General features: G+C 68.3%; 58 protein-coding genes (1 of these 58 cut by a window edge). 19 read left to right on the top strand and 39 right to left on the bottom strand.

All coding sequences use genetic code 11. From position 1 onward, the window contains the following. Positions 1–409, bottom strand: the start of a protein-coding gene (locus EV646_RS36600; protein ID WP_132157032.1) for an LLM class flavin-dependent oxidoreductase. The gene continues 503 nt to the left of window position 1, outside the view; 409 of the gene's 912 nt are visible here — the first part of the coding sequence; the start codon lies at positions 407–409; its stop codon lies beyond the left edge, outside the window. A gap of 61 nt (positions 410–470) precedes the next feature. Here EV646_RS36600 and EV646_RS36595 point away from each other — a divergent pair, with 61 nt between their 5' ends. Then, a complete protein-coding gene (locus EV646_RS36595) occupies positions 471–872 on the top strand; it encodes a MarR family winged helix-turn-helix transcriptional regulator (protein ID WP_132157030.1) in 402 nt (133 codons plus the stop codon). A 28-nt stretch (positions 873–900) separates the two neighbouring features. Continuing rightward, positions 901–1,788 carry an MsnO8 family LLM class oxidoreductase gene (locus EV646_RS36590; RefSeq protein WP_241996561.1) on the top strand — a complete coding sequence of 296 codons (888 nt, stop codon included), beginning with the start codon at positions 901–903 and terminating at the stop codon, positions 1,786–1,788. A 60-nt stretch (positions 1,789–1,848) separates the two neighbouring features. Here EV646_RS36590 and EV646_RS36585 read toward each other — a convergent pair whose 3' ends face one another. From EV646_RS36585 to rpsB, 6 genes are all read right to left on the bottom strand, one after another. Further along, positions 1,849–2,436 carry a GNAT family N-acetyltransferase gene (locus EV646_RS36585; RefSeq protein ID WP_132157028.1) on the bottom strand — a complete coding sequence of 196 codons (588 nt, stop codon included), beginning with the start codon at positions 2,434–2,436 and terminating at the stop codon, positions 1,849–1,851. Between the two features lie 7 nt (positions 2,437–2,443). Beyond that, positions 2,444–3,289 carry a phosphatidate cytidylyltransferase gene (locus EV646_RS36580; protein ID WP_132157026.1) on the bottom strand — a complete coding sequence of 282 codons (846 nt, stop codon included), beginning with the start codon at positions 3,287–3,289 and terminating at the stop codon, positions 2,444–2,446. Next, on the bottom strand, positions 3,289–3,843 hold the full coding sequence (frr, locus tag EV646_RS36575) for a ribosome recycling factor (protein WP_199237438.1): 555 nt from the start codon (positions 3,841–3,843) through the stop codon (positions 3,289–3,291). The genes EV646_RS36580 and frr overlap by 1 nt, the downstream gene beginning before the upstream one ends. Positions 3,844–3,978: 135 nt before the next feature. Beyond that, complete coding sequence (pyrH, locus tag EV646_RS36570) at positions 3,979–4,731, bottom strand: UMP kinase (protein WP_132157022.1); 753 nt, start codon at positions 4,729–4,731, stop codon at positions 3,979–3,981. Positions 4,732–4,774: 43 nt separating this feature from the next. Beyond that, a complete protein-coding gene (tsf, locus tag EV646_RS36565) occupies positions 4,775–5,593 on the bottom strand; it encodes a translation elongation factor Ts (protein ID WP_132157020.1) in 819 nt (272 codons plus the stop codon). A gap of 149 nt (positions 5,594–5,742) precedes the next feature. Next, complete coding sequence (gene rpsB / locus EV646_RS36560) at positions 5,743–6,672, bottom strand: 30S ribosomal protein S2 (protein WP_132157018.1); 930 nt, start codon at positions 6,670–6,672, stop codon at positions 5,743–5,745. Positions 6,673–6,961: 289 nt separating this feature from the next. Here rpsB and EV646_RS36555 point away from each other — a divergent pair, with 289 nt between their 5' ends. After that, the gene (locus tag EV646_RS36555; RefSeq protein ID WP_132157016.1) at positions 6,962–7,621 is read left to right on the top strand and encodes a M23 family metallopeptidase; all 660 of its coding nucleotides are present in this window, start codon (positions 6,962–6,964) and stop codon (positions 7,619–7,621) included. Positions 7,622–7,646: 25 nt separating this feature from the next. On the opposite strand, the gene EV646_RS36550 is transcribed toward EV646_RS36555, so the two are convergent. Beyond that, on the bottom strand, positions 7,647–8,126 hold the full coding sequence (locus EV646_RS36550; protein WP_132157014.1) for an RrF2 family transcriptional regulator: 480 nt from the start codon (positions 8,124–8,126) through the stop codon (positions 7,647–7,649). A gap of 62 nt (positions 8,127–8,188) precedes the next feature. Beyond that, positions 8,189–9,130 carry a tyrosine recombinase XerC gene (locus EV646_RS36545; RefSeq protein WP_132157012.1) on the bottom strand — a complete coding sequence of 314 codons (942 nt, stop codon included), beginning with the start codon at positions 9,128–9,130 and terminating at the stop codon, positions 8,189–8,191. A gap of 136 nt (positions 9,131–9,266) precedes the next feature. On the opposite strand from EV646_RS36545, the gene EV646_RS36540 reads away from it, so the two are divergent. From EV646_RS36540 to dprA, 4 genes are all read left to right on the top strand, one after another. Further along, complete coding sequence (locus EV646_RS36540; protein ID WP_132157010.1) at positions 9,267–10,892, top strand: APC family permease; 1,626 nt, start codon at positions 9,267–9,269, stop codon at positions 10,890–10,892. Between the two features lie 91 nt (positions 10,893–10,983). Then, the gene (locus EV646_RS36535) at positions 10,984–11,340 is read left to right on the top strand and encodes a YraN family protein (protein WP_132157008.1); all 357 of its coding nucleotides are present in this window, start codon (positions 10,984–10,986) and stop codon (positions 11,338–11,340) included. Then, complete coding sequence (locus EV646_RS36530) at positions 11,340–12,917, top strand: YifB family Mg chelatase-like AAA ATPase (protein WP_132157006.1); 1,578 nt, start codon at positions 11,340–11,342, stop codon at positions 12,915–12,917. The genes EV646_RS36535 and EV646_RS36530 overlap by 1 nt, the downstream gene beginning before the upstream one ends. Next, positions 12,914–14,230, top strand: a complete 1,317-nt coding sequence (gene dprA / locus EV646_RS36525) for a DNA-processing protein DprA (protein WP_199237428.1) — start codon at positions 12,914–12,916, stop codon at positions 14,228–14,230. The genes EV646_RS36530 and dprA overlap by 4 nt, the downstream gene beginning before the upstream one ends. Positions 14,231–14,276: 46 nt before the next feature. On the opposite strand, the gene EV646_RS36520 is transcribed toward dprA, so the two are convergent. The 11 genes from EV646_RS36520 to EV646_RS36470 form a co-directional block, all read right to left on the bottom strand. Continuing rightward, positions 14,277–14,600: a DUF2469 domain-containing protein gene (locus EV646_RS36520; RefSeq protein WP_012922325.1), complete on the bottom strand. Its 324-nt coding sequence runs from the start codon at positions 14,598–14,600 to the stop codon at positions 14,277–14,279. Continuing rightward, positions 14,597–15,295, bottom strand: coding sequence for a ribonuclease HII (locus tag EV646_RS36515; protein WP_132157004.1), 699 nt, complete (start codon positions 15,293–15,295; stop codon positions 14,597–14,599). The genes EV646_RS36520 and EV646_RS36515 overlap by 4 nt, the downstream gene beginning before the upstream one ends. 52 nt (positions 15,296–15,347) lie before the next feature. Further along, positions 15,348–16,124: a signal peptidase I gene (lepB, locus tag EV646_RS36510; RefSeq protein WP_132157002.1), complete on the bottom strand. Its 777-nt coding sequence runs from the start codon at positions 16,122–16,124 to the stop codon at positions 15,348–15,350. Beyond that, the gene (gene lepB, locus EV646_RS36505) at positions 16,121–16,750 is read right to left on the bottom strand and encodes a signal peptidase I (RefSeq protein ID WP_241996560.1); all 630 of its coding nucleotides are present in this window, start codon (positions 16,748–16,750) and stop codon (positions 16,121–16,123) included. The genes lepB (EV646_RS36510) and lepB (EV646_RS36505) overlap by 4 nt, the downstream gene beginning before the upstream one ends. A 143-nt stretch (positions 16,751–16,893) precedes the next feature. Further along, a complete protein-coding gene (rplS, locus tag EV646_RS36500) occupies positions 16,894–17,253 on the bottom strand; it encodes a 50S ribosomal protein L19 (RefSeq protein WP_132156998.1) in 360 nt (119 codons plus the stop codon). Between the two features lie 168 nt (positions 17,254–17,421). Then, complete coding sequence (gene trmD, locus EV646_RS36495; RefSeq protein ID WP_132156996.1) at positions 17,422–18,618, bottom strand: tRNA (guanosine(37)-N1)-methyltransferase TrmD; 1,197 nt, start codon at positions 18,616–18,618, stop codon at positions 17,422–17,424. After that, complete coding sequence (gene rimM, locus EV646_RS36490) at positions 18,618–19,166, bottom strand: ribosome maturation factor RimM (RefSeq protein WP_132156994.1); 549 nt, start codon at positions 19,164–19,166, stop codon at positions 18,618–18,620. The genes trmD and rimM overlap by 1 nt, the downstream gene beginning before the upstream one ends. Positions 19,167–19,283: 117 nt before the next feature. Next, positions 19,284–19,538 (bottom strand): RNA-binding protein, encoded by a 255-nt coding sequence (locus EV646_RS36485; RefSeq protein ID WP_132157149.1) that lies wholly within the window; start codon positions 19,536–19,538, stop codon positions 19,284–19,286. 5 nt (positions 19,539–19,543) lie between these two features. Beyond that, positions 19,544–20,038 (bottom strand): 30S ribosomal protein S16, encoded by a 495-nt coding sequence (gene rpsP, locus EV646_RS36480; RefSeq protein WP_132156992.1) that lies wholly within the window; start codon positions 20,036–20,038, stop codon positions 19,544–19,546. Between the two features lie 210 nt (positions 20,039–20,248). Next, positions 20,249–21,592 carry a 6-phospho-beta-glucosidase gene (locus tag EV646_RS36475; protein WP_132156990.1) on the bottom strand — a complete coding sequence of 448 codons (1,344 nt, stop codon included), beginning with the start codon at positions 21,590–21,592 and terminating at the stop codon, positions 20,249–20,251. Next, positions 21,589–22,341: a DeoR/GlpR family DNA-binding transcription regulator gene (locus EV646_RS36470; protein WP_132156988.1), complete on the bottom strand. Its 753-nt coding sequence runs from the start codon at positions 22,339–22,341 to the stop codon at positions 21,589–21,591. Before EV646_RS36470 ends, EV646_RS36475 begins: the two co-directional genes overlap by 4 nt. A gap of 126 nt (positions 22,342–22,467) precedes the next feature. On the opposite strand from EV646_RS36470, the gene EV646_RS36465 reads away from it, so the two are divergent. From EV646_RS36465 to EV646_RS36450, 4 genes are read left to right on the top strand one after another with little or no spacing between them, the layout of a single operon-like run. After that, positions 22,468–23,415, top strand: coding sequence for a carbohydrate kinase family protein (locus tag EV646_RS36465; protein ID WP_132156986.1), 948 nt, complete (start codon positions 22,468–22,470; stop codon positions 23,413–23,415). Positions 23,416–23,422: 7 nt separating this feature from the next. Next, positions 23,423–24,715 (top strand): ABC transporter substrate-binding protein, encoded by a 1,293-nt coding sequence (locus EV646_RS36460; protein WP_132156984.1) that lies wholly within the window; start codon positions 23,423–23,425, stop codon positions 24,713–24,715. Between the two features lie 11 nt (positions 24,716–24,726). Further along, a complete protein-coding gene (locus EV646_RS36455; RefSeq protein ID WP_132157147.1) occupies positions 24,727–25,659 on the top strand; it encodes a carbohydrate ABC transporter permease in 933 nt (310 codons plus the stop codon). Continuing rightward, positions 25,659–26,483 carry a carbohydrate ABC transporter permease gene (locus EV646_RS36450; RefSeq protein WP_132157145.1) on the top strand — a complete coding sequence of 275 codons (825 nt, stop codon included), beginning with the start codon at positions 25,659–25,661 and terminating at the stop codon, positions 26,481–26,483. Before EV646_RS36455 ends, EV646_RS36450 begins: the two co-directional genes overlap by 1 nt. Here EV646_RS36450 and EV646_RS36445 read toward each other — a convergent pair. Together EV646_RS36445 and EV646_RS36440 are read right to left on the bottom strand one after the other, a co-directional pair. Beyond that, positions 26,449–28,713, bottom strand: a complete 2,265-nt coding sequence (locus EV646_RS36445) for a caspase, EACC1-associated type (protein ID WP_158291115.1) — start codon at positions 28,711–28,713, stop codon at positions 26,449–26,451. The genes EV646_RS36450 and EV646_RS36445 overlap by 35 nt on opposite strands. 1 nt (position 28,714) lies before the next feature. Then, complete coding sequence (locus EV646_RS36440) at positions 28,715–29,089, bottom strand: hypothetical protein (RefSeq protein ID WP_132156980.1); 375 nt, start codon at positions 29,087–29,089, stop codon at positions 28,715–28,717. A 122-nt stretch (positions 29,090–29,211) separates the two neighbouring features. Here EV646_RS36440 and EV646_RS36435 point away from each other — a divergent pair, with 122 nt between their 5' ends. Together EV646_RS36435 and EV646_RS36430 are read left to right on the top strand one after the other, a co-directional pair. Next, positions 29,212–29,406 (top strand): hypothetical protein, encoded by a 195-nt coding sequence (locus EV646_RS36435; RefSeq protein WP_132156978.1) that lies wholly within the window; start codon positions 29,212–29,214, stop codon positions 29,404–29,406. A 52-nt stretch (positions 29,407–29,458) separates the two neighbouring features. Then, on the top strand, positions 29,459–30,811 hold the full coding sequence (locus EV646_RS36430) for a flotillin family protein (protein ID WP_132156976.1): 1,353 nt from the start codon (positions 29,459–29,461) through the stop codon (positions 30,809–30,811). A gap of 87 nt (positions 30,812–30,898) precedes the next feature. Here the strand turns inward: EV646_RS36430 and EV646_RS36425 are convergent, their stop codons facing one another. The 4 genes from EV646_RS36425 to ffh all read right to left on the bottom strand — a co-directional run bounded on the left by EV646_RS36425 (position 30,899) and on the right by ffh (position 36,576). After that, a complete protein-coding gene (locus EV646_RS36425; protein ID WP_132156974.1) occupies positions 30,899–31,987 on the bottom strand; it encodes an amidohydrolase family protein in 1,089 nt (362 codons plus the stop codon). 24 nt (positions 31,988–32,011) lie between these two features. Next, positions 32,012–33,166 (bottom strand): lytic transglycosylase domain-containing protein, encoded by a 1,155-nt coding sequence (locus EV646_RS36420; RefSeq protein ID WP_241996558.1) that lies wholly within the window; start codon positions 33,164–33,166, stop codon positions 32,012–32,014. A 214-nt stretch (positions 33,167–33,380) separates the two neighbouring features. Next, positions 33,381–34,808: a lytic transglycosylase domain-containing protein gene (locus EV646_RS36415; RefSeq protein ID WP_132156970.1), complete on the bottom strand. Its 1,428-nt coding sequence runs from the start codon at positions 34,806–34,808 to the stop codon at positions 33,381–33,383. A gap of 205 nt (positions 34,809–35,013) precedes the next feature. Further along, on the bottom strand, positions 35,014–36,576 hold the full coding sequence (gene ffh / locus EV646_RS36410; RefSeq protein ID WP_132156968.1) for a signal recognition particle protein: 1,563 nt from the start codon (positions 36,574–36,576) through the stop codon (positions 35,014–35,016). Between the two features lie 150 nt (positions 36,577–36,726). On the opposite strand from ffh, the gene EV646_RS36405 reads away from it, so the two are divergent. Next, positions 36,727–37,176 (top strand): hypothetical protein, encoded by a 450-nt coding sequence (locus EV646_RS36405; protein WP_132156966.1) that lies wholly within the window; start codon positions 36,727–36,729, stop codon positions 37,174–37,176. A 325-nt stretch (positions 37,177–37,501) separates the two neighbouring features. On the opposite strand, the gene EV646_RS39135 is transcribed toward EV646_RS36405, so the two are convergent. After that, positions 37,502–37,828, bottom strand: coding sequence for a hypothetical protein (locus tag EV646_RS39135; protein WP_158291114.1), 327 nt, complete (start codon positions 37,826–37,828; stop codon positions 37,502–37,504). 326 nt (positions 37,829–38,154) lie between these two features. Between EV646_RS39135 and EV646_RS36395 the strand changes: the two genes are divergently transcribed. Both EV646_RS36395 and EV646_RS36390 read left to right on the top strand, forming a co-directional pair. Then, the gene (locus EV646_RS36395) at positions 38,155–38,643 is read left to right on the top strand and encodes a hypothetical protein (protein WP_132156962.1); all 489 of its coding nucleotides are present in this window, start codon (positions 38,155–38,157) and stop codon (positions 38,641–38,643) included. 220 nt (positions 38,644–38,863) lie between these two features. Then, positions 38,864–39,604, top strand: coding sequence for an arginase family protein (locus EV646_RS36390; protein WP_241996557.1), 741 nt, complete (start codon positions 38,864–38,866; stop codon positions 39,602–39,604). Here EV646_RS36390 and EV646_RS36385 read toward each other — a convergent pair. The 4 genes from EV646_RS36385 to EV646_RS36370 are packed head-to-tail and all read right to left on the bottom strand — an operon-like array spanning position 39,597 to position 44,609. Further along, on the bottom strand, positions 39,597–40,655 hold the full coding sequence (locus EV646_RS36385) for a DUF2332 domain-containing protein (protein WP_132156958.1): 1,059 nt from the start codon (positions 40,653–40,655) through the stop codon (positions 39,597–39,599). The genes EV646_RS36390 and EV646_RS36385 overlap by 8 nt on opposite strands. Before the next feature lie 10 nt (positions 40,656–40,665). Next, the gene (locus EV646_RS36380) at positions 40,666–42,930 is read right to left on the bottom strand and encodes a [protein-PII] uridylyltransferase (protein ID WP_132156956.1); all 2,265 of its coding nucleotides are present in this window, start codon (positions 42,928–42,930) and stop codon (positions 40,666–40,668) included. Next, positions 42,931–43,269 (bottom strand): P-II family nitrogen regulator, encoded by a 339-nt coding sequence (locus EV646_RS36375; RefSeq protein WP_132156954.1) that lies wholly within the window; start codon positions 43,267–43,269, stop codon positions 42,931–42,933. Beyond that, positions 43,266–44,609 (bottom strand): ammonium transporter, encoded by a 1,344-nt coding sequence (locus EV646_RS36370; RefSeq protein ID WP_132156952.1) that lies wholly within the window; start codon positions 44,607–44,609, stop codon positions 43,266–43,268. Before EV646_RS36370 ends, EV646_RS36375 begins: the two co-directional genes overlap by 4 nt. Before the next feature lie 254 nt (positions 44,610–44,863). Between EV646_RS36370 and EV646_RS36365 the strand changes: the two genes are divergently transcribed. Then, positions 44,864–45,463, top strand: a complete 600-nt coding sequence (locus EV646_RS36365) for a TetR/AcrR family transcriptional regulator (RefSeq protein WP_132156950.1) — start codon at positions 44,864–44,866, stop codon at positions 45,461–45,463. Here the strand turns inward: EV646_RS36365 and EV646_RS36360 are convergent. The 3 genes from EV646_RS36360 to EV646_RS36350 are packed head-to-tail and all read right to left on the bottom strand — an operon-like array spanning position 45,460 to position 48,076. Further along, on the bottom strand, positions 45,460–46,683 hold the full coding sequence (locus EV646_RS36360) for a hypothetical protein (protein WP_241996556.1): 1,224 nt from the start codon (positions 46,681–46,683) through the stop codon (positions 45,460–45,462). The two genes, EV646_RS36365 and EV646_RS36360, sit on opposite strands and share 4 nt — an antisense overlap. Before the next feature lie 11 nt (positions 46,684–46,694). After that, positions 46,695–47,129 (bottom strand): sigma factor-like helix-turn-helix DNA-binding protein, encoded by a 435-nt coding sequence (locus EV646_RS36355; RefSeq protein ID WP_132156946.1) that lies wholly within the window; start codon positions 47,127–47,129, stop codon positions 46,695–46,697. Positions 47,130–47,155: 26 nt separating this feature from the next. Next, entirely contained in the window at positions 47,156–48,076 is a 921-nt protein-coding gene (locus EV646_RS36350) for an NAD(P)/FAD-dependent oxidoreductase (RefSeq protein ID WP_132156945.1), read from the bottom strand. An 80-nt stretch (positions 48,077–48,156) separates the two neighbouring features. On the opposite strand from EV646_RS36350, the gene EV646_RS36345 reads away from it, so the two are divergent. Next, entirely contained in the window at positions 48,157–48,732 is a 576-nt protein-coding gene (locus tag EV646_RS36345; protein WP_132156943.1) for a helix-turn-helix domain-containing protein, read from the top strand. Positions 48,733–48,772: 40 nt separating this feature from the next. Beyond that, on the top strand, positions 48,773–49,723 hold the full coding sequence (locus EV646_RS36340; protein WP_132156941.1) for an asparaginase: 951 nt from the start codon (positions 48,773–48,775) through the stop codon (positions 49,721–49,723). Position 49,724: 1 nt separating this feature from the next. On the opposite strand, the gene EV646_RS36335 is transcribed toward EV646_RS36340, so the two are convergent. The 5 genes from EV646_RS36335 to EV646_RS36315 form a co-directional block, all read right to left on the bottom strand. Next, complete coding sequence (locus EV646_RS36335) at positions 49,725–51,026, bottom strand: NAD(P)/FAD-dependent oxidoreductase (RefSeq protein ID WP_132156939.1); 1,302 nt, start codon at positions 51,024–51,026, stop codon at positions 49,725–49,727. A gap of 39 nt (positions 51,027–51,065) precedes the next feature. Beyond that, a complete protein-coding gene (ftsY, locus tag EV646_RS36330) occupies positions 51,066–52,235 on the bottom strand; it encodes a signal recognition particle-docking protein FtsY (RefSeq protein WP_199237419.1) in 1,170 nt (389 codons plus the stop codon). A gap of 43 nt (positions 52,236–52,278) precedes the next feature. Then, positions 52,279–53,889, bottom strand: coding sequence for a thiol reductant ABC exporter subunit CydC (gene cydC / locus EV646_RS36325; protein ID WP_132156937.1), 1,611 nt, complete (start codon positions 53,887–53,889; stop codon positions 52,279–52,281). Further along, positions 53,886–55,511, bottom strand: coding sequence for a thiol reductant ABC exporter subunit CydD (gene cydD / locus EV646_RS36320; RefSeq protein ID WP_132156935.1), 1,626 nt, complete (start codon positions 55,509–55,511; stop codon positions 53,886–53,888). Before cydD ends, cydC begins: the two co-directional genes overlap by 4 nt. Further along, a partial coding sequence (locus tag EV646_RS36315) for a cytochrome d ubiquinol oxidase subunit II (RefSeq protein WP_199237417.1) occupies positions 55,508–56,068 on the bottom strand: 561 nt, incomplete at its 5' end. The genes cydD and EV646_RS36315, both read right to left, overlap by 4 nt.

The raw sequence follows: 56,068 nt of genomic DNA, 5'->3' as shown, positions 1-56,068 counted from the left end.
CGACGCCTTCCCCCGGCGGGACCAGGTCCAGCCCGTACGCCGCGTATTCGGCGACGGCCGGGTTGTCACCGGGTTGATGAGTACCGCCGGCCCCGAGGCCCATGACCAGGCGGCCGCCGGAGATCACGTCGAGCGTACTGGCGATCTTGCCGAGGACCGCCGGCGGGCGGATCCGGTTGCTGGTCACCAGGAGACCGAAGCGGAGCCGCCGGGTCTGGGCCGCGAGTGCCGCGAGCAGCGTCCAGCCCTCGAGGATCTGGCCGTCCTTCGGTCCGGCGAGCGGGAGGAAGTGGTCCCACAGCCAGGCGTCGCGGAACTCGGGCAGCTCGTCCGCCTCCAGCCAGACGCGCTGAATGTCGGCGTAGTCGAGGTGCATCGGGGTGGTCTTGAGTCCGAAGGTCAGTTCCATAATCGTCAGCGTATCTGATGATCAGCACTCCTGACGATCAGCTTGGCGGTAGATTCGATCCATGTCCGACCGGCTGGGGTATCTGCTCAAACACGTCCAGGCGCGACTGACCGAGGAACAGGCAAAGGCATTGCAGCCATTCGGTATCAACGGCCGCGATCTCGCCGTACTGGCCGCAGTGGCTTCCGGGGAGCCGCTGTCGCAGCTCGAGGTCGCGGGGCGGCTTCGCGTCGACCGGACATCGATCGGTGATCTGCTCGACAGCTTGGAGGAACGCGGACTGGTCGAGCGTCGGCGCAGTCCGGAGGACAGGCGTCGCAATGTCGTCGTACTGACGAACACTGGCGAGGACGTCTTCGCCGACGCAGAGCAGGTCCGGCTGGAGGTGGAACGCGAGTTCCTGGCTCCCTTGCCCGACCGCGACCGGTTCCGGGAGGACTTGCGGCTTCTGCTCGGGGAATGACCGCTCGCTTTGAGCAGTTGGACCACACGTGCTTGGTGTTCCGCTATCGGTGCTGGATCGGTCCCGCACTCGGGTCGGCGAGTCGGAAGCCGAGACACTGCGTGGGACTCTCGAGCTCGCGCGGCAGGTGGAGGAGCTCGGCTACAAGCGCTTCTGGGTGTCTGAGCACCACAGCGTCCCTGGAGTGGTCGGCTCAGCGCCGACAGTGCTCGCGGCAGCGGTTGCTGCCAACACCAGCCGGATCCGCGTCGGCACAGGCGGCGTGATGCTGCCGAACCACCAGCCCCTGGTGGTTGCAGAGCAGTTCGGCGTGCTCGAGTCGCTCTACCCCGGCCGGATCGACATGGGCCTCGGTCGCTCAGTTGGCTTCACCAACGGCGTCCGCCGCGCGCTGGGCGTCGATTCGGCTGACGACTTCGCCGCGCAGGTCCAAGAACTCCTCGGGTACTTCGAAGGCACACAGCAGAACCAGGTCCACGCTCGCCCGGGCGAAGGGCTGCGCGTCCCGCCCTTCATCCTGGCCATCGGCGAAGGCGCGCTCCTTGCCGCATCACTAGGGCTCCCGCTGGTCATTGCGGGGCGACCTGGGGCAGAGCTGCTTGTGGACCGCTACCGGGCAGCCTTTAAGCCATCCACCTGGGCTCCGCAGCCGTACGTCGTACTCGCGGTGACTGTGGCAGTTGCGGCAACGACGGAAGAGGCCAGACAGATCCTGCTGCCTGAGGCGTGGTCGAGTGCCTACTCACGCACGCGTGGGGTCTTCCCGCCACTGGAGCCGGTGCAGGAGCGGGACATGAGCTCGAGGAGCGAGAGTTCTTCGAGCAGTCGCTGCGCGGGCAGATCTACGGCACTCCAGCCGAGGTGGATGCCGCTCTGGGCGGTCTGGTACGTCGTACGGCGGCTGACGAAGTGCTGATCACGACCAACACCTATGACCGAGCAGACCTGCTGAAGTCGTACGCGTTCTTGGCGGAGCTCAGCTGATCCGGTCTTCCAGCCGCTTGCGGACCTCTGGCCACTCGTCGGCCAGGATCGAGAAGACGACTGTGTCGCGGAAGGAGCCGTCCGCCAGCTTCTTGTGCCGGCGCAGGACGCCCTCACGGGTCGCGCCGAGTTTGGCGATCGCGGCCTGCGACCGGGTGTTCGCCGTACCGGTCTGGATCTTGACTCGGCCGAAGCCGCAGTCCTCGAAGGCGTGACGCAGCAGTAGGAGCTTGCAGGCCGGGTTCACCGCGGTCCCCCACACCGACGGCGCGTACCCGGTCCAGCCGAGGTGGACCGATTCGTTGGTGAGGTCGACGTCGCCGAGACTCGTCGTACCGACAACAGTGCCGTCGGCAACCAGCCGCACCACGTAAGCGACCCGCTGCGCAGACGACTCGATCCACTGCTCGGCCATTTCGTCCGCACTCGCAGGCAGTCCGGCGACGCCGCCGCCGAAGCCGCTGGCATACACCTGCTCGCTGGCGATCGCGTCGTACAGGGGTTCGATGTCGCGGGCTTCGAGCCGGTCGAGGCGTACGACGTCGTTGCTCAGCGTGCGGCCGTCGGGGGCGATAGTCATGCGGTCCTCACTTGACGAGTAGATGGAGCAGTAGCCACACCGCGGGCGCCGTTGCCAGCAGCGAATCCAGGCGGTCCATCACACCGCCGTGACCGGGCAGCAGGTTCGACATGTCCTTGATGCCGAGGTCACGCTTGATCATCGACTCGCCGAGATCGCCCACTGTCGCGGTGCAGACGGCGACCGCGCCGATGATGACACCGACCCACCAGTGCCCGTCCAGCAGCCAAACGACGCCGGCGATACCCGCGCCGATGCAGGCCAGAGTCGAGCCGGTGAAGCCCTCCCAGGACTTCTTCGGGCTGATCGTCGGAGCCATCGGATGCTTCCCGAACAGGACACCGGCCGCATAGCCGCCGACGTCGCTGGCGACGACGACCAGGAAGAACGTCACCACCCGCTCCGGGCCGTCCGCCTCCGGCTGGACCAGCAGGATCGCGAACCCGGCCAGCAGCGGGACATAGCCGATCAGGAACACTCCGGCGCTGGCGTCGCGGACGAACCCGACCGAACCACCTGGCATCCGCCAGAAGATCGTCGCCAGCACCGTGATCGCCAGCGCGACCAGCAATGCCATCGGCCCACCGAAGTACGCCGCCGCCAGCATCGCCGTCGTACCGGCGAACAGCGGGATCCGCGGGATGACCGCGCCGCCGGTGCGCAGCGCCTTGATCATCTCGTCGACGGCCACCAGCACGACGGCCAGCACCAGGACGGTGAACAGGACCTTCTGCCAGAACAGCGATCCGAGGATCAGCGCGCCGAGGCCGACACCGACCGCGATCGCCGCGGGCAAGTTCCGCCCGGCGCGGCTCGGGCTGGGACTCGGCGCAGGCGTACTGTCGACGCCCATCACACCTCGAGCAGTTCGGCTTCCTTGTGCTTGAGCAGCTCGTCGATCGAGTCGACGTACTTCTTCGTCAACCCGTCGAGCCGCTTCTCAGCACTCTTGCCCTCGTCCTCACCCGCGTCGCCGTCCTTGACGGTCTTGTGCACCTGGTCCATGGCGTGCCGGCGGATGTTGCGCACCGAGACCTTGGCCTCCTCGGCCTTGGTCTTGGCGACCTTGATGTACTCCTTGCGCCGCTCCTCGGTCAGCTGCGGCATGACCACCCGGATCACGGCGCCGTCGTTGCCCGGGTTCACGCCCAGGTCGGAGTCGCGGATCGCCTTCTCGATGGCGTTCATCGCGCCCTTGTCGTACGGCGAGATCAGCACCGTGCGCGGTTCCGGCACCTGGAAGCCGGCCAGCTGCTGCAGCGGCGTCGGCGTGCCGTAGTAGTCGGCCAGGATGCTGGCGAACATCTGCGGGTGCGCCCGGCCGGTGCGGATCGCGGCGAAGTCGTCCTTCGCGACCTCCACGGCCTTCGCCATCTTCTGCTCGGCTTCGCGGAGAGCTTCGTCGATCACGACATTCCTCGCTTCCTCAGGGCCGCCCTGAGCGCGGCCACTCCAACCCTACGAACGCAGGTCTACCAGATAACGGACATCAACCCGTGTCGAATGATCCTAGTAGTACAGGCGGGTACGCCGTACCAGGGGCTACTGACCTGGGGAAACGACCGTACCGATCTTCTCGCCGTGCACGACCCGGGCGATGTTGCCCTCCTCCAGGCCGAAGATGACGATCGGCAGCGCGTTGTCCCGGGCCAGGCTGATCGCGGTGGCGTCGGCGACCCGCAGGCCGCGGGCGAGGAAGTCGTCGTACGAGAGCTGGTCGAACTTGACCGCGTCCGGGTTCTTCTTCGGGTCGGAGTCGTAGACCCCGTCCACGCCCTGCTTGCCCATCAGCAGCGCCTCCGCGCCGATCTCCAGCGCGCGCTGGGCGGCGACGGTGTCGGTGGAGAAGTACGGCATCCCGGAACCGGCGCCGAAGATGACCACGCGGCCCTTCTCCAGGTGCCGCTCGGCCTTGCGCGGGATGTAGGGCTCGGCCACCTGGCCCATCGTGATCGCGGTCTGCACCCGCGTCTCGATGCCGAGCTTCTCCAGGAAGTCCTGCAGTGCCAGGCAGTTCATCACGGTGCCGAGCATGCCCATGTAGTCGGCGCGGTTGCGTTCCATCCCGCGCTGCTGCAGCTCGGCGCCGCGGAAGAAGTTGCCGCCGCCGACGACCACGGCGACCTGGACACCGGCCCGGGCCACCTCGGCGATCTGCTTGGCGATCGAGTTCACCACGTCGGGGTCGACGCCGAGCTTGCCGCCGCCGAACACCTCACCCGACAGCTTCAGCAGCACCCGGTGATAGGCCGGCGAAAAGGCCGGACTCGTCTCGGTACCCAGGGTTTCCGTCACGACTCCGGCCTCCTCGATCGTTGCTTGCTGGTCCTTCAGCGGCTCAGGCGCCGACCTCGAAGCGGGCGAACCGCTTCACGGTCACGCCGGCCTCGTCCAGCACGGCCTTCACGGTCTTCTTGCTCTCCTGGACCGACGGCTGCTCGAGCAGCACGACCTCCTTGAAGAAGCCGTTCACCCGGCCCTCGACGATCTTCGGCAGGGCCTGCTCCGGCTTGCCCTCCTCGCGGGCGGTCGCCTCGGCGATCCGCTTCTCGTTCTCGACCGTCTCGGCCGGGACCTCGTCGCGGGTGGTGTAGAGCGGGCGCATCGCGGCGGCCTGCATGGCGGCGCCACGGGCGGCGTCGACGTTGTCGCCCTCGAACTCGACGAGCACGCCGACCTGGGCCGGCAGGTCCGCGGCGCGCTTGTGCATGTACGCCGTCACCTGGCCGTCGAACACGGCCACCTTGCCGAGCTCGAGCTTCTCGCCGATGACCGAGGCGAGCGCCTCGATGTTCTCGGCGACGCTCTTGCCGTCGGCCAGCTTCTCGCCCAGCAGGCCCTCGATGTCGCCGACCTTGCTGGCGGCGGCGTGCGCGACGATGTCGGCGGCCAGCTGCTGGAACTGCTCGTTCTTGGCGACGAAGTCGGTCTCGCAGTTGAGCTGGACCAGCGCGTTCTCCGCCGCGGCCACCAGGCCGTTGGTGGCGGAGCGCTCGGCGCCGCGCTTGGCGGCCTTGGCCGCGCCCTTGATGCGCAGCTCCTCGATCGCCTTCTCGAAGTCGCCGTCGGTCGCCTCGAGCGCCTTCTTGGCGTCCATCATGCCCGCGCCGGTGGCGTCGCGGAGCTTCTTCACGTCAGCGGCGGTGTAGTTCGCCATTCCTCGTTCTCTCGTCTTGTGGGTGCGTCAGCTGATGGTCGGCCGGGTCGGGGCTGGTCCGGGTTCGGTGCCCCGGGTGCCTGCTCCGGCCGTCCGGCCGGGCTGGCCGCCCGGATCGTCGTACGACGAAGTCCGGGCGGCTCAGGTGATCAGGCCTCGTCGGTCTTCGGGCTGTCGGCCTCGGCGGCCGGAGCCTCGGCAGCGGGGGCCTCCGGAGCCGGGGTCTCCTCGGCCTTGACCTCGGCGGCCTCGGCCTTGACCTCGGCGGCCGGCGCGTCGGCGGGCTTGGCCTCGGCGGTGCCGTTCTGGCTCTCCAGCAGCTCGCGCTCCCAGGCGGCCAGCGGCTCCTCCTGGCCCAGCTCCTCACCGGCCGCGGCGGCGCCCTGGCCCGAGCGGGCCATCAGGCCGTCGGCGACGGCGTCGGCGACCACGCGGGTGAGCAGGCCGACCGAGCGGATCGCGTCGTCGTTACCCGGGATCGGGAAGTCGACCTCGTCCGGGTCGCAGTTCGTGTCCAGGATGCCGATGATCGGCAGCTTCAGCTTGCGCGCTTCGTCGACCGCGAGGTGCTCCTTCTTGGTGTCCACGATCCACACGGCGGCCGGAACCCGGGCCATGTCGCGGATACCGCCGAGGGTCTTCAGCAGCTTGTCGTGCTCGCGCCGCTTCTGCAGCAGCTCCTTCTTGGTGACACCGGAGCCGGCCACGTCGTCGAAGTCGATCAGCTCCAGCTCCTTGAGCCGCTGGAGCCGCTTGTTGACGGTCTGGAAGTTGGTGAGCATGCCGCCCAGCCAGCGCTGGTTCACGTACGGCATGCCGACCCGGGTCGCCTGCTCGGCGATCGCTTCCTGGGCCTGCTTCTTGGTGCCGACGAACAGGATCGCGCCGCCGGAGGCGACAGTGCTCCGGACAAACTCGTAGGCGCGGTCGATGTACGACAGCGACTGCTGCAGGTCGATGATGTAGATGCCGTTGCGCTCGGTGAGGATGTAGCGCTTCATCTTCGGGTTCCAGCGCCGGGTCTGGTGCCCGAAGTGCACGCCGCTCTCAAGGAGCTGCTTCATGGTCACTACGGCCATGAGGGTGTTTCCTCCTGTCGCGCCCGGTCACTCGATCGGGCGCTGTCTCGGTTGTCCCGCGGTGAACCGGCTGGTCCCCCGCGCCTGACGCCCGCGGCGCGGACCCATCCCGGACTGGCCGGGACCGAGGAGAACGCGCTGGTATTCGGGCGTGCGAAGTCGCCCCACTCGCATGGGACGCCACCGGAAGTGTACGGGACCGCGCGGGCGGATGCGAACTCGGCACCGGTTGTCCACAGGCGGCGAATTCACCGTCCGTGATCAGCTGGTTTCACGGCATGTTTCAGGCATGAACCTCATCCTGCTGACCCTCGCCTTCCTGACCCCTCAACCCAGCACCGAGACCGTCTGGCCGCTTGAACCACGCCCCCGGGTAGTCCATGGCTTCGAACTGCCGGCCAAACCGTGGCTGCCCGGCCACCGCGGTGTCGACCTGGCCGGCTCCCCCGGCCAACCGGTCCGCGCCGCGACCGCCGGCACGATCACGTACGCCGGTCAACTCGCCGGCCGAGGTGTCGTCGTGGTGACCACCGGCGCACGCCGCACAACCTACGAACCGATCGTGCCTGCCGTTGCGGTCGGCGCCGCGGTCACGCCCGGCACGGTCATCGGACGCCTGTCCGCCGCCGGCTCCCACTGCGCACCTGCAACCTGTCTCCATTGGGGCCTTCTGCAGGGCAAGCAGTACCTCAACCCACTGACCTTGCTCCCAGACCGGCCGGTGCGGCTCCTACCGCTCAGTGCGGCTTCACCCCAACCGCCGCTCAGCGCGGTCCCAGCTTGGGCTCAACCTGAGGCCCCTGCAGGCTCGGACCCACCGCAGCCCGAGGTGCGCAGCGAGCTCAGCGGCAGTCCACCGTCTCCCCGGGGCGAACGGACAGCTGCGGCCGTCGTCGGCGCCGCCGCAGTCCTCACCATCGCCGGCGGCCTCATGATCAGGCGCCACTAGCCGGGCAGGCTTGGCTCCGGTCGGCTCAGCTACCGGGGACGCGGGCTTGCCAGGCGTCTTCGTCGCGGGAGCGGCGTTCGACGCCGGCCGGGAGCTTGTTCTTGGCGAGGTCGGTGAGCGTGGTGTGCTCGAGCACGTCCCGCAGGCTCGCTCGAGCGGCGATCCAGACGCGCTGCAGCACCACGGCCCGCTCGTTGTACGCGACGCTCTCGGGCCGGACGCCTGAGATACTCACGATCGGCCCGTCCACCGCGCGCATCACGTCGGCGACGGAGATCTCGTTCGGATCCACCGCCAGCTTCCACCCGCCGGACTGCCCGCGCTGACTGGTCAGCACGCCCGCGCGCCGAAGGTCGGCCAGGATGCCCTGCAGGAACCCGTGCGGAATCCCCTGCGCACGACTGAGCTCCTCGGCGGACACCACCGAGGGGTCGTTGGCCACCCATCGCTGGGTGATTTCGATCAGCGCCCGCAACGCATAGTCAGACTTCGCCGAAACCCGCATGCCCCGCAGTCTGCCCCATTCTCCGCCTGCCCCGCCGCACCCACCCGCTGACACACGACGAATCAGGCGCGGGGGTGAGCCTGTTCGTAGGCCCGGCGGAGTCGGTCGGTGGAGATGTGGGTATAGATCTGCGTGGTCGCCAGCGAGGCATGACCGAGGAGTTCCTGAACGCTTCGGAGATCCGCACCGCCTTCCAGCAAATGCGTCGCGGCCGTGTGGCGAAGCCCGTGCGGCGACAGATCGGGGGCGTCGACGACACCGATGCGTTCGTGCACAAGACGTCGTACGGCGCGCTGGTCGATGCGGCCGCCGCGCGCGCCAAGGAACACCGCGGGACCACTGCCGGCCCGGACCAGCTGTGGGCGGGCTTCCTCGAGCCATCGACGCAGCGCGTCGGCGGCGGGTACGCCGTACGGGACGGAGCGTTCTTTCCGGCCCTTGCCGAAGACGCGGACGACCCGCCGGGACTGGTCGATGTCGTCGATGTCGAGTGCGCAGAGCTCGCCGACGCGGATGCCGGTCGCGTAGAGGAGTTCCATGATCGCCAGATCGCGGAGCCCGACCGGGCTGCCGTCGTCCGCCGCGACGGCCGCCGCGTCGAGCACGGCACGCGTGTCAGCCTGACCGAGCACGCCCGGCAGGCTCTTGTGCGGGCGGGGACTTGCCAGGAGTGCTCCTGGGTCCGTGCTGATCCGGCCGGTCCGGTGTGCCCAGGCGGTGAAGACACGTGCGGCAGTCGCCCGTCGTGACATCGTGCTGCGTGCCTTGCCGAGGCTCTGCTGCTTGGCCAGCCAGGACCGCAGACCGCGGATGTCGAGGGCCTCCAGCTCTTTGTGACCAAGCCGAATCAAATGTTCGAGTAAATCCTCGACGTCGCCGATGTACGCTCTGACCGAGTGCCTGCTGAGGTCTCTTTCCGCCGTCAGATGCCGTTCGTAGTCAGCCAGTAACGCAGCGAATCCTTCGGGCAGAGTTGCTGGTTCGCTGACATCGTCCGGCGCCATGGTTCGACCATGCGGGAGCGGACCTGGCATCGCAAGCCACCGCGCGGTGGCCGACGAAGGGAGGTCTGGTCGATAGCCCGACGGTCGACTACTGTTCGGCCCGATTGCCCTAGTAGCAACGGAGGCACCCCTGACCATGGCCCCCTCAGCGAACGGACAGACCGTAGGCCGGCGCCTGCCGGTCGAGTCGGCGTTCACTCGAGTCGAGGACGCGCGGCACCGTCTGCCGCGCCTGTTCGGTCGTCGCGACCTGGTTGTACTCGGCCTGGGCGTGATGATCGGGTCCGGCATCTTCAGGATCAGCGGCAACCAGGCGGCCACCGGCGCCGGTCCGGCCGTGATCCTGTCCTTCGTCATCGCTGCCATCGTGTGCCTGCTGGCCGCCGCCTGCTATGCCGAGCTGTCGTCCACCATTCCCGTCTCGGGAAGCGCCTACACCTTCAGCTACGTGACCTTCGGCGAGATGTGGGCCTGGCTGGTCGGCTGGGCGCTCGTGCTGGAGCTGGTGACCGCGGCCGCGATCGTCGCCCGCGCCTGGTCGGCGTACTTCCTGGCAACACTCCAAGGTTTCGGCGTCACCCTGCCCGAGAACCTTGCCCGCTTCTTCGGGCCTGATGCGAAGGTCAACCTGGTCGCGCCCCTGCTGCTGCTGATCCTGACCGCGATGATCGTGACCGGGACGAAGCTGTCCGCCCGGGTGCTGACCGTGGTCGTGATCGCCAAGGTCGCCGTGATCCTGCTGGTGGTCGTGGTCGGTGCCCGGCACATCAACATGGACAACTACCACCCGTTCGTGCCGCCCGCGATGGCCGCACCGGCCGAGGCCAGCCCGACGTTGCTCGGCTGGATCCTCGACTCCTCGTTCGGCGGGTTCGGTGTGATGGGCATCTTCACCGCGGCCAGCACGATCGTGTTCGCCTACATCGGTTTCGACCTGATCGCGACCGCGTCCGAGGACGCCCGCAGCCCGCGCAAGACCGTGCCGCAGGGCATGCTGCTCGGCGTCGGCGCCGTCACGATCCTCTACCTGGCGATGGCCGTCGTACTGGTCGGGATGCGGCCGTACAAGCAGCTCGGCGGAAGTGCGCCAGTGTCTGAGGCGCTTGCCGCCGTCGGCGTCGGCTGGGCCGCGAAGGTGGTCAACCTCGGGGCGTTGCTCGCGCTGATGACGGTGATCATGGTTGTGCTGATCGCACAGAGCCGAGTGCTGTTCAACATGGGACGTGACGGCCTGCTGCCGAAGAGCCTCGGCCGGGTCAGCCGGGTGTACTCCTCCCCGGCCCGGGCGGCGACCGCGGCCGGCTTCGCCGCGCTGGCGCTCACGCTGTACCCGAAGGTGCTCGAGCTGGAAGAGCTGCTGGTGATGGGTGCGCTGTTCTGCTTCGCGTTCTGTGCGGTCGGTGTCCTCAGGCTGCGCCGGACCGAGCCGAACCTCGAGCGCGGCTTCCGGGTCCCGATGGTGCCGCTGATCCCGTTGCTGTCGCTGGCGGCGACGCTGTGGCTGATGCTCAACCTGAACACCAGCACCTGGACGAAGTTCGTCATCTGGATGCTGCTCGGGCTGGCCATCTACGGCCTGTACGGACGGTGGCACAGCCGGCTGGCCAACGAGGACAGCTGGGACTTCGACATCGGTGACACCGATCCCGGCACCGGCGGCATGCAGACGGTCCGCACCGAGACGGACCGGACAAGCGACGAACTCCGCGCAGTGCGTACGCCGCCGCAGAAGCCCACCCGCGGCAAACACATGCGCAGCTGACGCCCTGCCTCTTCGCGTTTTCCACAGGCTTGAAATCGGGTCTGAAATCGGTGGCTGATCCCGGCATGTTCTTAGCCGGAGGTGGTCATCGATGCGGACCAAGAAGGCAGTCGGGCAGTACGGCGAAGATCTCGCCGCGAGGTATCTCACGACCGAAGGTTTCGCCATCCTCGAGCGCAACTGGCGCTGCGAGCTCGGCGAGATCGACATCGTCGCGCGTGACGGCGACACGCTGGTCGTCTGTGAGGTGAAGACCCGCCGCGGGCTCAACTACGGCAGTCCGCTGGAGTCGATCACCTATCGGAAGCTCGCGACGCTCCGCAAGCTGGCCGGCCGCTGGCTGCAGACGCACGACCTCACGCCGGCCGCGGTCCGGATCGACATCCTCGCGGTGTTCTTCGAGCACAACACGCCGCCCAGGGTCGACCATGTGCGGGGGGCGGCCTGATGCCTCTCGCACAGACGTGGTCGGTCGCGTTGGTCGGTCTCGAAGGTCACCTGGTCGAGGTCGAGGCAGACATCGCCCAAGGCCTGCCGAAGACGACCTTGATCGGGCTACCGGACGCGTCGCTGTCCGAGGCTCGCGACCGGGTCCGGGCCGCGGTGGTGAACAGCGGCGAGCGATTCCCCGACCGCAAGGTCACCATCGGGCTCTCGCCAGCCACGCTGCCCAAGACCGGCTCGCACTACGACGTCGCGATCGCCTGCGCCCTGCTCGCAGCCGCCGGAGTGCTCGACATCAGCTCGCTGCGGCGCTCGGCGATGATCGGCGAACTCGGGCTCGACGGACGGGTGCGCGAGGTCCGTGGCGCGCTGGCGATGACGCTGGCCGCTTCCCGGTCCGGCTTCGACCGCATCGTCGTACCCGAGCTGAATGCGGGCGAGGCGCGACTGGTGCCCGGTATCGACGTGTACGGCGTACGGTCGCTGCGGCAGGTGCTGGCGATCCTGCGCGGGGACGAGATCCCGGACGAGGCGCCGCCGCGGGCCGAGCCGCGGTTGCTGTCCGAGTCGCTGACGCGGGTTCCAGAGGTCGACCTGGACGACGTCATCGGTCAACACGAGGGCCGGCGGGCGATCGAAGCGGCCGCGGCCGGCGGTCATCACCTGTTCCTGCACGGACCGCCAGGATCGGGCAAGACGATGCTGGCCGAGCGACTCGCCGGGCTGATGCCGGACCTCAGCACGGACGACTCTCTGGAAGTTTCGGCGGTGCACTCGCTTGCCGGGTTGCTGACCAACGACGCCGAACTCGTCGTCCGCCCGCCGTTCATCGCTCCACACCACACGGCGTCGCTGTCGAGCCTGGTCGGCGGCGGCTCGGGGATGCCGCGGCCGGGCGCGATCAGCTGCGCGCATCGGGGGATCTTGTTCATCGACGAAGCGCCCGAGATGCACCCGCTGACCCTCGACACGCTGCGGCAGCCACTGGAGTCCGGGTTCGTCGAGGTGCACCGGTCGGCGGCCGTCGCGAAGTTCCCGGCTCGGTTCATGCTCGTGCTCGCGGCCAATCCGTGTCCGTGCGGGTTGTCCGGCACGAATCAGGGAATCTGCAACTGCACGCCTCACGTGCTGGCGCGCTACCGGCAACGGATCAGCGGTCCGATCAAGGACCGCCTCGACATCCAGCGCCAGATCCTCCCGGCCGCGCGCACCATCACCGACGGCGAGACAGCCGAGTCGACAGCCGTCGTGGCCGAGCGGGTCAGAGCTGCCCGCGATCGGCAGGCGTTCCGCTACCGCGACACCGGATGGATCCTCAACAGCGAGGTCCCAGGCCCAGTGCTGCGCCGCGAGTTCCCACTCGACGGCGCCAGCCAACGGCTGCTCGAGGATCTGTACGCCGCTGGTCGGATCACCGCCCGCGGTTTCGACCGTGTCGTCCGCGTGGCGTGGACATTGGCCGATCTCCAAGGCATCGACACGCCCACCCGCGAGCTCACCCACCAAGCCTTCCAACTCCGCTCCGGCGAACCCCTCACCGCCCTCGCCGACGCCCGCCCCCTCAAAGGAACCGCAGCATGACGCTCTCAACCAAGCCCCAGAACTACTTGCCGACGGCATCTTCAGGCGACGCTCCAGCTTCGCCATCGCCCGCTTCAGCCACCGAAGCGGGCACACCGCCGACGCCTCCTGCAGCCCCGGACGCGGCCGGAGTGGGCGGCAGCGGCGGGCCGGCCGACGCCTCGATTGCCGGGGCCGACGACGAGCGGCTAGCCCGGGCGGGTTTGTCCCGAGTGGTGGAGCCGGGCGATCCCGCGGCGCTGAAGGCGTTTGCGGGGTTGGGCGCGGCGGAGATCTGGGAGGCGCTGCGGCGGAAGGTTCCAGGGATGGAGCGGTGGAGCACACGGCTGGCTGAGGTCGAGCCCGAGCGAGATCTGGAGCGAGCGGCGGCCAGCGGCGCGCGGTTCGTGATTCCCGGGGACGACGAATGGCCGGAGCAGGTCGAGGTACTCGCGGACGCCGGCCAGCTGAGCCGACGAGGCGGGGTGCCGTTCGGGTTGTGGGTCCGCGGCCCGGCGAACCTGCGACAGGTGCTTGAGCGATCTGTGGCGATGGTGGGTGCCCGCGCGTGCTCGACGTACGGCGAGCATGTCGCCGCCGAGCTGTCAGCCGGACTGGCGGAGACCGGGTACACGATCGTGTCCGGGGGTGCCTTCGGGATCGACGCGGCCGCTCATCGCGGGGCGCTGGCGGGCTCCGGAGTGACAGTGGCTGTGCTGGCGTGTGGAGTCGATGTCAGCTACCCGAAGACCAACTCGGCACTGTTCAACCGGATCGTGGCCGAAGGGCTGGTGATGAGCGAACTGCCGCCAGGGTGTTCGCCGACCAGGCTGCGGTTCCTCTCGCGCAACCGCCTGATCGCCGCGGCCACCCTGGGCACGGTCGTGATCGAGGCCGCAGTTCGCAGCGGAGCGCTGAACAGCGCAGGTTGGGCAGACCAATGCGGTCGTGCCGTCCTCGCCGTCCCGGGCCCGATCACGTCGCGCATGTCCGAGGGCGCGCACGTCCTGATCCGCGAACGCGACGCCGTACTCGTCACCAACGTCGCAGACATCGTCGAGGCGATCTCCCCCTTCGGCACCCGCCTGACCCCATACCCCCAAGCCGAGCCGAACCCGATCGACCGCCTCTCCCACGACGTCCGCCGCACCCTGGACGCCGTCCCGATCGTCACCCCAGTCCCCGCCACCCGCATAGCCACCACAGCAGGCCTCGACCTCGACACCACCCAGGAATGCCTCGAAACCCTCGCCGACCTAGCCCTCATCGAGTACAACGACCAAGGCTGGCGCCTGACCCCAACCACCCCACCAGCCGACCCCCCAACTGCGTGACGAGGCGCCACCGTCGCCGTCAGCGGGTGGGTGGGTGGTGGGAGGGTCAGCGGCCGAAGTCGGAGTCTTTGGGGACTTCCAGGTCGGACTTGGCGAGTTCTTCGATGTTGACGTCGCGGAAGGTGACGACCTTCGCGTTCTTGACGAAGCGGGCGGAGCGGTAGACGTCCCAGACCCACGCGTCGGCCATCGTCACTTCGAAGTACACGTCGCCGCCCTCGGTACGGACCTTCAGGTCGACGGCGTTGCACAGGTAGAAGCGCCGTTCGGTCTCCACGACGTACTTGAAGATCCCGACGACGTCCTTGTACTCCCGATAGAGCTGCAGCTCCATATCGGTCTCGTACTTCTCGAGGTCGTCAGCACTCATCGGCTCTCCACTCCGGTGGGACTGGTCACATTCTGTCCCATATCGGGCCGCAGACTGCGGCGGACATTCTCGAACCGCCGTCTGTGTTGCGGACACGGGCCGTATTCGTCCAGTGCCGCCTGGTGCTCCGGCGTGCAATACCCCTTGTGAATCCCGAAACCGTACTGGGGATACACCTGGTCCCAGTGCTCCATCACCCGGTCGCGGGTCACTTTCGCAATCACAGACGCCGCGGCGATGCAAGCCGCCACGCGGTCACCCTTCCAAATCGCCAGCCCCGGTACGCCGAGTCCGTCGACGCCGAACCCATCCGTCAGCACGTACGACGGGCGTACGTCGAGCCGGAACAAGGCGCGGCGAAGGGCTTCGACGTTGGCCACATGCATGCCGAGGCGGTCGCACTCAGTGGCTTCGATGGAGACGACCGACCAGGCCAGGGCGCGTTTGCGGATCTCGTCGTAGCAGCGTTCCCGGGCCTTGGCGGTGAGGAGCTTGGAGTCGGCGAGCTCGGGGATCTGGCCGCGCTTACCGTCCGGCAGGATCACCGCGGCCGCGACGAGTGGGCCGGCGCACGGGCCGCGGCCTGCCTCGTCCACCCCGGCGATCGGGTCCAGGCCGACACGCCGAAGCGCTCGCTCGTACCCGTACAACCCGGCATCCCGCCGCACCGTGCTCCCGCGCGGCATCACACTCATCCGAGCCTCCGCACTACACCCCACTCCACACAATCCACCCTAGGGGTCTCGCTTACTTTTTTGCGGGGGCGGTGAGGGAGATGGAAGGTTTGCTGGGGGCGGGGCCCGGGGCTGGGACTGCTTTGAACGTGTCGGGGACGCCGAGTTTGGCCCAGCGGCCGGCCGGCCAGACGACGAAGATGGCGCGGCCCGTGATCTTGTCCATCGGGACGAAGGCAGCGTCGCCAGGACTGCCGCCGGACGGACTGGTGTCGCTCAAGTGAACCCGGGAGTCGCCGGAGGCGGACCGGTGGTCGCCCATCACGAAGACCTTCCCGGCCGGCACGGTGACCTGGAACTCGATCTGCGACGGCGCGTCACCCGGATACAGGTAACCGGTCTCGGCGAGCGGCTGGCCGTTCACCAGGATCCGGCCCTGGGAGTCGCAGCAGGCGACCTTGTCGCCAGGCATGCCGATCAGCCGCTTGATCAGGTGCCCGTGGCTGGAGTCCGGCAGCAGGCCGACCACCTCGAAGAACCGGCCGATCGAGCCGCGCTTCTGGCCGCTCTCCTCCGGTCCGAGCCAGCCGCCCGGATCCTCGAACACGACCACGTCGCCGCGCTTGACGTCGGTGAGCTTCTCCACCACCACCCGGTCGCCGACCAGCAGGGTGTTCTCCATCGACTCGCTCGGGATGATGAACATCTGCCCGACGAAGGCGCGCAGGATCGACGAGACGATCAGCGCTCCGACCACGATGAGAACGAACTCTCGGGCGGCGGCCGCGAAGCCCGAGCGGTGGGCGGGTTTCTCGGGTTTCTCGGACGTCGTGGTCGGTGTGTCTGTCACTTCTTCAGCCCCGGGTTCTTGAAGGTTTCCGGAAGACGCAGCATCGTCATCCGGTCAGACGGCCAGATTACGCAACAGGCCCGGCCAACCACGTTCTCGACCGGCACGAATCCGCCACCGGGGCCGCCCATATGGGCGCGGGAGTCGGCGGATTCGGCACGGTTGTCCCCCATCACCCACAGATGACCCGCCGGCACCAGCACGTTGAAGGGCTGCAGCGACGGTTTGGCGTCCTTGAGCAGGTACTCCCGCTCGTCCAGCGGGATGCCGTTCACGGTGATCCGGCCGGCCTTGTCGCAGCAGATGACCCGGTCGCCGCCGACGCCGATCACCCGCTTGACCAGATGGCCCTCGCCGCTGCGCGGCAGGATGCCGACGAACTCACCGAGCCGGCGGAACGGTCCGGGCTCGGCCTGCTCCTCGTTCAGCCAGTTGCCGGGGTCCTTGAAGACGATGATGTCGCCGCGGTCCACGTCCCGGTGCATGTAGCTGATCTTCTCGGCCAGGATCCGGTCGTTCGTGGTCAGCGTGTCGTACATCGACTCCGACGGTACGTAGAACGCTTCCGCGACGAACAGCCGCAGTACGACCGTGATGACGAGCGCGAGCACGGTGACCGTGCTCATCTCGACGAGCAGGCTGAGCAGCGGATTCCGCTGCTTCAGCCTGCGGTGTCGTCCCTTGCTGCGACGTGCCCTCCTGGCAACCGGGCGAGGGCGAGCGCGAGTCGCAGTGCTCGGCGCCATAGGTGACCGTCGTCGTCAGAGACTCAGGAGGCCGGGACGTCCCGCTTCTCCTTGATCTTGGCTGCCTTACCGCGCAGTTCGCGCAGGTAGTAGAGCTTGGCCCGGCGGACGTCACCGCGGGTGACGACCTCGACCTTCTCGACGATCGGGGTGTGCAGCGGGAAGGTCCGCTCCACGCCGACACCGAAGCTGACCTTGCGGACCGTGAAGGTCTCCTGCAGGCCACCACCCTGGCGGCGGATCACGACACCCTGGAACACCTGGACGCGGGACCGGTTGCCCTCGACGACCTTGACGTGCACCTTGACGGTGTCACCGGGACGGAAGGCGGGGATGTCGTCGCGCTTGCTCGCGTTGTCGAGCTCGTTCAGGACGTTGCTCATCAGGTGTCTCTTCCTCGCGCGTGCCACAGGTCACCCACGAAAGGTCGATGGTGAAAGTCATCAAGATGCTGCCGTGCGGTGGTCACCCCCTGTGGCAGGAGCACCGAAGGGCAGCAGCGAACAATCTTGCCACACCGGGCCAGCGACAACGAAATCAGCGCCGCGTGTTCAGCGCCGCCGGCGCTTGGCCAGCAGCACCAGTTCAACCTTCGCGGTCTGTTGTTCACGCCGTACCTCACGGTAACCGGCTTTCCGGTACAGCTCGAGGTTGCGCTCACTCTGCGCACCCGTGGACAGCTCGTACGACGTGACGCCGGCGGGCGCGAGTTGTTCCGCCACCCGCAGCAGGCGCGCGCCCAGGCCACGGCCCTGCCAGTCGGGCGCGACGATCAGCCGACCGACACGGCCGACTGAGCCGTCGACGGTCAGTTGGACTGAGCCGACGATCCGGCCGCCCGCCACAGCCTTCAGAACGCCGCCCTGCTTGAGCCGCTGGACACTCGCCTCCGGGTCCTCGGCCAGTGGCGGGATGGTCAGGTCCTCGTACGCCCGTCCCTCCGACAGGAAGGCCGCCAGCTGCAGCGTGTGGATCTCACCGGCGTCAGCCTCAGTGGCTGGCAGCACGCGGACCTGCGACGCTGCATCGTCCTTCCCGGAGACCGCATCGCCCCAGGCTGCGAGCAGATCCGGCCGGCGCTCCGCAGTGCGTCGTACTGACTCTTCATGACGCCAGGCGGCGATCAGGCCGTGGTTACCCGACAGGAGCACCTCTGGTACGTCGTGGCCGCGCCAGCTCGGGGGCTTGGTGTAGACCGGGTACTCGAGCAGGCCGTCGCCGGAGTGGGACTCCTCGGACAGGGATTCCGGGTTGCCGATCACACCGGGCAGGAGGCGTGCCACTGCCTCGACCATCACCAGTACGGCGACCTCGCCGCCGTTGAGCACGTAGTCGCCGATGGACACTTCGTCGACCCGCATCCGCTCCCCCGCGTACGACGCAACGCGCGCGTCGATGCCCTCGTAGCGGCCGCAGGCGAAGGCTAGCCAGGGCTCGGCGGCAAGCTCGTAAGCCAGCTCCTGGGTGAACGGGCGGCCCGCAGGCGTCGGCACGATCAGCCGCGGCTGGGTGGGGCCATCAGGGGGCGCTATGGCGTCGAGAGCCTCGCCCCACGGCTCTGGCTTCATCACCATGCCCGCGCCTCCGCCGTACGGGGTGTCGTCGACGGTCCGGTGCCGGTCGTGGGTCCAGTCGCGTAGGTCGTGCAGGTGGACGTCCAGGAGCCCGCTCTTCGCCGCCTTGCCGACCAGAGAGACGTCCAGCGCGGCCAAGTACTCCGGGAAGATCGTGACGACGTCCAGCCTCATCAGTCCGCGTCCGGCTCGGTCGGAACCACCTCAGCGCCCTCCGGGTCCAGCAGACCCGGCCGGTCGGCGACTACGACGTACTGCTTGTCCACGTTGATCTCCGGAACGAGCTCCTCGACCAGTGGCACCAGTACGGCGTTGCCGGCCGGGCGACGGATCTCCAGGAGGTCCTGCGAGGGCAGGTGTACGACGTCGATCACCTCACCCGCCTCGGCGCCGTCGGAGGTCCGGACCGCGAGGCCGATCAGCTCGCGGTCGTAGTACTCCTCCTGGTCCTCCGGGCGCTCGTTCTCGTCGACCTCGGCCTGGACGACCAGGTTGCGGAGCTGCTCGGCCGCCGTCCGGTCCGGCACGCCGGCGAACTTCACCAGCAGCCGCCCGCTGTGCCACCGGCTCGCGGCGACAGTGAGGGTGCGCGGCACCTTGGAGTCCGTGACCAGGGTCGCGCCGTCAGCGAACCGGCGATCCGGCTCGTCCGTCCGGACGTCCACCCCGACCTCGCCCTTGATCCCATGCGCCCGGCCGATCCGCCCGACAGTCACCAACACCGCACAAACCTCTCTGATCTCTGCCCACCGTCATGGACATTCTGTCAAGCAACGCTGCAGGAGTACGGCGAAGGGCCGCACCCGGAATGGGGTACGGCCCTTCGTGGACTGCCTGCGTCAGCGGCGGCCGCCGCGGCGGTTGAACTCGTCGACGAAGTCGATCCGGAGCGACGACTCGGAGCTGAGTGCGCCGACGACGGTACGGATGGCGGTGGCGGTCCGGCCGTTGCGGCCGATCACCTTGCCGATGTCGTCGGGGTGCACGTGCACCTCCAGGGTGCGGCCGCGGCGCAGGTTGCGCGCCCGGACGCTGACGTCGTCAGGGTTGTCCACGATGCCTCGGACCAGGTGCTCGAGCGCCTCGGTCTCCATCATGGTCAGGCCTTGGCGTCGTCGGCCGGCGCGGCCTCGGCAGCCTCAGCCTTCGGCTCGTCGGCCTTCGGCGCGTCGTCCTTCACGGTGTCGTCGGACTTCGGAGCCGTCTTCTTGGCCGCGGTCTTCTTGGCGGTGACGGCCTCGGTCTTCAGCGTGCCGTGCGCCTCGGCGAGGGCCTCGTTGAAGATCTCCTGCTTGTCCCGCTTCGGCTCCTTGACCCGCAGCGGCGCCGGAGCGGCCTCACCCTTGAACTTCTGCCAGTCGCCGGAAGCCTTGAAGATCGCCTCGACGGCCTCGGTCGGCTGCGCGCCGACGCCGAGCCAGTACTGCGCCCGGTCCGACTCGACGTGGATGAACGACGGCTCGGCCTTCGGATTGTACTTGCCGATCTCCTCGATGGCCCGGCCGTCCCGCTTGGTCCGGGCGTCCATCACGACGATGCGGTAGTGCGGCGCACGCTTCTTGCCGATGCGCTTCAAACGGATCTTGACTGCCACGTTTGTGGGAACTCCCTTGGATACATGTCTGGGTGAGCAGCACAGCGTCGTGGGGACAACGGGTGACCACTCGAATGGGCCGGCCAGGCAGTGGAGTTAGAGGGCTGCACAGAACCTGGACGGACTCAGCAGGCCATTGTGCCAGATCCCATCCCAAGCAACCAACCCGAGGCCTTAGGCGAGGCGCGGGGGCGGGGAGGGCGGAGGGGGTTAGGGGCGGAAGGGGGCTAGGGCGGGGAGTTGGGTGGCGTAGGCGTCGAGGAGTTTGCCGGCGGCGGTGACGGAGTCGATCAGGGGGTGCCAGGCGAAGGCTCGGAGGGCGGCTGCGCGGGAGCCGCCCGCGGCTGCCTCGATGGTGGAGCGTTCGACGGCCTTCACCGAGCAGACCAGCCCGGCCTGGTGGTCGGTCAGCTGGGACACGCTCACCGGCAGCGCGCCGTTGGCGTCGACCGTGCACGGAATCTCGACCACAGCATCGTCATCCAGGTGCCGCAGTACGCCGCGATTCCGCACGTTCAGGATCAGGGACGCCCGCTCGTTGTGGGCGATCGCCCGCATCAGCGACAGCGCGACCTGTTCGTACCCGCCGGCCGCCATATCCCGCTCGTCCCGCTCCCCCGCGTCCGCGACCTCACGGCTCTCCACCATGTACGTCGACTCGCGCTCGGCCCGGGTCTTCTGCCACAACTCCAGCGCTTGCTCCGGCCGCCGCGCGGTCTCCGCGTAGAAGGCCGACTGCTGCTCCAGCAGGAACGTCCCCCGCGTCTGCCGAACCCCCTGTACGGCGGCCAGCGTCTCGCGAGCGAAGTAGTAGTAATGCAGGTACTCGTTCGGGATCGCCCCCAGAGAACGCAGCCACTCGACCCCGAACAGCCGCCCCTCCTCAAAGGAAGCCAGCCCTTCAGCAGAAGCCAGCAACGAGGGCAGCCGATCCACGCCACCAGACCGCAGCCCTCGCAGCCACCCGAGGTGGTTGAGCCCCGCGTAGTCGTAAAACGCAGTCGAAGGGTCCACACCAATCGCCAGCGCAGCGCGGCGGCCCAGCCCCGACGGCGAGTCGCAGATGCCGATCACCCGGTCGCCCAGGTACGGGATCATCGCCTCGGTCACCATCCCAGCCGGGTTGGTGAAGTTGATGACCCAAGCCTCCGGCGCCACCGCAGCCACCCGCTGCGCGATCCCCACCGCAACCGGCAGCGTCCGCAGCCCGTAAGCGATCCCACCCGCCCCGACCGTCTCCTGCCCGAGTACGCCGAGATCCAGCGCGACCCGCTCATCGACGGTCCGGCCTTCCAGACCACCCACCCGGATCGCGGAGAACACGAAGTCGGCGCCTCGCAGCGCCTCATCCAAGTCCGTCGTCTCGGTCACCACAGGCGCATCCGTGACGCCAGCCGCCTGCTGCCGGAGCACCGCCCCGATCGACGCCAGCCGCGCCCGGTCGGCGTCGTACAAAACCACCGACGTGATGCGACCTTCGCCGCGATCGCCCAGCAACGCCTGGTACACGAGCGGCACCCGGAACCCACCGCCGCCGAGGATCGTGAGCCTCACGCCAACACCACCTCTACGCCTGCTTCAGTCAGTTGCACCCGGGTTGCCTTGTCGGCGTCGGGTTCGGTCACCACCATGGAGAGCTCACTGGGCTCGCAGACCCGCGCGACCCCATGCCCCGGGAACTTCGTCGCGTCCGCGAGCAGCACGACCCGGTCGGCGGCGTTGATCATGGCGCGCTTCACCGGCACCTCGATCATCGTGCTGTCCATCACCCGCCCGTCCGGCCGGACTCCGCTGGTCCCGAGGAACAGCCAGTCGACGTGGATCTGCCGCAGGCTCTCCTCGGTCAGATATCCGACCAGTGAGCGGTAACTACGCCGGACGAAGCCGCCGAGGATGATCAGCTCGATCTGCTCGTCGTTCTGCAGCTCCTCCAGTACGGCGAGGTTGCTCGTCACCACCGTCAGCGACCGGCCGTGCAGATGCTGCGCGACCCGCAGAGCCGTCGTACCGATGTCGAGCAGCACCGACTCGCCGTCGTTCACCAGCTCGGCCGCCCGCCGCGCGATCCGGTCCTTCTCCTCGGTGTGTACGGCGTTGACGTCGGCGAACGGCTCGTCACCGCCGTCGACCGCGAGCGCACCGCCGTACACGCGGGTCAACCGGCCCTCCTCGTGCAGCTGCTCGAGATCGCGGCGGATCGTCGCCTCGCTCACGCCCAGCCGGGAGGCCAGCACTTTCACGCCGCCGGCGCCGTCGGCCCGGAGCGCGCGGACGATCTGATCCTGCCGCTGCTTTGGCAACACGGAGAGACCGTATCATGCAAACTCCGTCATTTTCACTCAAAATCTTGATCAGCTATTGCGGATACTGCGCGAGAGATCCAGAATCCATGAACGAGTTTGATCGACAGTGCAGGAGAGTGCTGACGGATGGGTGAGCTGGACGTGGTCGTGTCCGGTCTGGTCTTCCAGGACCTGGTGCTCGGCCTGCCCACCGCGCCGCGTCCCGGCACCGAGGTCTGGGCCACCGACTCCGCGGAGAGCCCCGGCGGCATCGCCAACTTCGCCGTCGCCCTCGCCCGCCTCGGCCTCAGCACCGGCCTGGCCGCCGCCTTCGGCGCGGACGACATTGGCGACCGGGTCTGGCAAAGCCTCGAGCACGAAGGCATCGATCTGACTCTCTCCCGCAAGCTCGCCGGCTGGCAGACCCCTCTCACGGTGGCCCTTGCCTATGACAACGACCGGGCACTGGTCACCAGGGGCACCCCTCCCCTGTTGTCGGCTGACGAGCTGATCACCGCGCCGCCGGCTGCCCGAGCAGTCGCCGCCCACATCGGACCGTGGCCGAATGAGTGGCTGGCGAAAGCGAAGGCGGCCGGCAGCGTGGTGTTCGCCGACGTCGGCTGGGACCCCTCGGAGCAGTGGGACCCCGCAGTCCTCGACCAGCTCGAGCACTGCGACGTCTTCCTCCCGAACGCCGACGAGGCCATGAGCTACACCCGTACGACGTCCCCGACGGCAGCGCTCGAGCAACTCGCGGCCAAGGTCCCGGTGGTCGTGGTGTCGAACGGCGCGGCGGGCGCCGAAGCCATCGACTCCACCACCGGCGAGCGCGTCGTCGTACCCGCGTATCCAGTGCAGGCGGCGGACACCACCGGGGCGGGTGATGTGTTCGCCGCCGGCTTCATCGCGGCCACGCTGTGGCAGCTGCCACTCGAGCAGCGGGTGCGGTTCGCCGCGCTGACCGCGGCGCTGTCGGTCACCCGGCTCGGCGGCGCCGACGCCGCGCCCCGCTGGGCGGACCTGGCCGGATGGCAGGCGGCCCACCCCGAAGACCAGCATCTCCAAGCGCTGATCAGCGCCCACTCAGGAAGGTAATAACACCATGGAGCTCTCACGTCGGACGCTGCTCGCTGGGGGCTTCGCAGCCGTGCTCGGCGGGACCGTCGTCGCCTGTTCATCCGGAATGGACTCCGGCGGATCGGCGCCCAAGAAGAACACAGCCACCACGCTCACGCTGTGGTGCTGGCCTGGTGGTCTGGGCAAGTCGGTGGTCGACGACACCATCGCGCACTTCCCCGACCCGAAGATCAAGTACTCCGAGATCGGCGGCGACTTCAAGCAGAAGCTGATCACCACCTTCAACGGTGGCACCGGTGTCCCCGACATCACCGGAATCAAGGGCGAGGACATCGCCTCGATGCTGCCGCAGGCCGAGCGGTTCGTGGACCTGAAGACACTCGGTGCCGACTCGATCCTCGGTGAGTACGTCGACTGGAAGGTCAAGCAGGCCACCACGCTGGACGGCAAGGTCCTCGGCCTGCCGATCGACATCGGCCCCACCGCGCTGTTCTACCGCGAGGACGTCTTCACCAAGGGCGGCCTGCCCGGCGACCCGGCCACGATCGCCGCACAGCTGAAAACCTGGGACGACTTCTTCGCCGCCGGGGTCGAACTGAAGAAGGCGAACCCGAAAGCGCTGATGGTCTGGGACGCCACCGATCTGTACGACATCGTCGTCGGCCAGGGCACCGAGCGGTACGTCTCCAAGGACAACACGTTCATCGGCGACCAGGACCACATCAAGAAGGCCTGGGACACCGTGGTCAAGGCGATGACGCTGAAGATCGACGGCAAGACGCCGAGCGGTGGGCCGGACTGGAACGCCGGGCTCGACCAGGGCACGGTCCCGGCGCACATCGGCGCCGCGTGGGCGGCGCTCGACATCAAGTCCGCGGTCAAGAAGACCGTCGGCAAGTGGCGGCTGGCCCCGACTCCGAGCGGTCCGGCGAACTTCGGTGGTTCGTTCCTGACCATCACCAAGAACGCGGCCGACCCGGCGAAGGCGTTCGAGGTGATCAAGTACATGCTCAGCCCGGACAACCAGGCCAAGGCGTACGTCGACGCCCAGATCTTCCCGGCCGCGCCGGCCGCGTACGACAAGCCCGAACTCAAGGCCAAGGACGCGTTCTTCGGCGGCCAGGTGCCGATCGACGTGTTCGGCCCGGCCGCCAAGGCCGTCCCGGTCGCCTACCAGGCCCCGGCCGACGACGCCGTCGGCGCGCCGTTCAAGGACGAACTGAAGACGGTGCAGACCGGGTCCAAGTCGTCCGACGCCGCCTGGGCCTCCGCGGTCTCGAAGGCGAAGGCGATCGCCAAGCGCCAGGGAGTGCAGTGACCGGTACGACGATGCCGGCTACGTCGGCCGAGCCACTGACCGGATCCTCTGCCGGTCAGCGGCGCGGCCGGCGCGTCTGGTCGTACTGGCGGTTCTACCTGGCTCTATCGCCGTTCTACATCCTGTTCGCGGTGTTCGGGCTGTATCCGATGCTGTCCACGATCGTGCTGGCGTTTCAGCGCTGGGACGGTCTGAGCCCCCGGCGGTTCACCGGCCTGGACAACTTCCGTTTCCTGGTCGAGGACCCGACGTTCTGGCTGGCGCTGAAGAACACGCTCGTGCTGTTCTTCATGTCGACGATCCCGACGTTGAGCATCGCGTTGGTACTCGCGGTGATGCTGCAGTCCGCCGTACGGTTCACGAACGTCTACCGGATCGCCTACTTCATCCCGAACGTCACCTCGCTGGTCGCGATGGCGATCTTCTTCAGCTCCGTGTTCAGCACCAACTTCGGCTTGGTCAACGCCGCGCTGCGCTCGCTCGGCATCCCTGAGCAGGACTGGCTCGGGGAGCCGTGGGGGATCAAGATCGCGATCTCGACGATGATCGTGTGGGGCTGGGTCGGCTACAACACGCTGATCTACCTGGCCGGCCTGCAGGCGATCCCCAAGGAGCAGTACGAGGCAGCCAAGGTCGACGGCGCCGGTCCGGTACGGACGTTCTTCTCGATCACGCTGCCGCAGTTGCGGCCGATCGTGTTGTTCACCGTGGTCATCTCGACCATCGGCGGCCTGCAGACGTTCACCGAGCCGCAGGTGATGGTCGGCAACAGCGGCGGCACCGGCCAGAGCGGTATGACCATCGTCCTGTACTTCTACCGCGCCGCGTTCCTGGACAACGACTACGGCTTCGCCGCCGCGATCGCACTGAGCATCTTCGCGCTCGTGTTGTTGTTCACGGCAATCAACTGGCGGATCTTCCGGGTGAGAGGAGATGCCTCGTGATGCGCTATCGCTGGCGCGGGATCGCGCTGCACGCGGTGCTCGTGTTCGCGCTGCTGCTGTTCATGTTCCCGTTCGCCTGGACCATCATCATGGCGACGAACAGCACCGCCGACATCTACCGGTTCCCGCCGAAGTTCACCTTCGGGTCGCAGTTCGACGACAACGTCCGGCACGTGCTGGCGAACATCGCGTTCTTCCAGTCGATGGGCAACACCGTGATCGTGGCGGTCTCGACGACGCTGCTGGTGCTGTTCTTCGACTCGCTGGCCGCGTTCACCTTCGCCAAGTTCCGGTTCCCGGGCCGGAACGCGTTGTTCGTCCTGCTGCTGGCGACGATGCTGCTGCCGGCGCAACTGGCCGCCGTACCGCAGTTCCAGACGATGGCGATTCTCGGCTGGGTCGGTTCGCTCAAGGCGCTGATCGTCCCCGGCGCGGCGAACGCGTTCGGGATCTTCTGGATGCGGCAGTACTTCCAGAACTCGATCCACGACGAACTGGTCGAGGCGGCGACGCTGGACGGCTGCGGCTTCATGGGCACCTACTGGCATGTCGCGCTGCCGTCGGCCCGGCCGGCGCTGGCGTTCCTGGGCGTCTTCACGTTCGTCGGGTCCTGGAACGACTACATGTGGCCGCTGATCGTGCTCACCAACCCCGACCATCTGACCTTGCAGGTCGCGCTGTCGCAGCTGAACCGCTCGCACGGCGTCGATTACAGCATGCTGATGACCGGGGCGCTGATGGCGATGGTGCCGCTGGTGGTCGTGTTCGCGATCTTCGCGCGCCAGTTCATCAAGGGTGCGACTGAGGGCGCAGTACGCGGGTAAGGACACCGGCCGCCACCAGCGCGTTGGCGAGCAATGCGGTGAGGAAGGTGGCCGGTGAGTCGCCGTCGGTCAGTGCGGGTACGGCGGCAATGGTGCTGAGCACGGCGTATGTCGCCACGGTCGCGCTGAGCCAAGCGATGGATCGGGACTCGGCCGCGGCCAGGGCAAGCCACGCCATCGCGACGATCACCAGCGGCTCGAGGACGGCCAGCTTGGTGACGTCTATGAACGCGAAGTCGTCGGGGTGCTTGATGAACGCACTGATGAGCAACAGGATGCCGCCGGCAACAACCAGGACCACGGCCGGTGGCGACACCGGCCAGAGTCGCCAGTTCTCGGGCCACAGCACAATCAGCAGTACGGCGACCATCACCGCTGCGACCACGAGGGTCATGAGCCAGGTGCCGCTCCCGCCCTCGACGATGCGGGCGCCGAGGACGAGTACGGCGTCCTCCAGCACGGACGCGGCACATCCGGCGACGACGCCGAGTGCGATGGGTCCCGCCCAGCGCGCGAGCAGGCTTGCGAGCAGTGCGCCGATCGAGGACAGGATCATCGGATCGGTCGCACTGCGGTACACACGCCAGTCGGTGTTGGGGTCGTACCAAAGCTTGTGGCTGTACGCCTCCCCCGGCCAGTTCAGGTAGATGAGAACCAGCGCACCAAGCGCCAGTACGCCGACCGCCCACCACGGGACGGGGGTCTTCGCCGGCACCTGGCCTACCGGGGTAGGCACGGATGTCCTCGCGGGCTGCGCCGGCTCGTGCTTCGGCGCAGGCTGGGGCTGAGCCGAGGGCTCCGGCACTGGCTGAGCTCTGGGCTGCGCCACCGGCTGCGGCTGAGCTGCGGGCTCCGGGATGGGCTGGGCCGCGGGCTGTGCGACCGGCTCGGTCTGGGACTTGGGTTCGGGTTCGGGGACAGGCAGGGGTGGGGCTGGCTTTGGTTGTGGTTCGGGTTCGGGCGGTGGCGGCGGCGGTTCGGAGTCGGTGTCCGGGACCGTCAGCTGGACCGGGACCACGCACTCCCCCGTCGGCCCCGCGATGACCACCGAGGCCTCGTGCTCACCCAGATCACGCAGCTCGCTGCTCACCCGCACGGTCGCGCCGTCCTGCTCCACCCGGACCCAATCAGCCTCCGACGACGCCACCGCGGTCAACGCGATCGGCGGCCCCTCCAACCGCAGCTCGGCCGCCACGGCGCCAGGGCCGAGCTCCAGCGACGCCGGAGTCACCCGCGGTACGGCTTCCGATATCGCCCGTACGGCGGCCTCCGACACCTTGCGGCTGTCGTCGTCGACCAGCCGGTGCAGTGCCTGCCAAGCGCCGTACGCCTGGCCGAGGTCGGCGTCGTACAACTTCCCGCGCAGGTAGTCGACCACGCCGAACCTTGCCGGCGGCAACGGACTCTCCATCGCCTCGACGAGCTCTGGCGCGAGCGGCGCCGGGGTGATGCGCCGGACCCGGCTGCGGGCGATCAGCAGCTCGCCCTGGGATCCAAAGGTCCACATCTGCGGGTTCTGGTTCGGGGTGACCCGATGGACCCGGTCGGTGACGTACCCGACCAGTTCGGTGAGGCCGACCCAGCCGTCGCCGTCCCGGTCCGCCTCGCCGGTGCTCAGCCCGTCCACGACCGCGCTGGTGAAGACCGACGGCGAGGGCTTCGTCGCATCGGTGGCGAGCTGGTCGCCTTCGAAGGCGTACTCCATCGCGCTGGACGCCGTCACCACCACCCGGCCGCGCCCACCGCCGACCTCTTCCTGACCCGCGAACGCATCCCGGACCTGCGCTTCGCCGGCCGCGCGTACGACCATGCCCCGCGGGAACGCACCGCCGTAGCAGCAGTCGAGGAACAGTGCGATCCGCTGGGCCCGGCTGTCGGCCATTTGACGGTTGACGAAGTCGGCGGCGACCGCGGTCGACGCAAGCCGGTTCGGCTTGGTGTCCGCGACCGCGAGGAACAGCTCGCCGGCCGCGTTCTTCAGGCCGTGGCAGGAGAAATGCAGCAACAGCAGGTCTTCCGGCGCCCGGTCAGCGAAGAAGTCCTCGACGGCAAACCGGATCTGCTGAGCCGACTCGTTGTGCAGGACCTGGACCTCGAATCCGCCGACCGACGGATCCGCGAGTACGTCGGCCAGCACGGCCGCGTCCTGCGCCGGAGCGATCAGCCGGCGCAGGCCGGGGTCGTCGTACTGGTCATTCGCCACGACGAGTGCGATCCGCGAACCGTCCATGTCACGAGTGCTTCCGGACGAAGGCATCCACCAGTTGCCGCTGCGCCTCGTCGTTGGCGCCGCTGAGCTCGATCGTGTCGCCGTCGATCGTCATCTTCACCTGCCGCGCGCTGCCGGAGCGGCGCAGCCAGTCCCGCACCACTGCGACCACCACACCAATCGCCTGCAGGCCGGGCACCAGCGACACGCTGAGCACGCCGGCGATCGCGGCCAGACCCGACCGCGCTCCCTCCGGCGCCTCGCCTTCGTGATAGTGCTCGACCGCGGGCACGTCGTCGAGCTCCAGCAACTCCTGCCGCAGCAGCAGCGCCAGTTCCTCGAGCCGCCCGTCGTCAGCCCCGGCTTCCACGACCCCGAGCCGCACCTCCGCGCCCATGCGCCCCTTCCCCACCCCCAGGCCGCATCTCAAACGATCCTCCTGTGCTGCGCCGGCCACAAGCCATTACCCCGTAGGCTTCGGGGAACTGCAGTGGGCGAGGTTGCGTCGGAGGGGTGTTCATGGTTGGCAAAAGGGGGCGTGTGATCGGCCGGATCGCACCGGGGACCGTCGGCGAAGTGATGCTGCCGGTGAGGGGTGCCACCGAGGCCTTCTACGCTTACCCAGCGACTGACGAGGTGATCGAGGTGGGCACCCAGGTGGTGGTCGTCGAGTTCGACCCACCGCGGACCGTCTACGTCGCTCGCGCCATCTGACCAACACCACCCGACGCCGAGGGCGGCGGAACTTTTGTTCCCTGGAGGGGAAATGCTCTGGACGTACCTGATCATCGGTGCCGCGGCGCTGGTGGTCCTGCTCATCCTGTTCCGGATGGTCTGGCGGGTGGCCGAGCCGAACGAGGCGCTGATCATCTCCGGTCTCGGCGCGCATTCGAGCCAGGAGCAGGTCAACGAGACGCTCGGCTTCAAGATCGTGGTCGGCCGCGGTACCGCCGTACTGCCGGGATTCCAGACCGTACGGCGGTTGCCGCTCGACATCCGGGCCACACCGCTGACGGTGACGTGTGTGTCGAGCCAGGGCATCCCGCTGCACATCAAGGGCGTCACGGCGTACAAGGTCGGTGACGACTACGGCTCGATCGCGAACGCGGCCCGGCGGTTCCTGGAGCAGAGCGACGAGCAGGTGATGAGCACCATCCACGAGCTGTTCGCCGGTCACCTGCGGGCGATCGTCGGCTCCACCACGGTCGAGGAGATGCTGCACGACCGGGAGACGCTGACCACGAACATCCGCGGCTCGCTGGCCGGCGACATGGAGAAGCTCGGCCTGGTGGTCGACTCGCTGCAGATCCAGGAGATCGACGACGAGTCCGGCTACATCAAGAACCTGGGCCGCCCGCAGGCCGCCGCGGTCGAGGCCGCGGCCCGGATCGCGCAGGCCGAGCGGGACCGGGAGGCGACCGAGCGCGAGCAGGCCGCCGCGGCGCAGAAGGCGGCCGCCGTACGGGAGAGCTCGATCGCGCAGGCCGGTTACCAGGCCGAGGTCGACCAGGCGAAGTCGAAGGCGTCGCAGTCCGGCCCACTGGCCGAGGCGCTGGCCCGGCAGGAAGTCGTCGTCGCCGAGACGGAGACCGCGAAGCTGAACGCGTCGCTGGCCGAGAAGCAACTGGAGTCGACGGTGCTGAAGCCGGCCGACGCCGAGGCGTACAAACAGCGCACGCTCGCCCAGGCCGCCCGGGACGCCCAGATCGCGGCCGCCGAGGCGCAGGCCCGGGAGGTCCAGCTGCGCGGTGAGGCGCAGGCGAAGGCGACCGAGCTGACCGGTAAGGCCGAGGCGGCCGCGGTCCAGGCGAAGGCGATGGCTGAGGCCGCCGGTATCAAGGCCCGCGCCGAGGCGCTGGCGACCAACACCGACGCGGTCGTCGCGCAGCAGCTGGCCGAGGCCTACCCGGAGATCGTCGCCGCGGCGGCGAGCTCGTTCGAGAAGGTCGGCAACATGGTCGTCCTGAACGGTGCCCAGGGCATCGAGGACACCCTGGTCAAGACCATCACCATGGGCGGCTCCGGCTTCGCCCTGGCCAAGCAGCTGATCGACTCGCTGGCTACTCCGAAGAACGGCGACAAGCCCACCCTCGAGCCGGTCCCGAACGAACCCGCCTGACCCACACCCGCAACGTCCGAAGAACTGAGGCCTATAGCGCTCGGTTCTTCGGACGTTACTGCTTTCAGGTGCATTAAAGCCACCGGACTAGCTCACTATCCGGCCGCGCAGCACGATCAGGCGCGGGTGCGTCAGTACGGCGGGATTCGTGCGCGGGTCCTCGTCGTACACCACCAAGTCCGCCGGATCGCCGGGCTGCAGCGTGCTGGGCGCGCCGAGCCACTCGCGGGCGCCCCACGATCCGGCGCTGAGAGCCTCCTGGCCGGACATGCCGATGGAGGTCAGCGCCTGGATCTCCTGCGCCACGAGACCGTGCCCGAGCACACCACCCGCGTCGGTCCCCGCATACACCGGTACGCCGGCCTCGTACGCCGCCCGCAGCCGCTCGAGGCGACGGTCGTACAGGTCGCGCATGTGCGCCGAGTAGACCGGGAACTTGGCCTCGGCCTGATCGGCGTACTGCGGGAAGTTCTCCAGCTGGATCAGCGTCGGGACCACGGCGACGCCGTGCTCGGCCATCTGGTCGAGCATGTCCGGCAGCAGTCCGGTGCCGTGCTCGATGCAGTCGATGCCGGCGGCAAGCAGATCCGGGAGGGAGTGCTCACCGAAGACGTGCGCGGTGACGCGGGCGCCGAGCTCGTGAGCGCGAGCGATCGCCGCGTTGAGAGCCTCGGCGGGCCAGCAGGGGGTGAGGTCGCCGGCGTCGCGGTCGATCCAGTCGCCGACCAGCTTGACCCACCCGTCGCCGCGGCGGGCCTCCTGATCGACGTACGCGACCAGTTCGTCCGGCTCGATCTCCCAGCCGTAGTTGCGGATGTAGCGCTTGGACCGGGCGATGTGCCGGCCGGCCCGGATGATCTTCGGCAGATCCTCCCGGTCGTCGATCCAGCGGGTGTCCGCGGCCGAACCGGCGTCGCGGACCAGCAGCGCACCGGCGGCCCGATCGGTGATCGCCTGCTGTTCCTGGGTCTCGCGGTCGACGGCGCCGTGCTGGTCGAGGCCGATGTGGCAGTGCGCGTCGACCAGGCCGGGCACGATCCAGCCGCCGGTGTGCAGGGTGCTGACATCAGCAGCGGTGGGCCGGTCGACGACCAGCCCACCGCTGAGGTGGATCTCCTGCCGCTCGCCGCCCGGCAACACCGTGCCGACCAGCCTGAGTACGCCGGTTTCCGTCATACCGCGACGTTATCCGGCGCCGACTCAGCCGTGCGAGCCGCCACCGGGCGTACAGGTCGGGGTGGTCGGGTCGTCAGTGCTGCACGGCGTCCCGGTCGGCGTGTCCGTCGGGGTCGTCGTCGGCGTCTCGGTGGGTGTCGGCGTGGGAGTGGGGGTCGGAGTCGGCGTCGGCGTACGCGTCGGCGTCGGGCTCGGGGTCTTGGTCGGCGTCTTGGTGGGGGTCTTGGTCGGCGTCTTCGTCGGCGTGTCCGCCGGGTCCGGCAGCGTCGGCTCGCTGGTGCCCGGAGTGGTCGGCTTCGGCGTCGGGGTGGTTGCGGTGATCGGCTTGTCGTCGTTGACGTCGGGCACCTCGCGCGGGTCGACCTTGCGCTCGGCGTTGCCGGCCGGCTTCGCCGCCGACAGCATCCCCTTCTCGTTCGGGATCAGCACCGCGTTCTTGCTGTAGACCCGCATCCACTTCAGCACGGTGGCGACGAAGTCACTGGAGTGCTGGTACCGCAGCAGGGAGGCGACCAGGTCGCGGGGGCGCTTCAGGTCATCGCCCTCGGAGCACAGGTAGACCGCGACCGTGGTGACCGCGTCGTACACGTTGTTCGGGTTGCGGAAACCGTCGCCGTTGCCGTCGGCGCCGAACTCGTCCCACACCTGCGGGATGATCTGCATCGGCCCGACCGCGCGGTCCCAGGTCAGGTCACCGTCGTACCGGCCCTTGTCGGTGTCGGTGATCCGGCCGTTGCCGGCGCGGCCGTTGAGCACCGGGCCGAGGATCTTGCCCCGGGTGGTGCCGACCACGTCGACCCGGCCACCGCTGGCGTGGTCGGACTCGACCTTGCCGATGCCGGCCAGCAACGGCCAGGTGAGCCCGCAGTTCGGCCGGACGACGGCCAGGTTCGCGGTGGCCCGGCGGTAGGCCGGGAACACGCCGCGCGGGATGCCGTTGACGGCATCGGGCCGGCCGGGCCGGACTACGGACTTGCCGTCGGTCGCACCTTGCACAGGCACGTCCGCACGGGCGGGTTTGTCAGATCCGAGCCGGCCGTCCACTCCGGGACGCTGCGGAACGATCATGGTCAGTTCGTCGAATTCACCGCTGTTCAGCCCGGCTCCAGGCGATGGTGCGACCGGGCTGTCCGCCGCGAGCTGACCGGAGGCACCGGCTCCACCCGAGGCGACTGTCACGATGGCCCCGACCAGGAGAGGGGCCGTGCACAGTGTGGCGATGATTATTTTGACCCGACGGTTACCACTACGGGTTAGGCGCATAGTCCCCTCAACGATCCATACGCCAGAAAGTTACATCAAGTCGACGCAAAGTTACCTGACCCGCCAACACCCCGAAAACGGGGACCACTGAGGGTTTTTCAGCGGTCGATGCGCGGTGTCTGGCCCGGGTTCAGCCGGCCGGTTGGGATGCCTCGTCCGACGTCGATGCGGTGCTACCGCAGGGCGTCGACGTCGCCGTCGGCTCCGGCGTCACGGTCGGAGTGGTGGTCGGCTCCGGCGTGCAGGTCGCATCCGGCGACTGGGTCGGCGTCGTGGTCGGCGACTCCGAGGGCGTTGTGCTGGGCGACTCCGACGGCGTGGCGGTCGGCGACTCCGACGGGGTCGTGGTCGGCGACTCCGACGGAGTGGTCGGCGACTCCGACGGAGTGGTCGGCGTCGTGGTCGGCGTACTGGGCGTGCCTGGGGTGTTGGTCGGCGACGGCGTCGGCGAGTACGGCGGCTTGGGCGTCGTCGGCGTCGTCGTCGGCGTCACCGTCGGCGTCGTGGTCGGGATCGTCGATGGCGTGGCCGGCTTGGTCGGCGAACTGCTCGGCGAAGTCGGCTTGGTGGTGGTCTGCGAGCTCGGGCTCGGCGTCGTCGGGGTGACCGACGGCGTCGGGCTGGTCGGCGGCGGCGTCGTCGTGGAGGACCGCGTCGGGTCGTTCGACTTGTCGACGTTGCCGTCGTCGTTCGACGGCGGGGTGATCACGCCCTGGGTGTCCGGGATCGTCACCGTCTGCTTGGCGTACGACTGCATCCAGCGCAGCACTGTGGACACGTAGTCCATCGAGTGGTTGTAGCGCAGCACCGCCTGCACCAGGCCTTGTGGGTCGGACAGGTTCGCCCCGCCCGAGCACAGGTAGTCGCCGGCCGCGCGAGCCGCGTCGTACACGTTGTGCGGGTCCTTGACCCCGTCGCCGTTGCCGTCGGCGCCGTACGACTTCCAGGTGCCGGGGATGAACTGCATCGGGCCGACCGCCCGGTCCCAGCTCGAGTTGCCGTCGTACAGGCCCTGATCGGTGTCCGCGATCGCGGCCATCCCTGGGCCGCCGTCGAGGACGGGACCGAGGATCTTGCCGCGGGTGTTCCCGTTCGCCTCGACCTTGCCGCCGCTCGCGTGCGCGGACTCGACCTTGCCGATACCGGCGAGCAGCGGCCAGGTCAGGTGGCAGCCCGGCATCGCCAGGGCGAGATCGTGGGCCGCTTTCTGGTACGCCGCCAGGACGGTCCCCGGGATGCCCGACGCATCGCCAGTGATACCCGGGATCGGCTGCACCGGACCGTCGACGGCACCGGTCACCGGGACCTGGACGGTCGACTTCTCCTGCGTGGGCAGGCTGCCATCGGCACCCGGCCGCGGCGGAACCTGGTTGGCCAATTCGTCGAAAACCGAGTCCTGTCGCGGCTGCGCCAGCGCGTGGGCGTCGACGATGAAGGTGTTCGAAGTGACGCCGCCGGCGACAAACACGGCGACCATGGCGGTGGGCGGAGCCAAGATGACCCAGGTGGCGGTCAACTTCCCCCGCCACGTATCCAGGTTCTTGAACTGCTGCCTCATCCGAACCGTCCTTCGACGTATTCCGCAGTACCAGGGTCTCTTGGGCGCAGGCACGATCTTAGCCGTCACAGGGTGACGGACAACCGGTAACGGTGTGCCACTTCATGCAGTGACCGAGTACCGATCGGGCAATCCGCCCGCGCGTAACCCACCGTAGACAACCTTGCTCCACCGCCACGTCAGGCGAACGGCGGACAAGATTCACCTACTGGCCGCCGCCGAGCATCTTCTTCAGGTCGTCCGGAAGCTCGAAGTCGCCGTCGGTCTGGCCGGCACCCCCGAACGCGGCCGGCAGCTCACCCGGCTGCGGCGCCGCCGGCTTGCCCTGCTTCGCCCGCTTGGCCGGGTTGCCCGAGCCACGCTTGCTCTTCTTCTGTTGTGCCTGCTGCTTCGCCTTCCGCGCACCACCCCCGGGCATTCCCATCCCCGGCATCCCCGGCATCCCGGGCAGGCCCTTGCCGGTCGCCATCGCGTTCATCATCTTGCGGGCCTCGAAGAACCGCTCGACCAGCCCGCTCACGGTCGCCACCTCGGTACCGGAACCCTTCGCGATCCGGGCCCGGCGGGAGCCGTTGATGATGTTCGGATCGGCCCGCTCGGCCGGCGTCATCGAGTGGATGACCGCCTCGATCCGGTCGATCTCGCGCTCGTCGAAGTTCTCCAGCTGGTCCTTGAACTGGGACGCGCCGGGCAGCATGCCGAAGATCTTGGTCAGCGGACCCATCTTGCGGACCGACTGCATCTGGGCGAGGAAGTCGTCCAGAGTGAAGTCCTTGCCGCCCTTCTTCTGCAGCTTGGCCGCGGTCTTGGCGGCCTCCTCGGCGTCGAAGGTGCGCTCGGCCTGCTCGATCAGGCTCATCACGTCGCCCATGCCGAGGATGCGCGACGCCATCCGGTCGGGGTGGAAGACGTCGAAGTCCTCGAGCTTCTCGCCGTTCGAGGCGAACATCACCTGGCGGCCGGTCACCTGCGCGATCGACAGCGCGGCACCACCGCGGGCGTCACCATCCAGCTTCGACAGTACGACGCCGTCGAAGCCGACCCCGTCCAGGAACGCCTGGGCCGTGGTGACCGCGTCCTGACCGATCATCGCGTCGACGACGAACAGGATCTCGTCCGGCGAGACCGCGTCGCGGATGTCGGCGGCCTGCTTCATCAGTTCCTCGTCGACACCCAGCCGGCCGGCCGTGTCGACGATGACCACGCTGTGCTGCTTGGCACGCGCCTCGTCCATCGCCTTGCGGGCGACATCCACCGGGTCGCCGACGCCGTTACCCGGCTCCGGCGCGAACACCGCCACACCGGCCCGCTCGCCGACCACCTGCAGCTGGGTCACCGCGTTCGGCCGCTGCAGGTCGGCCGCGACCAGCATCGGCGTCTGGTGCCGGGTCTCCTTCAGCCACTTGGCCAGCTTCCCGGCCAGGGTCGTCTTACCGGCACCCTGCAGACCGGCCAGCATGATCACCGTCGGCGGCCGCTTCGCCATCCGCAGCTCACGGGTCTCGCCACCGAGGATGTTGACCAGTTCCTCGTTGACGATCTTGATCACCTGCTGCGCCGGGTTCAGCCCGCCGCGCACCTCGGCCCCACTGGCCCGCTCCCGGACCGCCGCGATGAACTCCTTCACCACCGGCAGCGCGACATCCGCCTCCAGCAGCGCGATCCGGATCTCCCGCGTGGTCGCATCAATATCGGCATCGGTCAACTTGCCCTTACCGCGCAAATTCTTGAACGCAGCAGACAACCGATCAGAAAGCGTGTCGAACACGAGGCAGAGTCCGTTCCTAGAGACACCCGAACAACTCCCCGAGTCTACCGGTGCCCCCAGCCTCCCAAAGCCTGTGGATAACTTCCGCGGCCCGGCGCCGGATCTCGCTACCGTGATCGCACCCTCGAGCACACGTCAGGAGAGCCCCGGATGCCACTCGACATTCCGACATTCACCAAGGAGTTCAACCGTGCGCGCGACCGCGTCCACGGCGGACATCCGGTGAACCTCGCGGCTGAGCAGGAACGGCTGCGAGCGCTGGTGCCTGCAGACGCATCGGAGCACGACCGTGCCTGGACGGCCCGGGTCATCGCCAGCCTCGCCGAGCCGCCACCACCAGCGCGGGAGTGGAGCGAGCTCTACCACGAGGCCGGCCGGATCCACACCGCCGCATATCCCGTCGAAGGCACCGTCGAGGAGCAGATCGCCGCGCTGCAGGAAGCTCGCCGCAGGATCTGGGAGATCGCCGATCGCGCGCCGGACGACGAGGAAGCCGACATCCGCGCGATGACACGAGCGCTCGAGCACATCGAGAACGAGCTCCGGGACCCGTCCTGGCCGGACCAGGACGGGTCATCACCTCCGCAGCGCGATGCCTGACCGTCCGGAGCTGATTTCACCCGACTCGCCGTCGTACCGCGAGTTCACCCGGCTGTATCGCTTGGCGCGAAGCATTCGCCCGACGCCGATCGACCGCTGGAACGGACAGCTGTACGCGATGAACGGCGACACCCTCGGCGGCTTCGACCATCGGACCGGATCGATCAAGGTCAACGGTCCGCTGGTATTTCGGTACCTCACCGGCCGACCGGCTCCGAATCGCCGTCGTCAGGCCCAGGCCCTTTCGACGGTCCTGCACGAAGCAACGCATGCGGGCATGACGCTGGACGCACCGGCCGAGCCCAATGCAGTGCGAACGAACCATTCACTTGGCCTCACCGAGGGCCTCGCCGAGCTTCGAGCAGCGCAGGACTTCCAAATCTTCGCCGAGCTCGCCGGGTACCCAGGGTTGGTCTTCACCGAACCGCAGTACGAGGGAGCCTTCATCGCAACGGAGAGCCTGCTGAAGCAGGCGTCCGGCCTTCGCGTGGACTCGGAGCAGTTGATCGATCGGCTCGCGCAGGGCCCGGGCGTCATGCATTTCGATCAGATCGCCGAGGCCGTCCTTCAGAACCGTCTGGCAGAGGTCGTTCCCTTCCGCACCACGGATCGGACCGCCGTACGCGCGGCCTTGATCGAAACCATGCTCCATCCGCAATGGGCAACCCTCATCCACCGACCAGCTGACTCCGGCAGATCCGTCGCGAACGAGATCGGCCAAGCACTCAACTCAAAGCTCGACGAGCTCCGCCGCCACTACCGATCAGCGCCAAGAGCTCCGTGGCCGACTGCCCCACCCAACGCAGATGCCGACCGCGCACCACAACCAACCACCGACCCGCCCGACAGCAACCACCTGCCACCCGAACTCAGATTTCTTGCCGGCGTCGCACCGGCGGCCGACGCCACTCGGCGCAAACCCGTAGCAGGTGACGGGTCACGTCGCTCCGGGCATTTGATGAAAGGAGTGGAGAAACGATGGATCTCGAGACATTCAGAAAGCAGTTCCAGGCTAGGCGGTGGCTGTTGATCGATCAGGTCGTCGATGTACTGGTCGAGGCACAGGAGGACGTGTACGGGCTGATCTCCGAGCTCGCGGACCAGAATGACAAGCGCGCGGCCACCGTGATGGTTGAGGAGATGGCGGATGTGCTTCCTCCTTTCCTGGAAGGTAGGAGCCGAGCGCGACGGCTTGCGGAGCAGGCGTTGCAGAAGTGGTGCGAGGGAGCCCGCGGCCGGGACGAGAAGCTGGCGGCGCTTGCGCAGGCGAGGGCGACGATTTGGCAACTCGCTGACGAGGCCGGGGACGAAGAGGTCTCCATTCGTGCGATGACCCGGAGCCTGGACTGCGAGGAAAGAGAACTGGAGTACGGCGGTGCCCCGTGGAGCGAGGAGATCGCGGAGCGCTACCAGCCGACGGTCCAGGAGCGAAACGAGCAGGAGTTGTGGAGGACCGCCGGGGTTTGATTGACAGCGGTGGATTCACACGTGAGGATCTAACCGATCCAGCAGAGATTAACGGTTAGGGATGATTGGGGTGGGGATGGGGCGGGTGGTGGTGGATGGGCCTTCTAATTTGGGGTTGCGGGCGCCGGGGGTGGGGGTGGTGCCGGGGTGTTACAAGTTGGCGGGGGCAGTGAGGGATCAGGGGTTTTTGGGGCGGATCGGGGCTGTGGATGGGGGGTGTGTGACGGCGCCCCGGTATGACGTGGGCGGGTGGAAGCCGGGGGACGGGGTGTTCAACGCGGGGGCGATGGCGGCGTACACGGTGAGGTTGGCAGATCGGTTGGGGAAGTTGTTCGATGACGGGCGGTTTGTCGTGCTGCTGGGGGGTGAGTGCAGCAACCTGCTCGGGCCGGCGTTGGCGCTGAAGCGGCGTGGGCGGTACGGCGTGGTGTATCTCGACGGGCACTCGGACTTCCGGACGGTGGACAACTCGCCGTACGTCGGAGCCGCGGGCGGTGAGGCACTCGCGCTGGTCACAGGCCGCGGGCAAAAGGATCTCACCGACCTTGAAGGACGCACGCCGTACACGCGGGACACGGACGCGGTGTTGCTGGGGATCAGGGCGGACGACGAGTACGTCGGGGATGTCGAGGCCGCCGGCATCCCGGTCTGGCCCGCACTCAAGATCGCCCAAAACCCCACCGAGGCGGCGACCGAAGCACTCGAACATCTGGAGCGGGACGAGCTCGACGGGTTCTGGGTGCATCTGGACGTCGACATCCTCGACGCCGAGGTGATGCCGGCGGTCGACAGTCCCGACCCCGGCGGGATCAACCACGCCCAGCTCAGAGCACTCCTGCGACCGTTGCTAGCGGCACCTAAGTGCGTGGGAATCGACGTCGGCATCTTCGACCCGGACCTCGATCCCGACGGCGTCTACGCGGCCGAGCTGACGGACACGTTGGTGGCGGCGCTCACCTGATCTCGGAGGGAAGTTCCCAGACCAGACCCTGGCCGTGGGGTTCGGCGCGGCCCAGTACCCGCCGTACGCCGCCCGGCCAGAGCTGCAGCTCGACCAGGAACTCGTACGACGCGCCAGCCGTCCGCGGAAGCGGTTCGAGCCGGAGACGAGCCAGCGGGGACGACGCCACAGCCCGCGCACCCAGCTCCGCCAACCGCGCATCCACAGCGGCCCGGTCCTCGCGAGTCAGGTACTGCCACATGATCGAGTGCCAGACGACCGTCACGTGTCCCGGCGACAGCTCCAGACCGCGAACGAACGAGACGGCGTCCTCCCGTCGTACGTCGGCGGGCACTTCCCGCGCGACCGAAAGCGCACCACGCAACCGCGCCAGCCGCTCAGGCATGTCCGGCCATACGTACGACGTCAACGTACGAGCGCCCTCGTCGGTCAACGGGTTCACCGGCGCGATGTCGCTCCCAACCCGCTCCGCGATCCGCAACGGCACCGGCTTCAGAGACTGGCCCGACCAGGCGTTGTCGAACACCACCGGGCTGTCCACAACGCCGAAGCTGGTCCCGTCCGCTACGTTGTACCGGAAGTGGTCAGCACGCAGGTTGAGCCCACCACTCGCGCCGATCTCGAACAGCCGCACCGGCAACGGCACTGTCTCGACCAGCTGCAGCAGGCCGCCGTACAACGCGGCCGCGCGCCCCACCTCGTTCGTCTGCGGCGGCTGGGTCAGCAACGACCGCAGCTCGGCCGACCGGGACTGCAGGACCTGCTCGAACGCCTCCCAGCCCAGCACCGGGTCCCACGACCCGCCAACGCTCGGATAGAACGCAGCCAACTCCGGCGCCTCTCCCGCCAGCACGAGCCGGTGCACAGAGCCGAGCAGCCGCAGTGCGATCGCATCCCCGAACGGACGGTCCTCATAGCCGGCCAGCACAGCGGCCGCCACTCCCCCGACCTCGTAGTCGTCCACGATCAGCCTGATGAGCTCGGCGTACATCGGCGAGCCGAGGTCCTCGCAGACGATGGCTTGACGCTGGAAAGCCGCTACGACATCCACAGCCCTGACACTAGAAGGTCAGGCGATCCAGAACCGTCTTTGCCGTCGTCCGCGCGTCCTCGTCGTCCAGTGGCGAGCCATGGCTGTCGGTGAGGTAGAAGACGTCCACACACTCAGCGCCCAGCGTGCTGACGTGTGCGGAACGGATGTCTGCACCAGTGGAAGCTATGGCCGACGTGACGTCGTACAGGAGTCCTGGGCGGTCATGTGCTCGCACCTGCAGCACAGTGGCCGTCTCTGACGCATCAGGCAACAGATCCACCCGGCTGGCGACGCGCTGCTTCAGCGCAGACGAGTCGCGCGCGGCCAAGCGTCGTACGAGGTCTGTGTCGTCGCGCAGGGCCACGGCGAGCCGGTCACGCAACCGGACTGGGTCTGGCGGCGAGCCAGCCACGGTCCACTGCGAGATGCCCAACCCCTCAACGGACGTGATGACCGCAGACCGCACAGCGAGCCGCTCCACAGCCAGCACAGCCGCCACGGTCGACAGAGTGCCCACCTGATCCGGTACGGCGACATTGATCCGAACGTCACCGTGATACTCGGACACCGTGACGCCCAGCCGGCCCACTCCGACCACCGGCTGCAGTGTGGGCACAGGCACCGGCGGAGCCTCGGTCCACATGCCCTCGCCTCCGCCGGACAGCTCGCCGCGCACCCGGCGGCACAGCTCACCAACCAGCCGCATCCGCCACGGTGACGACGCCGCCGGACCCGCAGCACGCGCGTCGGCGTACGTAAGGGCTTCCAGCAGGTCCAGGGTGTCGGTGTCACGAACGATCCCCGCGACGAGGTCCACAGTCATCGGGTCGTCCAGGTCTCGCCGGGTGGCGACCTGCGCGAGCATCAGGTGCTGCCGCACGAGCAGCGCGATCGTGTCCGCATCGGCGTCCGTGAAGCCAAGCCGTTGCGCCACAGCGCGAGCGATGACCGCACCCGTGACACTGTGGTCGCCTTCGACGGCCTTGCCCAGGTCATGCAGCAATGCCGCGATCAGCAGCAGGTCAGGTCGCCGTACGTCGCGAACCATCTTCGAAGCCTCGACACACGTCTCCAGCAGATGCCGGTCGACGGTGAACCGGTGGATCGCGGACTGCGGCGGCCGGAACCGCACTGTGTCCCACTCGGGCAGGATCCGCGAGATATAGCCGGCCTGGTCCAACGCCTCCCACACCTCGAGCAGTCCGCTGCCAGCACCCAGCAGCGCGCACAGCAACCGCCGAGCCTCACCCGGCCAGGGCTCAGGCAATGCGGCTCCGCTCCCAGCCAGCCGAGCACACACCGCAGGCGACAGCACAAGCTCACGATCCGCAGCGACAGCAGCAGCCCGCAGCCCCAGTACTGCGTCCCGCTCAGGCCGCGCGTCGGGCATCAGTACGACTTCGCCCTCGTGCTGACCGACACCCTCGTCCAGCGCCAGCAGCAACGGTCCCCCGGTCCGCTGCCGACGCCTGGACCGCGGCGGCCGGGCCATCAAGCTCTCGATCCGCCGCCACGACACATCACACACATGCGCAAGCGTCCGGCCGGTCGAATACACGTGCCGCAACAGCTCGTCCCGGCCGGCCATCCCCAGACCGGCGGCGACTTCACCGGACAGGTCAGCGACCAGCCTGTCAGTGGAGCGACCCGCAACCGTGTGCAGCTCGTCCCTGACCTCCAGCAGATCCAGCCGCGCCCGCTCCACCACCGGATGCGGTACGTCAACCAGCCACGACGCCACCAGCCCCCGCAGTACGACCGCATCCCGCAGACCGCCATACGCCTCCTTGAGGTCGGGCTCGGCGAGGTGTGCGAGCTCTCCGACGCTCGACGCGCGGTCCCGGCACGCCTGGGCCAGCGCAGGCAGCCTGGAGCGAGCCGTACGGCGCCAGTCCGCCATCAGCGTCGATCGCAGCTGCAGGGTGAGGTGTGAGTCGCCCGCGACGTGCCGTGCGTCCAGCAGGCCCAGGGCGACCCGGATGTCGTCGGCAGCCGCCTGCCGGGCCTCCTCGACCGTACGGACGCTGTGGTCCAGCTTGGTCCTGGAGTCCCACAGCGGGTACCAGATCTGTGCGGCCAGCTCGTCCACCCGTGGGTACCCCTCGGCGTGTACGAGCATCACGTCGAGGTCGCTGTAAGGCGACAGCTCCTCCCGGCCATAGCCGCCGACCGCGACCAGCGCGACGCCCTCGGTGGGAACACCGAGGGCGTCGCAAGCCTTGGAGAGGAGCAGGTACAGCAGCGCGTCGGCCTCTTCGGCACGAGCGCGCCGCTGCTCTGCTCGATCGACCATCTACAGCGCGTCTCCGTCGGTCTCACCGGTACGGACCCGGACGATGGACTCCACCGGCGTGACCCAGACCTTGCCGTCGCCGATCTTGCCGGTCTGCGCGGCCTTGACGATCACGTCCACCACATCCGCGCTGTCACCGTCCTCGACGACGACCTCGACCCGGACCTTCGGGACCAGGTCCACCTCGTACTCCGCGCCGCGGTAGACCTCGGTGTGACCCTTCTGCCGGCCATAGCCGCTCGCCTCGGTCACCGTCATACCGGTGACGCCGAACGTCTCGAGCGCGGCCCGGACGTCCTCCAGCTTGTGCGGCTTGACCACCGCGGTGATCAGCTTCATGCCTTGACACCTTCCTTCTCGGAAGCCTCGGTGGTCCCATTCTCGGTCTCAGTGGGGCGAGCCAGCGGGCTGTGCCCACGCAGACCCGAGGCACCGAGGAAGTCGTACGCCGTCTCAGCGTGCTCGACCTGGTCGACACCGGCGATCTCGTCCTCTTCCTTGACCCGGAAGCCGATGGTCAGGTCGATGACCTTGCCCAGGATGAAGGCGACCGTGAAGGAGTACAGACCGACGACCACGTTGGCCAGCGCCTGCTTACCCAGCTGAGTGACGCCGCCACCGTAGAACAGGCCGTCCACGGCGGACGGGGCCGCCGCCGTACCGAGGAAGCCGATCGCCAGCGAGCCGAACAGACCGCCGACCAGGTGCACGCCGACCACGTCGAGGGAGTCGTCGAAGCCGAGCTTGTACTTCAGCGAGACCGCGAAGCAGCAGACCGCACCGGCCACGACGCCGAGGATAAGCGCACCGACCGGGGTGACCGCACCACACGACGGCGTGATCGCGACCAGACCCGCGACCGCGCCGGAGGCCATGCCCAGCGTGGTCGCCTTGCCGTGCCGGATCCGCTCGACGATCAGCCAGCCGATCACGGCGGCGGCGGTGGCGGCCTGGGTGTTCACGAAGGTGACCGCGGCGGTAGTGCCGGCGCTCAGCGCGGAACCGGCGTTGAAGCCGAACCAGCCGAACCACAGCAGTCCGGCGCCGAGGATGACCAGCGGCAGGCTGTGCGGCCGCATCGGGTCCTTCTTCCAGCCGATCCGCTTGCCGAGCACGATCGCCAGCGCCAGCGCGGCGGCACCGGCGTTCAGATGGACCGCGGTACCACCGGCGAAGTCGATCGCCTTCAGCTTGTCGCCGATCCAGCCGCCGTTGCCGTCGTCCAGGAACCAGACCGAGTGCGCGACCGGGAAGTACACCAGGAGCGTCCAGCCCACGACAAACGCGATCCAGCCACGGAACGTGGCGCGGTCGGCGATGGCACCGGAGATCAGCGCCGGGGTGATGATCGCGAACATCAGCTGGAAGGCGACGAAGGCCAGCGTCGGCGTCGTTCCGGCCACCGCCTCGGGCGCGAGCAGGCCCTTCAGGCCGACTTCGGAGAAGTCGCCGATCACGTGCCCGGTGTCACCGGCGAACGTCAGCGAGTAGCCGACCACCACCCACAACACAGTGACGACGGCGATGGTGATGAAACTCATCATCATCATGTTCAGCACGCTCTTCATGCGCACCATACCGCCGTAGAAGAAAGCCAGGCCCGGTGTCATCAGCATCACCAGGGCGGCGCTTGCCAAGACCCAGGCGGTATCGCCGGCGTTGATCTCCATCAACGTCATCCCTTCAATCGATCTGGGGGGTGGCCGGCGTCCTCAGTCGGGAGAACTCCACAACGCCGGGGAGCCCGCGCTCAGCCACACCGCAAACGGTGTCGGCGCGCCGTTTCAGCCGATCGGTCCCTATGTTTCAGGCATGTGACAAAACGCCGCACCAGGTGACATCGGGATGACATCTGAGAAGTTGTGGCACTCTGGCCTGGACCACACGGGCTCGCAGCCGCGCCACTGCACCCGTCTGATGCTGGGGACACGAAATGGGGACGAAGCACGGGGTGAGGCCGCGCCGCGGCAGACCACGGGACCCGGACGCGGAGCCGAGGATCCGCCGGTACGCCGTGGAGCTGCTGCTGGAACGGGGATTCGACGGGATGACGGTGGACGACGTCGCCGAGGCCGCGGGTGTCGGCAAGGCGACCATCTACCGTCGCTGGGCCAGCAAGGAACTGCTGGCCAACGACGCGCTGGCGGAGCTCTTCGACATCGAGATACCAGACGCCGACACCGGTTCGATCGCCGAGGATCTGCGGCACGTCTACCACGACGCGCTGGTGTTCGTGAACAGCAAGAGAGGACAGGCACTGATCCGGCTGGCGGTGTCCGAGGCCAACCGGGACGAGCGATCCGCGGCGATCTACCGCGCCTTCCTGGATCGGCGGGTCGCACTCACCAAGAAGGCGCTGGACCGCGCCCGGGCCCGCGGCGAGCCGATCCGCAGCAGCGTGGATCCGGTGCTGATGGTGCAGTGGCTGACGGGTGTGTTCATCGTCCGCGCACTGACCGGTGAGCCGATGCCGGCGCCGGAGGACACCGACCACCTGGTCGAGTTCACCATGCGGTCGATCATGGAGGACTAGGAGCGGATACCAGGCCCGAGCGCGACGCCGTTCACGGCCAGCTCGGTGACCCGGTGGACTCTGCCGGTGCGCAGGTCCCACGCCAGCACCCAGCCGCGGACCTCGAACAGCGGGGTGTTGTCGTCGTACCAGCCGAGTACGGCGCAACACCCCGGCTCGCGGACGTCGGCTGGGTCTGCTCTGCCCGCTGTGGACGGCTGTGGCTCGCCCAGCACGAGCAGACGGCTGGGGAGGGCACGCAGCGTGTCGATGGCCGCCAACACCTGCGGCTGAGAGGCCCTGGTGGGCACTTGTGGGAGGTTGTTCGCGATGAAGAGGCGGGCCGCCGTACTGCTCGTCGAGAAGGTCTGACCCACCCACGCCCGTACCGGGAGGTCCAGACTGCTGTCCAGCATCCACCCACCGGTCGACAGGTAGCGCATCACTGCTCCGGTGTCCAACCTGTACGGCGCTGTGATGGCATCGGGATCGCGGCTCCCGTTGACGGCGGTCACAGTCGGCTCACCGTAGCCACCTGCGCCTACCAGCACTCGGTAGGCCACGCCGGGACCACTGACCAGCACGCGGTTGCTGTCCATCAGCCATGCCACGCTGCGCAGGTCCTGTGCCGGCAGGTTGAAGCGACGGATCTCTGCGGTGGTCACGTCGATGACTACCACTTGACCCGGCTGCGGGAAGGCTGCGAGCCGTCCGTCCGGTGACACCGTTCCCGAGCTCAGCGGTGAGCCCGAGCGGGTCGCACGCAGTTGTACGTCGGCAACCGCCCAGGACGAGTCGGCACCGAGGATGAGCGGCACGTACGCCGCGCCTTGTTCCTCGAGGACTACTGCTGCGGTCCGCTCGAGTGGGTTCTCCTTGAGCGCTACCACGGTGTCCGGCAACCGCAGCAGGTCTCCGAGCGGCGTTTCGATCCTGTCCAGGAACCGCTCGCTGCCTGGCGGCGGAGCAACCCAGAAGTCGATCCCGGCGATCTGCCCTGACGGCGGAAGGTAGCCAGGCGGATTGCTGGGTGGTGTGGTCGGCGGGACGAGCTCGGCGTTGTTGCTGCCGCGGACTCCGGCTCCGATCGCCGCTATGACAGCGATGAGTAGTGCAATCACCACGCCGGCCAGGACACTGCGCCGCCGGCGACGGCGAGTGTCCAGTCCAGACGCCCAGGCTGCGTCCGCCAGGTCCGGCTCGGGTAAGAGGTCCGAAGCCTGGTAGAGCAGCGGCTGCACGTCCTCCCGCCTCAAAGTCGGTCTCCGGCGCCGAGTGCTGTGCGGAAACGGGTGAGGGCGGCGAGGGCGTGACCATGCACGGTGGAGTGGGAGATGCCCAGCAGGTCGGCCACTTCGAACTCGGTGAGCTCTTCCAAGTGAAGCAGCACGAACACAGCCCGCTGTGCGGGCGTCAGCTCCGCCAGCGCGAGCTTGACCGGGTCGTCCTCGTCCGGGAAGGCCCGCACCCGGCTCCACCGCGCCAGCGCCGGTTGGTAGAGCAGCCGCTGGACGAAGACGTCCGGGTCGTCCACCTTGTTCCAGCGCAGCGAGAGCCGACTGAAGGCGTGCAGGAGTTGCTCCTCTGCGCGTTCCAGCTCGCCGTACACGAGGTACGCCGTACGGAGCCATCTGCCCTGTCGTGCGTCGACATACGAGGCGAAGTCTGGGTCGACCGTGTCGTGCATCCACCCTCCTGCCTCTATTCAACTCCTCAACTACTGCGGGCGGCCACCGCCAGACGCGTCTCTTCCATGATCAGGTCGGCGTTGATGCCGCCGGCCGCCGCAAGACCCGCGGCGGCGGCCGGGATGACCGTGGCGCGAGGGTCGGTCACGTTGCCCGCGACAAAGACGCCAGGAACGGCTGTGGCCCCGGTGGCGTCAGCGGCGATCACGTCCTGTTCGTTCGGTTCCAGGCCAAGGTCGACCAGGAAGTCCGCGCGCGCACGCATGGTCGTCTGGACCGCCAGTGCCTGCCGCGCGATGACTTTGCCGCCCTCCAGGCGGACGCCAGTGAGCTTGTCGTTCGCTACTTCAAGCTGCTCGATTTTCCCTTGTACTACGGCGATTCCGCGTGCTGCCAGCTGCTCCCACTGCTCATCCGTCGGCTCGGGCGCCGTGTGCAGGAACAGCGTCACGTCATCGCTCAGCTGCCTGAAGAGCAACGCCTGGAACGTCGCCATCGCGCTGGTCGCCAGTACGCCGATCGCCTGGTCGCGCACCTCCCATCCGTGGCAGTACGGGCAGTGCAGCACGTCACGCCCCCACCGCTCGGCCAGACCTCGCACGTCGGGCAGCACGTCCGTCAGGCCGGTCGTCACCAGCAGCCGCCTGCCCTCGTACGTCGTACCGTCGGCAAGCTCGACTGTGAACAGTTCGTCCCGGCCGACTGCGGTCACGGTGCCGGTGGCGAACTCACCGCCGTACCCGGCGACCTCCTTGCGGCCCAGTGCGTACAGCTCGGCCGGCGGGACGCCATCGCGGGTCAGGTAGTTGTGCACTGCCTCAGCGGGCCTGTTGCGCGGAGTGCCGTCGTCGATCACCAGCACTGACCGGCGGGACCGCGCCAGCGCCATCGCACCACTCAGCCCGGCGGCTCCCCCGCCTACCACGATCACGTCGTATTTCTTCATCTCTCGGCTCCTTCGTTCGGTATGCCGAGGATCCGTCCTGGTTTTCGTTTTCGACAACATTTGTTGCCATACTGGCAAACATGGATTCGTTCGATGAAGTACTCGATGCGGTCGGGCCGCGGCTGCGCAGGCTGCGGACCGAGCGGAAGACGACACTGGCCCAGCTGTCCGAGTCCACCGGGATCTCGGTGAGCACGCTGTCCCGGCTGGAGTCCGGTCAGCGCCGGCCGACGCTGGAGCTGTTGCTGCCGCTGGCGCGCGCGCACCAGGTCCAGCTGGACGAGCTGGTCGACGCGCCGCCGACGGGTGATCCGCGGATCCACGCGAAGCCGATCAAGCACCACGGTGTGGTGCACATCCCGCTGTCCCGGCGGCCCGGCGGGTTGCAGGCGTTCAAGCAGATCCTGCCGGAGGGCTACCCGGGCGGTGACGTGAACCAGAAGACCCACGAGGGCTACGACTGGATGTATGTGCTGTCCGGACAGCTCCGGCTGGTGCTCGGCGACCAGGACTTCATGCTGAAGGAAGGTGAGGTGGCGGAGTTCGACACCAGGGTGCCGCACTGGTTCGGCAACCCCGGTCCGGGCGCAGCCGAGGTGCTGTGCCTGTACGGCCCGCAAGGGGAACGCATGCATGTCCGGGCGCGCACCCGGTAAGCAGTAGGCTGCGGCGGTCCATGACTGTGGAGGAGCTGTTGTGAGCGTCGCTTTGTTCACCCTCGGCGGCACTATCTCGGTGGCCGGCGGTCGCCGGCTGACCGGTGCGGACCTCACTGGCGCCGTACCGGGCCTGTCCGAGCTCGGCCACGCTGTGGAGATCCAGGACATCGAGTCGGTGCCCAGTGGCAACCTGTCGATGGCGAAGGTGCTCGACGTCGTCGACGCGGCCTCCAAGGCTGTAGCCGACGGCGCTAGCGGCGTGGTGGTCACGCAGGGCACTGACACCCTGGAGGAGACCGCCTTCCTCGTCGACCAGGTCTGGCCGCACTCACAGCCGTTCGTGCTCACCGGTGCGATGCGCAACCCCACGCTGGCTGGTCCTGACGGCCCAGCGAACCTGCTGGCCGCTGCACGCGTCGCCTGCTCCCCTGCGGCACGTGACCTCGGTGCGCTCGTGGTGTTCAAGGAAGAGATCCACGCCGCCAGATGGGTACGCAAGACCCACAGCACCAGTACGGCGACCTTCGCATCACCCAACGCCGGTCCGATCGGCCATGTCGTCGAGGACCGGGTCCGCGTGCTCACGCGCCCGTTGCGTCTGGACGGCGTACACGTACGGGCTGACCTCGATGCCAACCGGGTGGCGCTCTACACCGTCACGCTGGACGACGACGGCGTACTGCTGCAGGGGTTGGCGGAGACACACCAGGGTCTGGTCGTGGCGGCGTTCGGCGTCGGGCATGTGCCGGCTGCGCTCGCTCCTGTCCTCGGTGAGCTCGCTGCGGTGATGCCTGTGGTGCTGACGTCGCGGACCGGTGGCGGCTCGGTGCTGCGGCACACGTACAAGTCCGTCGGCTCGGAGTCCGATCTGCTGCAGCGTGGACTGATCGACGGTGGGTTTCTCGATCCCTACAAGGCGCGCGTGCTGCTTCGGTTGCTGCTGGCAACGGATGACGACATCAGCGCGGCCTTCGCGCAGTACCAGTGAGCTAGTGCTTTCTCGTCCGTTCCGGGCTGGCCGTCTCCAGCGGTACGTCCTCACCCGGGATGACACCGAGTTGTGTGGTCTGACGGCGCAGTACGGCGTCGAAGGCCCACTCGGTGGCGGTGCGGATGCGGTTACCCGGCATGGAGAGCAGGTGGTAGCCGCGAGTCACCGCCTTAGCGGGCAGCCCCGCCAGCGGCACCTGCAGCGGGTTGGCCGCCGCTTGCGTTCCGCCTAGGTCCACGACGAAGCCGAGATCCTTGTGCACGTACGGCTTCCGCTCACCCGTTCCGAAGCTTGCAGCGACATTCTTGGCAGCCCGCTTGCCCTGGCGCTCTGCATGCTGGGCAGTCATCGGTGTGACCTCGCCCAGACGCGTCAGGTCCGGCACGGCGGCCGCGTCGCCACAGGCGAAGACGTCAGGGTGGTCCGGCACGTTCAGGTACTCATCGACGACCAGGCGGCCCTTCTCGGTCTTCAACCCCAGTCCGTCGACCATCGGGTCCGGCCGTACGCCGACGCACCAGATGAGTGAGTGTGTCGGCACGAAGGACTTGTCGGTGAGCCGTACGCCGTCGTGCTTCGCCTCCTCGACCGACGTCCCCATCTGTACGTCGACTCCACGCTCACGCAGGACTTTGTCCGCCGTACGTGACAGCCGCTCGTCCAGCTCGGGCAGGACCCGGTCGGCGATGTCCAGCAGCATCCAGCGCATCCGCTGGTGCTTGAGCCGTGGCCGGCGCTTCTTGAGCAGCTCCGTGTACAGCACGCCGTGTGCGGCCACCTCAGTCCCGGTGTAGCCGGCTCCGACGACCACGAAGGTGCAGAGCGCGTTCCGCTCGGCCGGGTCGTCGCTGGCGTCGGCCAGCTCGATCTGCTGGGTCAGGTGGTCTCGCAGGAAGACTGCCTCGGGGATGCCGCGGAAGCCGTGTGCGTACTCCGTGACGCCGGGGATGGGCAGCAGCTTGTTCACGCTGCCCGCGGCGATGATGAGCCGGTCGTAGCGGATTTCGTCCCGCCTGCCGACCGGATCGGCGTACCGGACCTTGCGGTGGTCCAGGTCGAGTCCGTCCACCTCGCCGAGCACCAGCCGGACCTCCGGCAGCGTGTCCGCGATCGACACGGTCAGCCGCCGCGGCTCGAGGATCCCGGTCGCGACCTCCGGCAGCAGCGGCACGTACAGGAAGTAGTCCGTCGAGTTGACCACGACGATGTCGGCTCGGCCGCGGGCCAGCCGGCACAGGGTTTTGGCTGCGTGGAATCCGGCGAACCCGGCCCCGACGATGACGATCCTCGGTCGCTTCATCCCCCCTGAGTACCAGAAACCGCCGTGGCCAAACCAGGGTCAGTCGAGGAGCGCGTCGACGAACTGCTCGGCGTCGAAGGGGGCCAGGTCGTCCGCGCCTTCGCCGAGGCCGACGAGCTTGACCGGGACTCCGAGCTCGCGCTGGACGGCGATGACGATGCCGCCCTTCGCGGTGCCGTCCAGCTTGGTGAGGACCAGGCCGGTGACGTTGATGACCTCGGCGAAGACCCGCGCCTGGGTGAGGCCGTTCTGGCCGGTGGTGGCGTCGATGACGAGCAGCACCTCGTCGACCTCGGCGGACTTCTCGATCACCCGCTTCACCTTGCCGAGCTCGTCCATCAGCCCGGTCTTGGTGTGCAGTCGCCCGGCGGTGTCCACGAGGACGACGTCCGCCTCCTCCTCGATGCCCTGCTTGACCGAGTCGAACGCGACGCTGGCCGGGTCGCCGCCCTCCGGCCCGCGCACTGTCCGCACGCCAACCCGCTCACCCCAGGTCTGCAGCTGGTCCGCAGCCGCTGCGCGGAACGTGTCCGCAGCACCGAGTACGACGTGCTTGTCCTCAGCGACCAGTACGCGCGCCAGCTTGCCGACTGTGGTGGTCTTGCCGGTGCCGTTGACCCCGACGACCATCACAACAGCGGGCTGCGTCTCCTTGCGGCTGATCTTGAGCGACCGGTCCAGTGACGGGTCGAGCAGCGCGATGAGCTCCTCGCGGAGGATCTCCCGGGCCTGGTCGCCGCCGACGCCCTCGACCCGCACCCGGGTCCGCAGCCGCTCCACCAGCTCCTGCGTGGGCGCCACACCGACGTCCGCGGTGATCAGCGTGGTCTCGATGTCCTCCCACGCTTCCTCGTCCAGCTTGTCCCGGGACAGCAGCGCGAGCAGCCCCTTGCCCAGCGAACCCTGCGAACGCGCCAGCCGGGCCCGCAGCCGGACCAGCCGGCCCTGCGCCGACTCCGGCTTCTCGATCGTCGCTGTCGCCGGCTCCGGGAGCTCGGTGTCCTCCAGCGTCCGGGTGGGCGTATCCCGGGGTTCCTCGGCGTCCTCACCGACCTTCGGCTCCGCCGTCTCCAGCGGCGCCGGCTGCGCGGACGACGGCAGCTCGGCCTTGCGGCGCCGGGTCACGACGAGTCCGGCGGCACCGCCGACGAGTACGACGGCGGCCACGATGATGAGGATCAGGACCTGGTCGGAGAGCAGAGGAGTCACGGTTCCCCATCTTGACAGACACCCAGCCCGCCGCCCGCATTCGTCACGTCAGGCAAACCAGCTGTCGCGGTACGTGAGCAGGAACCAACTCCGGTCGGTGGGTGAGGAGGACCACAGTACGGCGACCAGCGGCGGCGAACAGGTCCTCGAGCAGCGCCCGGCCGGTCTCTTCGTCCAGGTGCTCGGTCGGCTCGTCGAGCACTAGTACGTCGCGGTCGGCCAGCAGCAGCCGGGCAAACGCGAGCCGCTGGCGCTCACCGCCCGACAGACGGGCACCGTGCTCGCCCACCATCGTGTTGAGGCCGTCCGGCAGCTTCTCGACGAACACCCCGAGCCGAGCCCGGTACAGCGCCTTCCACAGCTGGAGATCGCTCACACCAGGCTTGGCGAGCAGCAGGTTCTCGCGGATGCTCGTGTCGAACACGTGGCTCTCCTGCGTCAGCAGCCCGACCACAGACCGCACTTGGTCGCCTTCGAGCTGTGCCAGGTCCACACCATCCAGCAGGACCTGACCGGCCCGCGGCTCGAGGAATCGCATCAGCACTGCCGCCAGCGTGCTCTTTCCCGAACCACTCGGCCCAGTGATCACCACGCGGCTCCCAGCCGGCATGTCCAGGCTCAACCCGTCCAGTACGTCGTCATCGCCGTACCCGACCCGCAGGTGCTTCACCTTCAGGTCACGCCCTGCCGGCAGCGGCAACGCGTTTGCAGGCTCGTGCACGGGCTCAGGGCTGTCCAGGAGCTCCTGCACCCGGCCGAGTGACGCCCGTACCCGGATGGCGAGTTGTGCGGCTGCCGGAACGCCTCCGAGTACGTCGGCCAGCGCGAGTGGCGTCAGCACGAGTACGGCGAATACGGCGCCGGTGATGTTCGCCGTATTGCCGAGCACCAGTCCGGCCACACTCGCGCCGCCGACGCACAGCACCAGCAGCGCGTTGCCAAGTCCCGCGCTCCAGGCTGAGCGGCGCTCGGCCGCGGCGAGCTTGGCATCGCTCGCGCTGAAGGACTTGAGTACGTCGTCGACTGCGTTGAACGCGACCACGTCGGCTGCGGTCAGCAACGTCTCGGTGGCGTTCGCTGCGACTTCTCCGCGTGCGCTGGAGACGTTGCGCTCAGCCCTCGCCGCGGTCTGCGCGGTCAGCAGCGGCACCACTGTGCACGCGACGAGGACTGCCAGCGCCACAGCTGCGCCCGCTGCAGGCAGCAGCAATGCCAGCAGGCCAATGGTCGCCGTAGCGGTGACTGCTGCGACTGCGACGGGAAGGACCACGCGCAGCCACAGGTCCAGCACTGCGTCCACGTCGAGCACCAGACGCGCCAGCAGGTCGCCCTTGCGTTGTGAGCTCAGTCCGCCGGGTGCCAACTTCTCCAGACGCCCGGTGATCCGTGCGCGGGTCTCCCCGAGCACCCGGTACGCCGCGTCGTGGCCGACCAGCCGCTCGACGTACCGGAACACCCCTCGCCCGACCCCGAACGCTCGTACGGCGACGATTGCCACCATCAGGGTCAGCACAGGAGGTTGGGCCGCCGCTGTGGTGATCAGCCACGCTGATGTGGCCAGCAAGGCGACAGCGGATCCAGCAGCCGCGACACCAGCCAACAAGGCCAGCCCGAGCCGCCACCACACGCGGCCTTCGGGCAACACGAGCCTCATGCGTTCACCAGCTCTCTTGCGCCTACGGTCACTACCCGGTCCGCTGCGGCGATCAGTGCCGGCCGGTGAGCGACCATCAAGACCGTTCGGCCGGTCCCACGCAGCCCAGCGATCACAGCAGCCTCTGCATCGGCGTCCAGCCCGGCGGTTGGCTCGTCGAGCAGCAGCACTGGTGCATCAGTGAGCAACGCCCGGGCGAGTGCGACCCGGCGTTGCTGACCGCCTGACAGCAACTGCCCCTGCTCTCCCACCGGCTTGTCCAGCGCCAGCTCGCCAGCCCCAGCCGTAGCGAGTGCGACGAGCACCTCCTCGTCACGCGCTTCAGGACGACCGAGCCGCACGTTGTCGGCGACCGTGCCCATCCGCAGCCCCGGCCGCTGCGGCACCCACCCGAACTGCCGCCTCCACACCGTCGGCTCGAACTCGTCCGCCGCACTGCCACCGGCAACCACCACCCCGCGCTCAGGCTCCACGAACCCCAGCAGCACAGACAGCACAGTCGACTTCCCAGCCCCACTGGGCCCCGTGAGAGCCACCACTTCACCAGGCCGAACCTCAAGGTCGAACCCGTCCAGCGCAGGCTCGTCTCGACCCGGGTAGCGCACGGTCACGTCGTACAGGTGCAGTGAGTTCACCCGCAGATCTGGTACGTCGGTCCGCTCGCCGCGCGCGGGCAGGGGTGTCTCCAGGACCCGGAAGACCTCTTCGCTCGCGGCGACCCCGTCAGCGCTGGCGTGGAACTGCATGCCGACCTGACGCAACGGCAGGTACGCCTCGGGCGCCAGGATCAGGACCATCAGCGCGGTCTCCAGCCCCAGCTTGCCGTCGACCAACTGCAGGCCTACGCCGACCGCGACCAGCGCCACCGAGATGCTGGCCAGCAGCTCCAGCACCAGCGACGACAGAAACGCCAGCCGCAGGCTCCCCATCGACGCCACCCGGTGCTTGTCGGTCACCCGCCGTACGGCGGACTCCTGGGCCTTCGCCCGACCGAAGAGCTTGAGTGTGGGCAGTCCGGCGACGACGTCGGCGAAGTGGTGAGCAAGAACGGCCAACGCGTGCTGACGGCGTCGACTGTGCGCCTGTGTCGCCCAGCCGATCAACGCCATGAAGATCGGGATCAGCGGCAGTGTGACGACCACAGTCCCAGCAGCGATCAGGTCACCGGTCCCCATCCACCCGATCACGCCGGCCGGTACGGTCGCGGCCAGCACGAGCTGCGGGAGGTAGCGGGCGAAGTACGGGTCCAGGTCGTCGAGTCCTTTGGTCAGCAAGGTGGTCAGCGCACTACTGCGCTCACCGCTCAACCACACCGGCCCCAGCTTCAGCGAGTGCTCCAGCACCTGCTTCCGCAACGACGACTTCACCGCAGCCGCGGCCCGCTGCGCCACCACCTCCTGCGCCCACACCAGCAACCCCCTGGTCGCCACAACCCCAGTCAGCCCCAGAGCAACCCCTGCGACGCCAGCACCATGCAGCACGACACCAGCAATCCCATGCGCCAGCAGCACAGCCTGAACGACGATCAGCAGTCCACTGGCCACACCGATCACCACGGACGCGACCAGAAAGCTCCGAGCAGCCCGGGCGCGACGCAGCAGCCGCGGGTCGACCGGCTTCATGACACAGCTACCGGTTCGACCGTGACGCGCTTGCGGAACACCCAGTACGTCCAGCCCTGGTACAGCAGCACCAGCGGCGTGAAGATCGCGGCAATGATCGTCAAGATCTTCAACGTGTACGGCGTTGACGCCGCGTCAACTGTTGTCAATGTTGATCCAGGATCAAGGGTTGACGGCATCACGGCCGGGAACATCGCAGCGAACAGCGACGCCACGGCCAGTCCGACGGCGAGCGTCGTACCCACGAAGGCCCAGCCCTCGCGGCGTACCAGGTTTGCGAGCAGGCCGCCGGAGAAGGCAACCACCGCGGCGGCGGCAACGATCACCGACGCCGTGTCTCCGCGGATCGCCTGAGCCCACCAAAGGAAGGGGACGACCAGGACAGCGGCAACCACACCCGCGCGGGTGGCCAGCCGGTTGGCCCGGCGGCGAAGGTCGTCGGTGGTGCGCAGTGCCAAGAATATCGCGCCGTGGGTGACGAAGACCGCGGTGAAGGCAACGGCACCGAAGAGGGCGAAGGGGTTCAGCAGGTCGCCGAGGCTGCCGACGTACTCATG

Source organism: Kribbella antiqua (genome assembly GCF_004345665.1).
GTDB lineage: Bacteria > Actinomycetota > Actinomycetes > Propionibacteriales > Kribbellaceae > Kribbella > Kribbella antiqua.
Note: the sequence above shows the minus strand (reverse complement) of the source record. Positions and strands in the feature narration are given on the sequence as shown.

Bases quoted from the DNA above. Each gene is read 5' to 3' on its own strand.
- EV646_RS36595 (WP_132157030.1), top strand. From the start codon at position 471: ATGTCCGACCGGCTGGGGTATCTGCTCAAACACGTCCAGGCGCGACTG.
- EV646_RS36585 (WP_132157028.1), bottom strand. From the start codon at position 2,436: ATGACTATCGCCCCCGACGGCCGCACGCTGAGCAACGACGTCGTACGC.
- EV646_RS36580 (WP_132157026.1), bottom strand. From the start codon at position 3,289: ATGGGCGTCGACAGTACGCCTGCGCCGAGTCCCAGCCCGAGCCGCGCC.
- tsf (WP_132157020.1), bottom strand. From the start codon at position 5,593: ATGGCGAACTACACCGCCGCTGACGTGAAGAAGCTCCGCGACGCCACC.
- rpsB (WP_132157018.1), bottom strand. From the start codon at position 6,672: ATGGCCGTAGTGACCATGAAGCAGCTCCTTGAGAGCGGCGTGCACTTC.
- EV646_RS36555 (WP_132157016.1), top strand. From the start codon at position 6,962: ATGAACCTCATCCTGCTGACCCTCGCCTTCCTGACCCCTCAACCCAGC.
- EV646_RS36550 (WP_132157014.1), bottom strand. From the start codon at position 8,126: ATGCGGGTTTCGGCGAAGTCTGACTATGCGTTGCGGGCGCTGATCGAA.
- EV646_RS36545 (WP_132157012.1), bottom strand. From the start codon at position 9,130: ATGGCGCCGGACGATGTCAGCGAACCAGCAACTCTGCCCGAAGGATTC.
- EV646_RS36540 (WP_132157010.1), top strand. From the start codon at position 9,267: ATGGCCCCCTCAGCGAACGGACAGACCGTAGGCCGGCGCCTGCCGGTC.
- EV646_RS36535 (WP_132157008.1), top strand. From the start codon at position 10,984: ATGCGGACCAAGAAGGCAGTCGGGCAGTACGGCGAAGATCTCGCCGCG.
- EV646_RS36530 (WP_132157006.1), top strand. From the start codon at position 11,340: ATGCCTCTCGCACAGACGTGGTCGGTCGCGTTGGTCGGTCTCGAAGGT.
- dprA (WP_199237428.1), top strand. From the start codon at position 12,914: ATGACGCTCTCAACCAAGCCCCAGAACTACTTGCCGACGGCATCTTCA.
- EV646_RS36520 (WP_012922325.1), bottom strand. From the start codon at position 14,600: ATGAGTGCTGACGACCTCGAGAAGTACGAGACCGATATGGAGCTGCAG.
- EV646_RS36515 (WP_132157004.1), bottom strand. From the start codon at position 15,295: ATGAGTGTGATGCCGCGCGGGAGCACGGTGCGGCGGGATGCCGGGTTG.
- lepB (WP_241996560.1), bottom strand. From the start codon at position 16,750: ATGAGCACGGTCACCGTGCTCGCGCTCGTCATCACGGTCGTACTGCGG.
- rplS (WP_132156998.1), bottom strand. From the start codon at position 17,253: ATGAGCAACGTCCTGAACGAGCTCGACAACGCGAGCAAGCGCGACGAC.
- trmD (WP_132156996.1), bottom strand. From the start codon at position 18,618: ATGAGGCTGGACGTCGTCACGATCTTCCCGGAGTACTTGGCCGCGCTG.
- EV646_RS36485 (WP_132157149.1), bottom strand. From the start codon at position 19,538: ATGGAGACCGAGGCGCTCGAGCACCTGGTCCGAGGCATCGTGGACAAC.
- EV646_RS36465 (WP_132156986.1), top strand. From the start codon at position 22,468: ATGGGTGAGCTGGACGTGGTCGTGTCCGGTCTGGTCTTCCAGGACCTG.
- EV646_RS36460 (WP_132156984.1), top strand. From the start codon at position 23,423: ATGGAGCTCTCACGTCGGACGCTGCTCGCTGGGGGCTTCGCAGCCGTG.
- EV646_RS36455 (WP_132157147.1), top strand. From the start codon at position 24,727: ATGCCGGCTACGTCGGCCGAGCCACTGACCGGATCCTCTGCCGGTCAG.
- EV646_RS36450 (WP_132157145.1), top strand. From the start codon at position 25,659: ATGCGCTATCGCTGGCGCGGGATCGCGCTGCACGCGGTGCTCGTGTTC.
- EV646_RS36445 (WP_158291115.1), bottom strand. From the start codon at position 28,713: ATGGACGGTTCGCGGATCGCACTCGTCGTGGCGAATGACCAGTACGAC.
- EV646_RS36440 (WP_132156980.1), bottom strand. From the start codon at position 29,089: ATGGGCGCGGAGGTGCGGCTCGGGGTCGTGGAAGCCGGGGCTGACGAC.
- EV646_RS36435 (WP_132156978.1), top strand. From the start codon at position 29,212: ATGGTTGGCAAAAGGGGGCGTGTGATCGGCCGGATCGCACCGGGGACC.
- EV646_RS36430 (WP_132156976.1), top strand. From the start codon at position 29,459: ATGCTCTGGACGTACCTGATCATCGGTGCCGCGGCGCTGGTGGTCCTG.
- EV646_RS36425 (WP_132156974.1), bottom strand. From the start codon at position 31,987: ATGACGGAAACCGGCGTACTCAGGCTGGTCGGCACGGTGTTGCCGGGC.
- EV646_RS36415 (WP_132156970.1), bottom strand. From the start codon at position 34,808: ATGAGGCAGCAGTTCAAGAACCTGGATACGTGGCGGGGGAAGTTGACC.
- EV646_RS36405 (WP_132156966.1), top strand. From the start codon at position 36,727: ATGCCACTCGACATTCCGACATTCACCAAGGAGTTCAACCGTGCGCGC.
- EV646_RS39135 (WP_158291114.1), bottom strand. From the start codon at position 37,828: ATGGAGCATGGTTTCGATCAAGGCCGCGCGTACGGCGGTCCGATCCGT.
- EV646_RS36395 (WP_132156962.1), top strand. From the start codon at position 38,155: ATGGATCTCGAGACATTCAGAAAGCAGTTCCAGGCTAGGCGGTGGCTG.
- EV646_RS36380 (WP_132156956.1), bottom strand. From the start codon at position 42,930: ATGGTCGATCGAGCAGAGCAGCGGCGCGCTCGTGCCGAAGAGGCCGAC.
- EV646_RS36375 (WP_132156954.1), bottom strand. From the start codon at position 43,269: ATGAAGCTGATCACCGCGGTGGTCAAGCCGCACAAGCTGGAGGACGTC.
- EV646_RS36370 (WP_132156952.1), bottom strand. From the start codon at position 44,609: ATGACGTTGATGGAGATCAACGCCGGCGATACCGCCTGGGTCTTGGCA.
- EV646_RS36365 (WP_132156950.1), top strand. From the start codon at position 44,864: ATGGGGACGAAGCACGGGGTGAGGCCGCGCCGCGGCAGACCACGGGAC.
- EV646_RS36355 (WP_132156946.1), bottom strand. From the start codon at position 47,129: ATGCACGACACGGTCGACCCAGACTTCGCCTCGTATGTCGACGCACGA.
- EV646_RS36350 (WP_132156945.1), bottom strand. From the start codon at position 48,076: ATGAAGAAATACGACGTGATCGTGGTAGGCGGGGGAGCCGCCGGGCTG.
- EV646_RS36345 (WP_132156943.1), top strand. From the start codon at position 48,157: ATGGATTCGTTCGATGAAGTACTCGATGCGGTCGGGCCGCGGCTGCGC.
- EV646_RS36335 (WP_132156939.1), bottom strand. From the start codon at position 51,026: ATGAAGCGACCGAGGATCGTCATCGTCGGGGCCGGGTTCGCCGGATTC.
- cydC (WP_132156937.1), bottom strand. From the start codon at position 53,889: ATGAGGCTCGTGTTGCCCGAAGGCCGCGTGTGGTGGCGGCTCGGGCTG.
- cydD (WP_132156935.1), bottom strand. From the start codon at position 55,511: ATGAAGCCGGTCGACCCGCGGCTGCTGCGTCGCGCCCGGGCTGCTCGG.